This is a genomic window from Methylobacterium sp. 190mf, from assembly GCF_900107945.1.
GTDB lineage: Bacteria > Pseudomonadota > Alphaproteobacteria > Rhizobiales > Beijerinckiaceae > Methylobacterium.
Genome location: NZ_FNVI01000004.1, coordinates 223,910 through 278,856 on the forward strand (window position 1 = coordinate 223,910; position 54,947 = coordinate 278,856).

Annotated in this window: 56 protein-coding genes and 1 tRNA gene (1 of these 57 cut by a window edge); 35 read left to right on the forward strand and 22 right to left on the reverse strand. The window is 71.5% G+C overall.

Annotated features, from left to right (window positions below):
- Both C4T42_RS06675 and C4T42_RS06680 read left to right on the forward strand, forming a co-directional pair.
- A protein-coding gene (locus tag C4T42_RS06675) for a PQQ-dependent sugar dehydrogenase (RefSeq protein ID WP_181049149.1) crosses the window boundary here: on the forward strand, positions 1–312 show its final stretch. It extends 963 nt beyond the left edge of the window; only the last 312 of its 1,275 coding nucleotides appear in the window; its start codon lies off the left edge, out of view; its stop codon occupies positions 310–312.
- Positions 312–902 carry a c-type cytochrome gene (locus C4T42_RS06680; protein ID WP_103984914.1) on the forward strand — a complete coding sequence of 197 codons (591 nt, stop codon included), beginning with the start codon at positions 312–314 and terminating at the stop codon, positions 900–902. Before C4T42_RS06675 ends, C4T42_RS06680 begins: the two co-directional genes overlap by 1 nt.
- A gap of 145 nt (positions 903–1,047) precedes the next feature.
- Here the strand turns inward: C4T42_RS06680 and C4T42_RS06685 are convergent, their stop codons facing one another.
- Positions 1,048–1,818, reverse strand: a complete 771-nt coding sequence (locus C4T42_RS06685) for an MOSC N-terminal beta barrel domain-containing protein (protein WP_103984915.1) — start codon at positions 1,816–1,818, stop codon at positions 1,048–1,050.
- Positions 1,819–2,016: 198 nt separating this feature from the next.
- On the opposite strand from C4T42_RS06685, the gene clpB reads away from it, so the two are divergent.
- The 4 genes from clpB (at position 2,017) to C4T42_RS06705 (ending at position 8,277) form a co-directional block, all read left to right on the forward strand.
- The gene (clpB, locus tag C4T42_RS06690) at positions 2,017–4,641 is read left to right on the forward strand and encodes an ATP-dependent chaperone ClpB (RefSeq protein ID WP_103984916.1); all 2,625 of its coding nucleotides are present in this window, start codon (positions 2,017–2,019) and stop codon (positions 4,639–4,641) included.
- A 182-nt stretch (positions 4,642–4,823) separates the two neighbouring features.
- Positions 4,824–5,273, forward strand: coding sequence for a hypothetical protein (locus tag C4T42_RS06695; RefSeq protein ID WP_020090609.1), 450 nt, complete (start codon positions 4,824–4,826; stop codon positions 5,271–5,273).
- Positions 5,274–5,607: 334 nt separating this feature from the next.
- Positions 5,608–6,069: a hypothetical protein gene (locus C4T42_RS06700; protein WP_020090610.1), complete on the forward strand. Its 462-nt coding sequence runs from the start codon at positions 5,608–5,610 to the stop codon at positions 6,067–6,069.
- 258 nt (positions 6,070–6,327) lie between these two features.
- Positions 6,328–8,277, forward strand: a complete 1,950-nt coding sequence (locus tag C4T42_RS06705) for a DUF4139 domain-containing protein (protein ID WP_042671285.1) — start codon at positions 6,328–6,330, stop codon at positions 8,275–8,277.
- Positions 8,278–8,382: 105 nt separating this feature from the next.
- Here the strand turns inward: C4T42_RS06705 and C4T42_RS06710 are convergent, their stop codons facing one another.
- The 4 genes from C4T42_RS06710 to C4T42_RS06725 form a co-directional block, all read right to left on the reverse strand.
- Complete coding sequence (locus C4T42_RS06710) at positions 8,383–9,279, reverse strand: inositol monophosphatase family protein (protein ID WP_026604536.1); 897 nt, start codon at positions 9,277–9,279, stop codon at positions 8,383–8,385.
- Positions 9,276–9,851 carry an NUDIX hydrolase gene (locus tag C4T42_RS06715; protein ID WP_082558041.1) on the reverse strand — a complete coding sequence of 192 codons (576 nt, stop codon included), beginning with the start codon at positions 9,849–9,851 and terminating at the stop codon, positions 9,276–9,278. The genes C4T42_RS06710 and C4T42_RS06715 overlap by 4 nt, the downstream gene beginning before the upstream one ends.
- Before the next feature lie 7 nt (positions 9,852–9,858).
- Positions 9,859–10,566, reverse strand: a complete 708-nt coding sequence (locus C4T42_RS06720) for a glutathione binding-like protein (RefSeq protein ID WP_020090613.1) — start codon at positions 10,564–10,566, stop codon at positions 9,859–9,861.
- Between the two features lie 115 nt (positions 10,567–10,681).
- The gene (locus C4T42_RS06725) at positions 10,682–11,620 is read right to left on the reverse strand and encodes an SMP-30/gluconolactonase/LRE family protein (protein ID WP_020090614.1); all 939 of its coding nucleotides are present in this window, start codon (positions 11,618–11,620) and stop codon (positions 10,682–10,684) included.
- A gap of 358 nt (positions 11,621–11,978) precedes the next feature.
- Here C4T42_RS06725 and C4T42_RS06730 point away from each other — a divergent pair.
- Both C4T42_RS06730 and C4T42_RS06735 read left to right on the forward strand, forming a co-directional pair.
- A tRNA-Pro gene (locus C4T42_RS06730) sits at positions 11,979–12,055 on the forward strand.
- Between the two features lie 25 nt (positions 12,056–12,080).
- On the forward strand, positions 12,081–12,392 hold the full coding sequence (locus C4T42_RS06735; RefSeq protein ID WP_020090615.1) for an ETC complex I subunit: 312 nt from the start codon (positions 12,081–12,083) through the stop codon (positions 12,390–12,392).
- A 16-nt stretch (positions 12,393–12,408) separates the two neighbouring features.
- Here C4T42_RS06735 and C4T42_RS06740 read toward each other — a convergent pair whose 3' ends face one another.
- Positions 12,409–12,867: a nucleoside deaminase gene (locus tag C4T42_RS06740; RefSeq protein ID WP_103984917.1), complete on the reverse strand. Its 459-nt coding sequence runs from the start codon at positions 12,865–12,867 to the stop codon at positions 12,409–12,411.
- Positions 12,868–12,960: 93 nt separating this feature from the next.
- Positions 12,961–14,028 carry a spore photoproduct lyase family protein gene (locus C4T42_RS06745; RefSeq protein ID WP_020090617.1) on the reverse strand — a complete coding sequence of 356 codons (1,068 nt, stop codon included), beginning with the start codon at positions 14,026–14,028 and terminating at the stop codon, positions 12,961–12,963.
- A gap of 306 nt (positions 14,029–14,334) precedes the next feature.
- On the opposite strand from C4T42_RS06745, the gene C4T42_RS06750 reads away from it, so the two are divergent.
- Entirely contained in the window at positions 14,335–16,248 is a 1,914-nt protein-coding gene (locus tag C4T42_RS06750) for an EAL domain-containing protein (protein ID WP_244603181.1), read from the forward strand.
- A 21-nt stretch (positions 16,249–16,269) separates the two neighbouring features.
- Here C4T42_RS06750 and C4T42_RS06755 read toward each other — a convergent pair whose 3' ends face one another.
- Positions 16,270–16,494, reverse strand: a complete 225-nt coding sequence (locus C4T42_RS06755) for a hypothetical protein (protein WP_020090619.1) — start codon at positions 16,492–16,494, stop codon at positions 16,270–16,272.
- 279 nt (positions 16,495–16,773) lie between these two features.
- Between C4T42_RS06755 and C4T42_RS06760 the strand changes: the two genes are divergently transcribed.
- The 4 genes from C4T42_RS06760 (at position 16,774) to C4T42_RS06775 (ending at position 23,128) form a co-directional block, all read left to right on the forward strand.
- Positions 16,774–17,523: a collagen-like protein gene (locus C4T42_RS06760; protein ID WP_234082070.1), complete on the forward strand. Its 750-nt coding sequence runs from the start codon at positions 16,774–16,776 to the stop codon at positions 17,521–17,523.
- Positions 17,524–17,952: 429 nt separating this feature from the next.
- Positions 17,953–19,548, forward strand: a complete 1,596-nt coding sequence (locus C4T42_RS06765) for a TolC family outer membrane protein (RefSeq protein ID WP_280142537.1) — start codon at positions 17,953–17,955, stop codon at positions 19,546–19,548.
- A gap of 197 nt (positions 19,549–19,745) precedes the next feature.
- Positions 19,746–20,297, forward strand: a complete 552-nt coding sequence (locus tag C4T42_RS06770) for a DUF2497 domain-containing protein (protein WP_020090622.1) — start codon at positions 19,746–19,748, stop codon at positions 20,295–20,297.
- 113 nt (positions 20,298–20,410) lie between these two features.
- Entirely contained in the window at positions 20,411–23,128 is a 2,718-nt protein-coding gene (locus C4T42_RS06775) for a valine--tRNA ligase (RefSeq protein ID WP_103984918.1), read from the forward strand.
- 70 nt (positions 23,129–23,198) lie between these two features.
- On the opposite strand, the gene C4T42_RS06780 is transcribed toward C4T42_RS06775, so the two are convergent.
- Entirely contained in the window at positions 23,199–23,564 is a 366-nt protein-coding gene (locus C4T42_RS06780) for a hypothetical protein (RefSeq protein ID WP_103984919.1), read from the reverse strand.
- A gap of 326 nt (positions 23,565–23,890) precedes the next feature.
- Between C4T42_RS06780 and C4T42_RS06785 the strand changes: the two genes are divergently transcribed.
- Positions 23,891–25,417: a Do family serine endopeptidase gene (locus tag C4T42_RS06785; protein ID WP_020090625.1), complete on the forward strand. Its 1,527-nt coding sequence runs from the start codon at positions 23,891–23,893 to the stop codon at positions 25,415–25,417.
- A 115-nt stretch (positions 25,418–25,532) separates the two neighbouring features.
- Here the strand turns inward: C4T42_RS06785 and C4T42_RS06790 are convergent, their stop codons facing one another.
- From C4T42_RS06790 to hpnA, 6 genes are all read right to left on the reverse strand, one after another.
- Entirely contained in the window at positions 25,533–26,231 is a 699-nt protein-coding gene (locus tag C4T42_RS06790) for a phosphorylase (RefSeq protein WP_103984920.1), read from the reverse strand.
- Positions 26,232–26,464: 233 nt separating this feature from the next.
- On the reverse strand, positions 26,465–28,462 hold the full coding sequence (gene shc, locus C4T42_RS06795) for a squalene--hopene cyclase (RefSeq protein ID WP_020090627.1): 1,998 nt from the start codon (positions 28,460–28,462) through the stop codon (positions 26,465–26,467).
- A gap of 42 nt (positions 28,463–28,504) precedes the next feature.
- Entirely contained in the window at positions 28,505–29,806 is a 1,302-nt protein-coding gene (hpnE, locus tag C4T42_RS06800; protein WP_103984921.1) for a hydroxysqualene dehydroxylase HpnE, read from the reverse strand.
- The gene (gene hpnD, locus C4T42_RS06805; protein WP_020090629.1) at positions 29,806–30,657 is read right to left on the reverse strand and encodes a presqualene diphosphate synthase HpnD; all 852 of its coding nucleotides are present in this window, start codon (positions 30,655–30,657) and stop codon (positions 29,806–29,808) included. Before hpnD ends, hpnE begins: the two co-directional genes overlap by 1 nt.
- Positions 30,654–31,550 (reverse strand): squalene synthase HpnC, encoded by an 897-nt coding sequence (hpnC, locus tag C4T42_RS06810; RefSeq protein ID WP_103984922.1) that lies wholly within the window; start codon positions 31,548–31,550, stop codon positions 30,654–30,656. Before hpnC ends, hpnD begins: the two co-directional genes overlap by 4 nt.
- On the reverse strand, positions 31,547–32,575 hold the full coding sequence (gene hpnA / locus C4T42_RS06815; protein ID WP_026604540.1) for a hopanoid-associated sugar epimerase: 1,029 nt from the start codon (positions 32,573–32,575) through the stop codon (positions 31,547–31,549). The genes hpnC and hpnA overlap by 4 nt, the downstream gene beginning before the upstream one ends.
- A 519-nt stretch (positions 32,576–33,094) precedes the next feature.
- Here hpnA and rpsF point away from each other — a divergent pair.
- The 10 genes from rpsF (at position 33,095) to C4T42_RS06865 (ending at position 41,954) form a co-directional block, all read left to right on the forward strand.
- On the forward strand, positions 33,095–33,556 hold the full coding sequence (rpsF, locus tag C4T42_RS06820) for a 30S ribosomal protein S6 (protein WP_020090632.1): 462 nt from the start codon (positions 33,095–33,097) through the stop codon (positions 33,554–33,556).
- 3 nt (positions 33,557–33,559) lie between these two features.
- Positions 33,560–33,811, forward strand: a complete 252-nt coding sequence (gene rpsR / locus C4T42_RS06825; protein WP_007561044.1) for a 30S ribosomal protein S18 — start codon at positions 33,560–33,562, stop codon at positions 33,809–33,811.
- Positions 33,812–33,939: 128 nt separating this feature from the next.
- Positions 33,940–34,989 (forward strand): DUF2232 domain-containing protein, encoded by a 1,050-nt coding sequence (locus tag C4T42_RS06830; RefSeq protein ID WP_020090633.1) that lies wholly within the window; start codon positions 33,940–33,942, stop codon positions 34,987–34,989.
- Between the two features lie 41 nt (positions 34,990–35,030).
- The gene (gene rplI, locus C4T42_RS06835; protein WP_020090634.1) at positions 35,031–35,603 is read left to right on the forward strand and encodes a 50S ribosomal protein L9; all 573 of its coding nucleotides are present in this window, start codon (positions 35,031–35,033) and stop codon (positions 35,601–35,603) included.
- 312 nt (positions 35,604–35,915) lie between these two features.
- Entirely contained in the window at positions 35,916–37,403 is a 1,488-nt protein-coding gene (locus tag C4T42_RS06840; RefSeq protein WP_020090635.1) for a replicative DNA helicase, read from the forward strand.
- Positions 37,404–37,629: 226 nt separating this feature from the next.
- Entirely contained in the window at positions 37,630–38,079 is a 450-nt protein-coding gene (locus C4T42_RS06845) for a cupin domain-containing protein (protein ID WP_091977743.1), read from the forward strand.
- Between the two features lie 10 nt (positions 38,080–38,089).
- A complete protein-coding gene (locus C4T42_RS06850; protein WP_103984923.1) occupies positions 38,090–38,992 on the forward strand; it encodes an SMP-30/gluconolactonase/LRE family protein in 903 nt (300 codons plus the stop codon).
- Positions 38,989–39,903 carry a VOC family protein gene (locus tag C4T42_RS06855; RefSeq protein ID WP_103984924.1) on the forward strand — a complete coding sequence of 305 codons (915 nt, stop codon included), beginning with the start codon at positions 38,989–38,991 and terminating at the stop codon, positions 39,901–39,903. The genes C4T42_RS06850 and C4T42_RS06855 overlap by 4 nt, the downstream gene beginning before the upstream one ends.
- Positions 39,904–39,984: 81 nt before the next feature.
- The gene (gene lgt / locus C4T42_RS06860) at positions 39,985–40,887 is read left to right on the forward strand and encodes a prolipoprotein diacylglyceryl transferase (protein ID WP_091977746.1); all 903 of its coding nucleotides are present in this window, start codon (positions 39,985–39,987) and stop codon (positions 40,885–40,887) included.
- Positions 40,884–41,954, forward strand: coding sequence for an SAM-dependent methyltransferase (locus C4T42_RS06865; RefSeq protein ID WP_103984925.1), 1,071 nt, complete (start codon positions 40,884–40,886; stop codon positions 41,952–41,954). Before lgt ends, C4T42_RS06865 begins: the two co-directional genes overlap by 4 nt.
- A 41-nt stretch (positions 41,955–41,995) precedes the next feature.
- Here the strand turns inward: C4T42_RS06865 and C4T42_RS06870 are convergent, their stop codons facing one another.
- Positions 41,996–42,187 carry a hypothetical protein gene (locus C4T42_RS06870; protein WP_012322302.1) on the reverse strand — a complete coding sequence of 64 codons (192 nt, stop codon included), beginning with the start codon at positions 42,185–42,187 and terminating at the stop codon, positions 41,996–41,998.
- 144 nt (positions 42,188–42,331) lie between these two features.
- Between C4T42_RS06870 and pgeF the strand changes: the two genes are divergently transcribed.
- From pgeF to C4T42_RS06885, 3 genes are all read left to right on the forward strand, one after another.
- On the forward strand, positions 42,332–43,099 hold the full coding sequence (gene pgeF, locus C4T42_RS06875; RefSeq protein WP_103984926.1) for a peptidoglycan editing factor PgeF: 768 nt from the start codon (positions 42,332–42,334) through the stop codon (positions 43,097–43,099).
- Between the two features lie 267 nt (positions 43,100–43,366).
- Positions 43,367–44,206, forward strand: a complete 840-nt coding sequence (locus tag C4T42_RS06880; protein ID WP_103984927.1) for a porin family protein — start codon at positions 43,367–43,369, stop codon at positions 44,204–44,206.
- A gap of 197 nt (positions 44,207–44,403) precedes the next feature.
- On the forward strand, positions 44,404–45,147 hold the full coding sequence (locus C4T42_RS06885; protein WP_020090643.1) for a DUF2076 domain-containing protein: 744 nt from the start codon (positions 44,404–44,406) through the stop codon (positions 45,145–45,147).
- A gap of 100 nt (positions 45,148–45,247) precedes the next feature.
- Here the strand turns inward: C4T42_RS06885 and C4T42_RS06890 are convergent, their stop codons facing one another.
- Positions 45,248–46,048: a L,D-transpeptidase gene (locus C4T42_RS06890; protein WP_026604541.1), complete on the reverse strand. Its 801-nt coding sequence runs from the start codon at positions 46,046–46,048 to the stop codon at positions 45,248–45,250.
- Positions 46,049–46,320: 272 nt separating this feature from the next.
- Between C4T42_RS06890 and C4T42_RS06895 the strand changes: the two genes are divergently transcribed.
- The 5 genes from C4T42_RS06895 to C4T42_RS06915 all read left to right on the forward strand — a co-directional run bounded on the left by C4T42_RS06895 (position 46,321) and on the right by C4T42_RS06915 (position 50,604).
- Positions 46,321–47,037: a protein phosphatase CheZ gene (locus tag C4T42_RS06895; protein WP_020090645.1), complete on the forward strand. Its 717-nt coding sequence runs from the start codon at positions 46,321–46,323 to the stop codon at positions 47,035–47,037.
- A 74-nt stretch (positions 47,038–47,111) separates the two neighbouring features.
- Positions 47,112–49,178, forward strand: a complete 2,067-nt coding sequence (uvrC, locus tag C4T42_RS06900) for an excinuclease ABC subunit UvrC (protein ID WP_103984928.1) — start codon at positions 47,112–47,114, stop codon at positions 49,176–49,178.
- Positions 49,179–49,251: 73 nt separating this feature from the next.
- On the forward strand, positions 49,252–49,851 hold the full coding sequence (pgsA, locus tag C4T42_RS06905) for a CDP-diacylglycerol--glycerol-3-phosphate 3-phosphatidyltransferase (RefSeq protein WP_020090647.1): 600 nt from the start codon (positions 49,252–49,254) through the stop codon (positions 49,849–49,851).
- Positions 49,852–49,905: 54 nt separating this feature from the next.
- Positions 49,906–50,157, forward strand: a complete 252-nt coding sequence (gene moaD, locus C4T42_RS06910) for a molybdopterin converting factor subunit 1 (protein WP_103984929.1) — start codon at positions 49,906–49,908, stop codon at positions 50,155–50,157.
- Between the two features lie 216 nt (positions 50,158–50,373).
- Positions 50,374–50,604, forward strand: a complete 231-nt coding sequence (locus tag C4T42_RS06915) for a hypothetical protein (protein WP_020090649.1) — start codon at positions 50,374–50,376, stop codon at positions 50,602–50,604.
- Positions 50,605–50,691: 87 nt separating this feature from the next.
- On the opposite strand, the gene C4T42_RS06920 is transcribed toward C4T42_RS06915, so the two are convergent.
- Positions 50,692–51,468 (reverse strand): SDR family oxidoreductase, encoded by a 777-nt coding sequence (locus tag C4T42_RS06920; RefSeq protein ID WP_020090650.1) that lies wholly within the window; start codon positions 51,466–51,468, stop codon positions 50,692–50,694.
- A 150-nt stretch (positions 51,469–51,618) separates the two neighbouring features.
- Here C4T42_RS06920 and C4T42_RS06925 point away from each other — a divergent pair, with 150 nt between their 5' ends.
- Entirely contained in the window at positions 51,619–52,032 is a 414-nt protein-coding gene (locus tag C4T42_RS06925) for a flagellar biosynthesis repressor FlbT (RefSeq protein WP_056531717.1), read from the forward strand.
- A gap of 13 nt (positions 52,033–52,045) precedes the next feature.
- Here C4T42_RS06925 and flaF read toward each other — a convergent pair whose 3' ends face one another.
- Positions 52,046–52,417 (reverse strand): flagellar biosynthesis regulator FlaF, encoded by a 372-nt coding sequence (gene flaF / locus C4T42_RS06930; RefSeq protein WP_020090652.1) that lies wholly within the window; start codon positions 52,415–52,417, stop codon positions 52,046–52,048.
- A gap of 168 nt (positions 52,418–52,585) precedes the next feature.
- Here flaF and C4T42_RS06935 point away from each other — a divergent pair, with 168 nt between their 5' ends.
- On the forward strand, positions 52,586–52,828 hold the full coding sequence (locus C4T42_RS06935) for a hypothetical protein (RefSeq protein ID WP_020090653.1): 243 nt from the start codon (positions 52,586–52,588) through the stop codon (positions 52,826–52,828).
- On the opposite strand, the gene C4T42_RS31885 is transcribed toward C4T42_RS06935, so the two are convergent.
- The 3 genes from C4T42_RS31885 to C4T42_RS06945 form a co-directional block, all read right to left on the reverse strand.
- Complete coding sequence (locus C4T42_RS31885; RefSeq protein WP_020090654.1) at positions 52,829–52,966, reverse strand: hypothetical protein; 138 nt, start codon at positions 52,964–52,966, stop codon at positions 52,829–52,831.
- A gap of 88 nt (positions 52,967–53,054) precedes the next feature.
- The gene (locus tag C4T42_RS06940; RefSeq protein WP_020090655.1) at positions 53,055–53,378 is read right to left on the reverse strand and encodes a hypothetical protein; all 324 of its coding nucleotides are present in this window, start codon (positions 53,376–53,378) and stop codon (positions 53,055–53,057) included.
- Between the two features lie 129 nt (positions 53,379–53,507).
- Positions 53,508–54,017, reverse strand: a complete 510-nt coding sequence (locus tag C4T42_RS06945; protein ID WP_020090656.1) for a metallophosphoesterase — start codon at positions 54,015–54,017, stop codon at positions 53,508–53,510.
- A 208-nt stretch (positions 54,018–54,225) separates the two neighbouring features.
- Between C4T42_RS06945 and C4T42_RS06950 the strand changes: the two genes are divergently transcribed.
- The gene (locus C4T42_RS06950) at positions 54,226–54,945 is read left to right on the forward strand and encodes a cytochrome c biogenesis protein CcdA (protein WP_020090657.1); all 720 of its coding nucleotides are present in this window, start codon (positions 54,226–54,228) and stop codon (positions 54,943–54,945) included.
- The last annotated feature ends 2 nt before the right edge of the window (positions 54,946–54,947 follow it).

Consider the following 54,947-nt stretch of genomic DNA (forward strand, 5'->3'; position numbering starts at 1 on the left):
CTCGGCCCGCACACGGCCTCCCTCGGCCTGCGGTTCTACACCGGCACGCAGTTCCCGGAGGCCTACCGCGACGCGATGTTCGTCGCCCGGCACGGCTCGTGGAACCGCACGACCAAGCTCGGCGGCGACGTGGTCGTGGCCAAGCCCGGACCGGACGGCAAGACCGCCGCGGTGGAGCCGTTCCTGACCGGCTTCCTCCAGGACAACAAGTATGTCGGCCGGCCCGTCGACGTGCTGGTCGCCAAGGACGGATCGCTGCTCGTCTCCGACGATTACAACGGCGCGATCTACCGCGTCAGCTACGGCCGGTGATGCGGCGCCCCATCCGGGCAGCCCGCGGGCTCGTCTCCGCCCTCGGCGGGCTGCTGCTCGCCGGCGCGGCGCTCGCCGCCCCGGACGCGGCGATGCAGGAGCGTCTCGCCCCGTGCATCGGCTGCCACGGGGCCGGCACGTCGGCGACGGAGGGCGTGCCCTCGCTCGGCGGGCAGCTCCCGGACTACGTGGTCACGCAGCTCTTCCAGTTCCGGGAGAAGCAGCGGGAGGCGCCGCCGATGAACGAGGTCGCCGCCGGCTTTTCCGACGACGACCTGCGCGCCTACGCCGACGCGGTGGCGACGCTACCGCCGCCCGGCCGCTCCGGGCCGGCGGCCGACGCGGCCCTGACGGAGCGCGCGCAGGCGCTCGTCGCCAAGCACCAGTGCAATTCCTGCCACGGGCCGGATCTCGCGGGCCGGGACGCGATCCCGCGGATCCGCGCGCAGCGGGAGGAGTATCTCGCCAAGGCGCTCGCCGGCTACAAGTCCAACACCCGGCCCGGCTACGATCCCGCCATGAACGAGGTCGCGCAGGGCCTGAGCGACGCGGACATCAAGGATCTCGCGGCCTACGTGTCGCGGCTCTGACACGACGTCCACTGGACCGCGTCCACCCGTCATCACGAGCGCAGCGACGTGACCCAGGGCAGCGCGCGACTTGTCAGCATGGCGCTGCCTTGGATCGCTTCGCTGCGCTCGCAACGACGGCAGCGCTGGGATCACCCGTCGCGCGTCACCCCACCACGCGCAGCGCGTCGCCCCTCGCCAGCGCCCCGCCGGCCATCACCTCCGTGTAGACGCCGAGGTCGCGGTGGCCGAGGCGCGCGTCGAGGGTCCAGGGGATGTCGCAGTCGCGCACGCCGCTGACCGGGTCGACGTTGGTCGCCGCGCACCGCACCGTCCGCTTGGTGATCTTGAGCCGCAACCCGCTCGGCGCCTCGATCACCTGCCCGACCATCTCCAGCTCGGCGAAGGGTTCGAGTCCCTCGACCAGCAGGTTGCCGCGGAAGCGCAGCGGGTCCACGGGCGCGCCGAGGTAATCCTCCACCGCGGCCACGCTCGCCCGGTTGATCAGCGACACGTAGCCGGTCGGGGAGTCGGTGAACCGGTACTGCGGCGGCGCGGCCAGCACCTTCGGCTCGCCCCGGAGGCTCTCGGGGACGTAGCGCCGCATCAGCTCGGCGAGCCCCTCGCGGCCCGCCTCGGTGTCGAGCCGGAAGGCCTGCGGTTCGCCGTGCCCCTCCACGGTCAGCGTCGCCGTGGCGTCGTCGTAGCGGGTGCGCAGGCGGGCGAGCGCCTCGTCACGCATCAGCATCAGGTATTTGGTCTTGGGCTGGTGCCGGGGCGCCACGGCGTTGAAGCCCGAGGGCCCGTTCTCGACGGCGTAGAGCCGGTCGCCCGGGAAATGGCCGCTGGTCTCGAGCTCCGCCCGCTCGACGGGTTCGGGGCTCAGGCCCTTCACCGGGTAGCGATACAGGGCGCTGACATGAATCAATGCGGTCATGCGCGGAGCGTGGCCCTGAAATGATCCGGCGCGCAAGAGCTTCGCGGCCCCTTGTGGTGCTCAATTGCAACACCACATCGGGTCTACCGGCGGCCACCACGGCGCCGGGGCCCTCGCGCGGCGGATAGCCGGAGGGCGACGTTTCGGTGGCGCCGCGCCTCTCATCGGGCGGCGGATGCCGGTACGGGAGGGTTGTGCATGAACTTCGAGAAGTACACCGAGCGCGCCCGCGGCTTCGTGCAGGCGGCTCAGAACCTCGCGATGCGCGAGGGACATCCCCAGCTTCAGCCGGGCCACCTGCTCAAGGTGTTGCTCGACGATCCGGAAGGCCTCTGCGCCGGCCTGATCGACCGCGCGGGCGGCCTGTCGCGCGTGGCGCTCGCACAGACTGAGCAGTGGCTCGCCAAGCAGCCGAAGGTCTCCGGCAACGCGGCCGCCCCGCAGGCGACGCGCGAGCTGATGCGCCTGTTCGACACCGCCGAGAAGGCCGCCGAGAAGGCGGGCGATTCCTACGTGACGGTGGAGAGGCTGCTCCTCGCCCTCGCGGTGGAGAAGGATTCCGAGGCCGGCCGCGCGCTCCAGGCGGCGGGCGTCACCCCGGCCTCGCTCAACGCCGCGATCAACGCGCTGCGCAAGGGTCGCACCGCCGACAACGCCTCGGCTGAGAACGCCTACGACGCGCTGAAGAAGTACGCCCGCGACCTCACCGAGGCCGCCCGGGACGGCAAGCTCGACCCGGTGATCGGCCGCGACGAGGAGATCCGGCGGACTATCCAGGTCCTGTCCCGGCGCACCAAGAACAACCCGGTGCTGATCGGCGAGCCCGGCGTCGGCAAGACCGCGATCGTCGAGGGTCTGGCCCTGCGCATCGTCAACGGCGACGTGCCCGAGTCCCTGCGGGACAAGAGCCTCCTCGCCCTCGACATGGGCGCGCTGATCGCCGGCGCGAAGTATCGCGGCGAGTTCGAGGAGCGGCTGAAGGGCGTGCTCTCCGAGGTCACGGCGGCCGAGGGCGGCATCATCCTGTTCATCGACGAGATGCACACGCTGGTCGGCGCCGGGAAGGCGGACGGGGCCATGGACGCCTCCAACCTCCTGAAGCCCGCCCTCGCCCGCGGCGAGCTGCACTGCGTCGGCGCGACCACGCTCGACGAGTACCGCAAGCACGTCGAGAAGGACGCGGCGCTCGCCCGGCGCTTCCAGCCGGTCTTCGTGTCGGAGCCGACCGTGGAGGATACGGTCTCGATCCTGCGCGGCCTGAAGGAGAAGTACGAGCAGCACCACGGCGTGCGCATCCAGGATTCGGCCCTGGTCGCGGCCGCGACGCTGTCGAACCGCTACATCACCGACCGGTTCCTGCCCGACAAGGCGATCGACCTCGTGGACGAGGCCGGCTCGCGCCTGCGCATGCAGGTCGATTCGAAGCCCGAGGAGCTCGACAACATCGACCGCGAGATCGTCCGGCTGAAGATCGAGGGCGAGGCGCTGAAGAAGGAGACCGATTCCGCCTCCCGCGACCGGCTGGTCCGGCTGGAGAAGGAACTCGGCGACCTGGAGGAGCGCTCGGCGGCGATCACCGCCCGGTGGAAGGCCGAGAAGGACAAGCTCGGGACGGCCGCAGGCCTCAAGAAGAAGCTCGACGAGGCCCGCAACGACCTCGCCGCTGCGCAGCGCCAGGGCCAGTACCAGCGCGCCGGCGAGCTCGCCTACGGGGTGATCCCGGGCCTGGAGAAGCAGCTCGCCGAGATCGAGGCGAAGGCCGAGAACGGCCGCGACGCGATGATGGAGGAGGCGGTCACGCCCGCCCACGTCGCCGGGGTCGTCTCCCGCTGGACCGGCGTGCCGGTCGACAAGATGCTGGAGGGCGAGCGGGAGAAGCTCCTGGCCATGGAGGAGGCGCTGTCCAAGCGCGTCGTCGGCCAGCGCGAGGCGGTGGAGGCGGTCTCGACCGCGGTCCGGCGCGCCCGCGCCGGGCTTCAGGACCCGAACCGGCCGATCGGCTCGTTCATGTTCCTGGGCCCGACCGGCGTCGGCAAGACCGAGCTGACCAAGGCGCTCGCCGGCTTCCTGTTCGACGACGACACGGCGCTCGTGCGCATCGACATGTCCGAGTACATGGAGAAGCACGCGGTCGCCCGGCTGATCGGCGCGCCTCCGGGCTACGTCGGCTACGAGGAGGGCGGCGCCCTCACCGAGGCCGTGCGGCGCCGGCCTTACCAGGTCGTGCTGTTCGACGAGGTCGAGAAGGCGCACCCGGACGTGTTCAACGTCCTGCTGCAGGTTCTCGACGACGGGCGGCTCACCGACGGCCAGGGGCGGACGGTCGACTTCCGCAACACGCTGCTGATCATGACCTCGAATCTCGGGGCCGAGTATCTGGTGAACCAGCCCGCGGGCCAGGACACCGACGCGGTCCGCGAGGAGGTGATGGGCGTGGTCCGGGGCCACTTCCGGCCGGAATTCCTGAACCGGGTCGACGAGATCATCCTGTTCCACCGCCTCGCGCGGTCGGAGATGGGCGCGATCGTCGAGATCCAGCTCAGGCGCCTGCAGAAGCTCCTGGACGATCGCAAGATCACCCTGGAGGTCGACGAGGAGGCCAAGAACTGGCTCGCCGACAAGGGCTACGACCCGGCCTACGGGGCGCGGCCGCTGAAGCGGGTGATCCAGAAGAACGTCCAGGATCCGCTGGCCGAGCTGGTGCTCTCCGGCAAGGTCCATGACGGCGAGACGGTGCCGGTCCGCCTCGGCCCAATGGGCCTGATGATCGGCGACGTGACGGTCGGGGCCGAGCGCCGCCCGGTCAACGCGACGCTGAACTGATCGGCCGGACGGTCGAGGGGCGGCGCACCGGCACTCGGTGCGCCGCCCGGTCCGTCGCGCCTCTCGGACACGGGCCCTCACGAGGCGGCCCCCGCGGGAGGACGGGCGCGCCGCATCGACCGTCGATGCCGCGATGAGCTAGTGCGCTGGACAGAGCGGACGGGTACCCGAATCCTGGCGCCATGCGCCCTGCCGTCGCCGCCCTTCTCGTCGCCGTGCCGCTCGCCGCAGCGGCGGACGATCTCCCGCCGCCGGTGGCTGCGGCCATCGCCGAGGTCGAGGCCGCCTGCGGATCCGCGCCGGCGAGGATCGATCCGTTCGTCATCGACCGGCAGGACGTGAACGGTGACGGGGTGCCGGACTTCATCCTCAACGTCGGCGGCCTCCGATGCGGCGACGAAGAAGTCTCCCAGTGCGGCCTCATGGGATGCCCGAAGATCGTCCTCGCATCCTCGAAGAACGGGTTCGTCCTGGTGCTGGACATCTACGCGCACGACCTCCGGTTTCGCGCGCTGAATGGCCGGCCGGCGGCTTCGGCGAACGACGAGGGATGGAATTGCGGCTCGGTCCGGAGGGGGCCGGGCCGCACGACCTTCCTGTGGGACGGGACGCGCTTCGCCTGCGCCGAGTAGAGGTTGTCTGGCTTTCCGGCGCCGCAGGCAGGCGGTCGCTCCCCGGGTCGACGCTCCGGGAAGCGCCGGGCGAGCACAGGACCGGTCGCCCACCCTCGCTGGATGCGCGGATGTCCGATACGGCTTCGGCGCCCTCGCCGGTGACGTCGCCCTGTCGAGCGGCGCCCTCATTCCCGCTGTCGACCGTGCCCCCAGCGTCGCGGTCACCATCCGTCCGGACGGCGCGAACGCGCTGCGCGCCTGGGTCGGAGGAAGGCCCGGGGCGTAGCCTCCATCGGGGCCGCGATGAGCTAGTGCGCTGGACAGGGCGGACGGGCCTGAGGATCCTGGCCGCATGCGTCGCGCCCTCGCCGCCCTGGCTCTCGCCCTCCCGCCCGCCGTCCCGCTCACCGCCGCGGCGGACGATCTCCCGCCGCCGGTCGCGGCGTCGGCCGCGCGGGCCGAGGCGTCCTGCGGGTCCGAGCCGGCCACGCTCAAGCCGGGCTTCATCACCCGCCAGGACGTGAACGGCGACGCTGTACCGGACTTCATCCTGGATTTCGCGGCCGTCCAATGCGGCGATGACGGGTCCGCCGCGTGCGGCACCGCGGGCTGCGAGATGCAGGTCTTCGCCTCGACGACGGACGGGTTCGTGGACGCCTTCGACGCCGTCGCCCACGACCTCCGATTCCGCACGGTGGGAGGCCGCCCGGCGGTCATCGTCGATATGACCGGGGCGACGTGCGGACGATCCGGGCAGGATCCGTGCGGCGCGATCGCCGTCTGGAACGGCAGGACATTCGGCCGGACACGGTAGGGTGCATCCGCGGACCGCAGCCTTCCCCCATCGCGCCGCCGTTCCCATCCCGCCGCATCGGCGCCGCGACCCGGCGCGCCCCGGCGCGGACAGCACGGGAGGGGCGCCCGCGATCGGTTCACGCCCGCGCGCGTCACGAAGCCTTTGCCGGACGGCGCGCGGTCGGCCAGGGTGGGACCGCGTGCGGCGGGCGCGCCCTGACTGGAGCCAGACGAATTGATCCGATCGCATCTGACCTTAGCCGGAGTCCTCGTGTCCATGATTGCAGCCGCATCGCCCCTGATGGCAGCGCCCGACGGCATCCGCGCGGTGACCTTGTCGAGCGGCGGCCTGGCCGAAGTGACCCTGGTCCATGCCGTCGACGGCGACGGGACGATCGGGCTCAGCGTCCGGCCCGAGCAGGTCGACGACATTCTCAAGAGCCTCGTCGTGCGCGATCCCGTCGGAACCGTCGGCGCCCTGCGCCTGGACGGGGTGGATCAGGCCGACGAGACCCTGCGGACGATGCCGTTCACCGCGGACGACCTGTCCGCGCCGACCCGCCTCGTGGGCAAGCTGCAGGGCGTCCCGATCCGGGTCCAGAGCGGCGGGCGCACGCTCGAAGGGCGGGTGCTCGGCGTCTCCGAGCGGAATGCCGGGACCGGGACCGGCGACGTCTCGATCCTGACCGTCCTGACCGCGACCGGCACGCTCGAATCCGTGCCGATCGAGGACGGCGCCTCCGTGACGATCCTCGACCCGGCCATGGCGGCCAAGATCGCCGAGGCTATCGCGGCGGCCGGGAAGACCAAGGTCGGCGACGCCCACCGGGTCGAGATCGCCGTCTCCGGGCAGGGCCAGCGCGAGGTCCGGTTGACCTACGTCGTCGCCGCGCCCGTCTGGAAGACGAGCTACCGCATCGTCGATGGCGGCGGCGGGCGCGCGAACCTGCAGGCCTGGGCCATCATCGAGAACGCCCTCGGCGCCGACTGGACGGGCGTCGACGTCACCCTCTCGTCCGGGTCGCCGGTGGCGCTCCTCCAGCGCCTGCACAAGCGCTACTGGCGCAAGAGACCGGAGGCGCCGGTAATGGTCGAGGATGTCGGCATGCCGGACCTCGACCCGGGCACGGTCGCGTCGAAGTCGGTCGCGCGCCTGCGCGCCCCGGCCCCCGCCGCCGCGCCTCTTCCGGCCCCGATGGCGCGGATGGACACCCGCGACAGCCGCATGGAGGCCGCGGAACCGAGCTACGACGCCGCGGCCGCCACCGCGGGCGCCGCCGCCAGCGAGGGGGATGTCGCGGCGAACTTCACGCTGCCGCATCCGGTCGATCTGCGCGCCGGCGGCACGCTGTCGGTGCCGTTCCTCGATACCGAGATCGAGGCCGAGCGGGTCGCCCTCTGGAAGCCAGGCCAGGGGGTTCACCCGATCGCGGCCCTCCGGATCCGCAACAGCGCCGGCGCGACCCTGCCGGCGGGCCTCATCACCCTCTACGACCGCAAGGCCGGCTACCTGGGGGACGCCCGTCTGCCCGCGACGCCCGTCGGCGAGCAGCGGCTCGCCAGCTTCGCCCTCGACCGCAAGGTCGCCGTCCAGGCGGAGACCGCGCCGAGCGACGCCCTGACCAAGATCACCGTGGTCGACGGCGTGGCGCGCGCGACGGTGATCGCCCGGGAGGTCACGACCTACACGATCAAGGGTGCGCCGGACGCCGCCCGCTCCGTGATCATCGAGCATCCCCGACGGGATGGCTGGACCCTCACCGCGTCCGCTCGCGACGGCGAGACCCCCACGGCCTATCGCCTCAAGGTCGCGGTTCCCGCCGGCGGGACGGCCGAGACCCGGGCCGTGCTCGAGCGCGTCCGGATCGACGCCTACGACCTCGTCGACGCCGACGAGGCGCTGCTCGTCCGGTGGGCCTCCCTGGCGACCGACCCGGAGCTGGGCGGCAAGCTCAAGACCCTCTCCCAGGCCCGCGCCGAGGTCGCCGCGGCGACCCGGACCGTCGAGGAGATCGGCGAGCGCGCGGCGAAGGTGCAGGCGGAGCAGGAGCGCATCCGCAGCAATCTCGGCGCCGTTCCGAAGGACAGCGAGCTGGCGCGCCGCTATCTCAGCCGCATGGGTGCCCAGGAGGACGAGCTGGCGAAGCTCGATGCCGCCCGGACCCAGGCCGAGGACGGGCTCAGGGCGTCGCAGGCGCGGATCCGGTCGCTGATCGCGGCGCTCTGAGAGCGGTCCCGGATCCCCGCGCGATCCGGGACCGCCCGATCGACGGCCATCCCGGCCCGGACGCGGCCCGGACGCGGCCCGGACGCGGCCCGGCAGGGCCCTGTCCTAGGCGGGGCGGATGGCCGTCGCCAGATCGGCGGCCTGCGCGCGATCCCGGCACACCAGCCAGAGGTCGTCATGGGCCGACAGCTCGGCGTCGAACAGGTCCACGAAGTCCGCCGGCGGATCCCCGAGATCGGGCCAGTGGAACAGGCGGAAGCCCAGCGCCTCGAACAGCGGGAGGATCGGGCCCAGGTCCCACAATCGGTTGTTGCTCAGGGTCGCGTCGAGGCGCCCGGTGGCCAGGAGCGCGGCGTCCGAGATCGCCCCGCCCTCGCTCCAGGGGAACCAGCCGCGGCCGTAATCCAGGGTGTAGCGCTGCGCCGTCACCGACAGCCAGCCGACATGGCCGGTCCGGCGCTCCGGGCGCTCGAGCGGGCGCAGCGCCGTCGTCATGCGGCCGCCGCGGGTCGGGGCCCAGTAGGCGCGGCCCTCGCTCGCCGCCAGCAGGAGACCCTCCGTGGCTTCCGCCGGTACGCCCCCGGCCGGTGCGGAGCGGTCCTCGTTCCAGGCCGGCAGGCTCATGACGCACGCCCGGGGCCAGCCACCGCGGCAGGCCGCCACCATCACGCCCCAGCCCGACAGGCCGCCCGCGAAGGGCCGGGTCCCGTCGATCGGGTCGCCCACGAAGGTCCAGGCGTCGCGGGCGAGCAGCGCCCGGGCCGCCGCCTGTCCGAGATCCTCGGCGGTCTCCTCCTCGATCAGGTCGGGGCCGAACCGCGCGTGCATCAACCGACTGACGGCGAGGTCGGCCTCGGTCAGCGCCTGGCCGAGATCCGGACCCTTGTTGCTCATCGCGAGGCCTCGCGCCCGCATGGCGAGGGCCAGCGGGGCCGCCTCCTCGGCGAAGGCGAGCATCGCCGCGAGGACATCCGGCGCGGGTGCGGTGGGCGAGAGGGTCATGCGGCGAACAGTTCGGGGCTTCGGAGCATCAGGGCCTGGACGAGAACCAGGGTCTTGAGATCGGGCAGGCGGCCGGCCCGGGCCTGTTCCGCCAGCGCGGCCAGCGGCATCTCCACGGCCACCACCTGCTCGCCCTCCGCGTGCAGACCCCCGCCGGGGCCGACCCGGTCGGCCGCGGCGTAGGGTGCCAGGTAGAGCCAGAGGCGCTCCGAGGACACGCTCGGCATGCTGTAGGCGTGGGCGACCGGCTCCAGCCGGGTCAGCCGGACGCCCGCCTCCTCCATCGCCTCCCGGATCGCCGTCGCCTCGGGGGCGCCCCCGTCGAGGCCGCCCGCCGGGGCTTCGTCGAACTCGGCCGACTCACCCCAGAAGGCGGGCCCGACCCGCGCCTGACGGACGAGCAGCGCCACGCGCCGCTCGGGATCGTAGGGCAGCACGCAGGCCGCCTGCCCGTGGTCCTCCAGCGCCCGCCGCACGGTGCTGCCGTCCTGCAGCGTCAGCGTGGCGATGCCGAAGGTGTTCCAGCCGCGGTGGATCACCTGCAGCGGCAGGGCGGGCGGGATCTCGACCATGATCCGGTCAGCGCTTGGTGCTGGCGGCGGTCTGGCCGAACATCACCTTCTTGGCATCCTCGCTCATGGTCTTGCCGAAATCGGGATTGACCTCCGGGGCGCGGGCATAGGCCGCCTTGGTGGCGGGCCGCTCGGCGATCGCCGTGAACCAGCGCTTGAGGTTCGGGTGCTGGTCGAGGTTCTGCCCCTGCTTCTCCCACGGCACGATCCAGGGATAGCAGGCCATGTCGGCGATGGAGTAGTCCGGCCCGGCGACGAAGGCGCGGTCGGCCAGCCGCCGGTCGAGGACGCCGTAGAGCCGGTTGGTCTCGTTGACGTAGCGCTTGATCGCGTAGTCGATCTTCTCGGGCGCGTACTGCGAGAAGTGGTGGTTCTGGCCGAGCATCGGGCCGAGGCCGCCCATCTGCCAGAACAGCCATTGCAGCACCTCGGCCCGGCCGCGCGGGTCACCCGGGATGAAGCGCCCGGTCTTCTCGGCGAGGTAGAGCAGGATCGCCCCCGACTCGAACAGCGTGACCGGCGCGCCGCCGCCCGCCGGCTCGTCGTCGACGATCGCCGGCATCCTATTGTTGGGCGCGATCTTGAGGAAATCCGGGTTGAACTGCTCACCCTTGCCAATATTGACGGGATGAATGTGGTAAGGAACGCCCGCTTCTTCGAGAAACATCGTGATCTTATGGCCGTTCGGCGTCGGCCAGTAATGGAGTTCGATCATCGGCTGGTGTCCCGCTATGCCCCCGGCGGACGGGAAGTGGGTCGGCGCGCCGCTCCGGTCAAGCATGGTGCCGGCGACGACGCCGGCGGCGCACGCAGGGCTGGGCATCCGGGCCTCACCCGCCGGCGCAGCCCTGGACGTCGACGTGGACGGCGTAGAGCGACTGGCTCGCCGCCATGAACAGGCGGTTGCGGTGCCGGCCGCCGAAGCAGAGGTTGGCGCAGCGCTCCGGCAGCCGGATGCGGCCGATCGGCCGGCCGTCGGGGTTGAACACCATGACGCCGTCCAGTGCGTCGTCGCCCATGCCCCACCCGCACCAGAGATTGCCGTCGACGTCGCAGCGCAGCCCGTCCGGCGTGCCCGGCCCGGCATCGATCAGGACCCGCCGGTCGCGGAGCGTGCGGCCGGCGACCACGTCGTAGGCGGCGATCCGCCGGGTCGGCTGCCCGCGCGATTCCACGAGGTAGAGCACGCGGCCGTCGGGGGAGAAGCACAGGCCGTTGGGGCCGGCGAGGTCGGTGGCCACGGCCTCCAGCGCACCGGTGACCGGGTCGAGCCGGTAGACGTTCTGCGGCAGTTCGGGCTCGGCGCGCACGCCTTCGTAGAACCCGCCGATCCCGAAGGGTGGGTCGGTGAACCAGACCGCGCCGTCGGCCGCGGTCACCACGTCGTTGGGCGAGTTGAGCCGGCGGCCCTCGAATGCGTCCGCCAGGACGGTGATCGCGCCGTCATGCTCGGTCCGGGTGACCCGACGGCCGCCGTGCTCGCAGGTGACGAGCCGCCCCTGCCGGTCGCGGGTGTTGCCGTTGGCGAAGCCCGACGGCCGCCGGTAGAGGCCGACCGCCCCGCTCTCCTCGTCCCAGCGCAGGATGCGGTCGTTGGGGATGTCGCTCCAGAGCAGGTAGCGTCCGTCGCCGAACCAGACCGGCCCCTCGCACCAGCGGAAGCCGGTCGCGAGGCGCTCGACCGCCGCGTTGAACACCCGGTAGCGGGCGAAGGCGGCGTCGAGAATCTCGACCGCCGGGTCCGGGTAGCGCGGGCTCGGTGTCCACACGGGCAGGTCCCTGTCACTCGCGGCGATCGTTACCGTTCCGGCGCGGGCCGGCAAGGCCCGCCGCGCGGACGTGGGCGCAGCACCGCGGTGACGCTGCGGCGACGAGGGCCGGAAGCGCCCGGCACGGCGATCCGGGCGCACCATCCTCCACCCCCCAGTGATGGCAGGCGCCGGTTCGACAGCGGGGCGGTTCGGCCCTCGTCCCGGCCCGAACGCTACCGCGCCCCGATTTGTCTGACAAGTGGTACGCGACGGCCAGGCCGCCGCGAAGGGCCGATCCCGGAAGCGTCGGCGCGCACCGCGCCGCGCCTTGCGGGGGAACGGCGGAACCGCTACGGCATTGAGGCCGTGTGGCAGTCGGGGTGTGGCGCAGTCTGGTAGCGCACCTGGTTTGGGACCAGGGGGTCGTAGGTTCGAATCCTATCGCCCCGACCATTCGATCAGGAGCTTGTCGAGTCAGATGCCGAGCGCCCGCATCTTCCGTCCGTCTCGGGACGCCACGCAGTCGGGCCTCGCCCGGACCAAGCAGTGGATCCTGGAGTTCGACCGGACCAGCCCGCGCGAGATCGATCCGCTGATGGGGTGGAACGGGTCCTCGGACATGCTCCAGCAGGTGCGCCTGGAATTCGACACCGAGGAGGAGGCCGTGGCCTACGCGAAGCGCGAGGGGATCGCCTACCGCGTCGAGCAGCCGGCCAAGCCCGTCCAGCGCAAGGGCCTGTCCTACTCGGACAATTTCAAGTTCAACCGCACGGCGCCCTGGACCCATTGAGGCCGTCGCCGCCGCGTCAGGCCTCGCGGCGCGCCTTCCACGCTGGGTAGGGCGAATCGCCCGGCGGACGCAGCTGCGTGACGCGCATCGGCTGCGCGTCGAGGGGCTGGCAGAGCTCGGCGTAGATCGGCGTGCTGCCGGCGCCGTAGGTCTCGGCCTCCTCGGCCGAGAAGGCGAAGTAGCCCTCCTTGAAGCCGGCCAGGCGCATCGCGGCGTGGCACATCGGGCACGGGCGGCCGCTCGCGTACATCACGCAGTCGCCGAGGTCGCGGCGGCCGAGGAGGCGGCTGGCCTCGCGCAGCGCCACCATCTCGGCATGGGCGCTGGGGTCGTTGGTCGCGTGCACGGTGTTGGCCGCGCGGACCAGCACGGTCCCCTCCCGCACGATGACCGCGCCGTAGGGCGCACCGCCCGCCTCGACATTGGCGGCGGCGAGGGCCACCGCCTCGCCGATATGGTCCTCGTGCGTCGACATGGACGGGCTCGACATGGACGGGCTCGACATGGCTGAGCTTTCCTCCGCTGGCGCGCCAACGCCGCGCGCGGCCGGAAGTTCAGCGCTCCGCGCTCAGAACGCGTAGCGCACCGTGCAGTAGGGCATCGTCTCGGCGAGCAGGGCCTTGAAGCGGGTGAGCCAGCGGCCCTTCCAGCCGGCCCGGTAGCGCAGGTTGGTGCCCCCGCCCTCCGAGACCTTCGCCTCCTGGATGTCCGGCCGCCAGAGCAGGTCCTCGGCCTTGGGGTGCCAGCCGAGATTGACCGCGTGCAGATCCGCGTTGTGGGTCAGCATGATGATCTCGCACTTGAGCTGCGCCTTGGCGGCGTCGGACAGCGTCGCGTCGATCTCGGCGAACAGCGCCCGCCAGTCGGCCTCCCAGCCCTCGTAGAGGATCACGGGCGAGAAGTTGGCGTGGACCTCGTAGCCGGCGGCCACGAACTCGTCGATGGCGGCGATCCGCTCGGCGATCGGGGCGGTGCGCACGTCCACGATCCGGGCGATCCGCGCCGGCATGAGCGAGAAGCGGACGCGCGTCTTGCCCTGCGGATCGTAGGCGAGGAGGTCGCGGTTGACGGCCTTGGTGGCGAAGGAGGCCTTGGCGTTGGGCAGGGTGCGAAACAGCGCGACCAGGGCGCGGACGCCGTCGCTGACCGCCGCGTCGACCGAGAGGTCGCCGTTCTCGCCGATATCGTAGACCCAGTGCTCCGGATCGATCGGGTCCGGCTCCGGCAGGCGCCCCTGGCGGCCGGCGTGGCGGGCGATCGCCGCGCAGGCCTGCTCGAGGTTCACGAACAGCGAGATCGGGTTGGAGAAGCCCTTGCGGCGCGGCACGTAGCAATAGGCGCAGGCCATGGCGCAGCCGTTGGAGGTCGAGGGCGCGATGAAGTGGGCGCTGCGGCCGTTGGGGCGCATCGCCAGCCCCTTCTTCACGCCGAGGACCAGCGTCGAGCGCTTGATCCGCACCCAATCCTCCACCGAGCCGGCGTTGCCGTGGAGTTCCGGGATGTTCCAGTGCGACGGCACGACGATGCGCGCGGCGTCGGGAAAGCGCGCCAGGATGTCCCGGCCCAGCGGGAAGTCGCCGACAGTGGGCTCGTGATAGATCGTCCGGATATCGAGCAGGTCGCGGGTCAGGGCCATGGACGATCCGGGGCCCGGAAGCGGCCCGCGACCCGATATGGTGCGCGGCGACGCGGCCGGAATGCCTTGCAACCCGGAGTCTCTCTTCGCGCGGCGCGCGAAAAGCTCGGGATCGGGCGCGGCGCGCGTTGATCGTTCAACGATATCTTACGATTCGGTGCCATGAGTCCCTCATCTTCGAGTGGACGTGCGATGATCGTTCGGGACCAGGAGAGATCCGAGCCGGGCTCACCCGGCTCCGGTGAATCTCTCGACCCTGCAGATCCGAGGTGGGGCGCGCTGATCCGGCGGGATCAGCTGGAGGCCATGCGCGGGAGCGTGCTGGCGGCCATCCCGGTCAACATGCTGCTCGGCGTGGCGAGCATGCTCGTCGCCTACAGGAGCGGGCACGGCACCGTGGGGGCCATCTGGTTCGCGGCGTCGACCAGCGTCAACCTCCTGCGAATCGCCCTCTGCCGGATCCCCTGCCTCGGCCTGGCGCTGACCGCCGACATGACGCCGAGCCTGGCCGCGGCCGCCGCGCGCTCCGTCGACCGGCACCTGCGCGTCTTCACGGTCGCGGCGTTCCTCTCCGGACTGGTCTGGGCCTGTCAGCCGCTCCTGTGCGACGGCTACACGACCGCCGAGACCCTGTTCTACCTGACCATCACCTGCGGCGTGACCGCGGGGGCGGTGACGCACGGGATCGCGTACGCGCGCATCCCCCTCGCCTTCATCGCCCTGCCGCTGCTGTCCGTCGTGGCCTGCCTCGCCTATGCCGGCGACTTCGACCGGAACTGCCTCGCGGCCTGCGTGCTGCTCTACTTCCTCGCCCTGACGCACACGGCGTTCCGCAGCGAGTCCGTGTTTCGCGAGGCGAGCCGGCTCAAGAACGAGGCCCACGCCCTCGCCCGGTCCCGCGCCGAGGCCCATGCCAGCGCCAGCGCCCTCGTGGACGAGATGCGGTGGCGCGCCACGCACGACGATCTCACCGGCCTGCTGAACCGCGCGGGCTTCCTCCAGGCGACGGAGAACCGGCTCCGCACCGGGACCCTCAGCCTGCTGATGCTCGACCTCGACGGGTTCAAGTTCGTCAACGACGTCTACGGCCACAAGGCGGGCGATCGGGTGCTCGTCGAGGTGGCGCGCCGGCTGAAGGACGCGCTGCCGGAGAACGGTCTCGCGGCCCGGCTGGGCGGCGACGAGTTCGCGGTGCTGTACGATCCCGTGACGTCGGGCGTGCCCGACAACGTCATGGCGGCGAACCTCATCGCCGCGGTGTCCCAGCCGTTCGACGGCTTCGACGCGGGCCGCCTCGGGGTCAGCATCGGCGTCCACGCGAGCGCGGAGCCGAGCTTCACCGAGATGCTGAGCTGCGCCGACGAGGCGCTCTACGCCGCGAAGGCCGCCGGGCGGAACCGCTACCGGGTGTTCGATTCGGGCCTGCGCGAGGGGCTGCAGATGCGGCGGGACCTGGAGCGCGACCTGTCGCAGGCCCTGGTCGAGAACGCCCCGAAGGTCTGGTTCCAGCCGATCTACGCGGCCGATGGCCGGACCCTGGTCGGGCTGGAAGCCCTGATCCGCTGGGAGCATCCGCGGCTCGGCTGGATCGCGCCCCCGGACCTGATCGCCGCCGCCGCGATGGCCGGCCTGACCGTATCGCTGCTCCGCTACATCCTCGAGCAGGTCTGCGCGATGCTGGAGATCCTGCATCGCCGCGGCCTGAGCGGCGTGCGCGTGGCGATGAACGTCTCACCCCGGGAGATGGCGCAGGTCCCCGTGGACGAGATCGTCATCGGGCGCCTGAACCTCCTCGGCCTGCCGCCCACCATGCTGGAGATCGAGATCACCGAGGAGACGGCCCTCGACATCGGCGCGGTGCAGGGCAAGCTGCAGGCGCTGTCCCGCGCCGGCATCCGGGTCGCCCTGGACGATTTCGGCATCGGCTACTCGTCGCTCTCCTCGCTGCGCCAGCTCAAGGCGGACCGGATCAAGATCGACCGGAGCTTCGTGACCGGCCTCGGGGCGAGCGACGACAAGCGCGGGCTCGTCCTCGCCGTCCTCGGCCTCGGCCGGCTGCTCGGGCTCGACGTGGTGGCGGAAGGCGTCGAGTCGGCTGAGGACCTGAACATCCTGCAGGCGATGGGCTGCCCGTTCCTGCAGGGCTACCATCTCGGCCGCCCGATGCCGGTGGAAGATCTGGAGACCACCCTGCTCAGCACCCGCATCGCCGCGGCCTGAGCCGGTGCCGGCGCGCGCGGCTCAGAACCGCCCGGCATCCGCCGGATCGCGGCGCATCAGCCGGCGCGCCGCCGCGCGCCACAGGCGGTCCGGAATCCCGTAGAGCCACACGAGCGCCGCGCACCCGGCGATCGCCAGCAGGAACAGCCAGGCCAGCGCCTCGAGGATGGGCCCCGGCGGCGTTCCGGACTCGGTCCGGTCGTACCAGAGCGGGTCCGTGTCCCAGGGCGGATCGTCGTTGTCCACGGCAGAACCCTCCACCGCGGGTCCGAATGCGGCCCGGGGCGCTCGCGCGGCGGTGACCGATGAATCGGTCCGCGTCACTCCTCTGCCGGCCCGGTCCGCACACGCCTGACCGGGTCCAGCGCGGTCACGCTACAGGCCCCGCCGCGCGCCCTTCGAATACCCATTTCGGACTACGGCCTTCGACCGGCCGCGCTTTTCCACATCCAACTTTCTCCGCAATTTATTGCTTAGTTTGCGGGCTATGGCATTCTGACCGTCTAAAAGACTGCGTGACCTGCCATGAGATCTGCCAAACGCCTGTGGCACGAGCGCTGGGCGCTGTGTTCGATGCTGGCCCTGTCGGCCGCCTGCGGGCCGCCGGCGCGGGCGGCGGACATGCGCATCGAGGCCGCCAAGATCACCGGCGGTGATCTCTGGATCATCGGTTACGCCGACGATCCGGGGGTGGAGATCACGCTCGACGGCCAGTTCCCCCACCGGACCGACAGCCGCGGCTATTTCGAGTTTCGCGTCGTCTATCATCCGGCCACCTGCATCGCGACGCTGCGGACGCCGAAACAGACCCGCAGCATCGTGGTCGGCGAGTGCGGCCAGCAGGGGCCGCAGGCGCCCGGGCTCGCCGGCCCGCGCGGCGAGACGGGTCCGCGGGGCGAGGCCGGGCCTCCCGGCGAGCGGGGCGCGATGGGACCGCCCGGGCCGCCCGGACCCCAGGGGCCAGCCGGCGCGGAGGGCGTCGCCGGACCGCCGGGCCCGCCGGGCGAGCGCGGCCCCATCGGCATGGCCGGCGCACCGGGGCTGATGGGGGCCATGGGCCCGCCCGGCCCGCCCGGGCCGCCCGGCGGCACCCGCGGGCAGCCGGCTTCCCCGAGCGCCGCGCCGAAACCGAACCCGTCGGCCGCGCTGGCAGGGCCGGCGCCGAAGCCGCGGCCGCCGGCGCGGGCGCGCCGCGCACCCGAGCCGGAATCCGCGCCCGAGGGACCGCTGGATCTGGAGCCCGACGCCGGCGGCGGCGGGATGGACCGCTACTAGGCGCGGACCGGTGTCGACCGCAGGGCCAGCCGCGGAACGGGCCACCCTGCCCGGCCAGGGGCGACGCGTCGGCCCCCAAGTCTCGCGTGGCTGCACGCCGGCAATAGTCTTTGGAAGAGCGTATTTATGCGACTTAACAACTCAATTCGCTCGCGTGCCGCGCTGTCCGCGCCGGGTGTGTCACCTTAATGCCCCAACGCCGCACATTCCGCCGCCAGACCCGCACCGAGGCGAGCCAAAGCGCCCGGTTTGCGCTAAGCGTGACGGTGGGGCGGGCTTGATCGGAGACGAGCGAAACGCCGTACCTTGGCCGTTTTCGTCTCGGACTTCCGGACCGAAAGAGACCGCAAGGGCTTGTTCATCGTGACACGACGTCCACCAGCGAGTTGCCCGACGTTCCGCCTGGCCGGGATGGTGTCCGGACTCGCGATGCTGGCTGCCATGCCGGCATCGGCCGAGACTCTGGAGAGCGCTCTCGCGAAGGCCTATCAGGGCAATCCGAGCCTGAACGCCAGCCGTGCGGGCGTGCGCGCTATCGACGAGAACGTGGCGATCGCGCAGTCGGGCTACCGGCCGACCGTCAACGTCAACGCCGCGATCGGCGTCCAGTACCTTCAGACGCGCTCGTCCAGCACGGTCGCGACGGCGGCCACCGGCGGCACGGCCGCGACCACCGCCGGATCGGCCCTCGGGACGACGGGCGGCGGCCTGGGCGGAACGGCGGGCGCCGGGACGACCGGGACCGGAACGACCACGGGGATCGGGACGACGGGGATCGGGACCGCGGGCGGCACCACCGGCATCGGAACCTCAGGTGCCGGGGCGGCGGGATCCGCGACCGGCGGCGAGGGCCTGTCCGGCGGCGCGACCTCCGACATCGCGAGCCAGGTCATCACCTCCCGGCGGACGACGCGCACCACCTACCTGCCGAGTTCCGCCAGCCTGAACGTCACGCAGACGATCTTCAACGGCTTCCAGACCGACAACACGGTCCGGCGCGCGGAGTCGCAGGTCTACAGCCAGCGCGAGAGCCTGCGCTTCACCGAGCTGTCGGTTCTGTACAGCGCCGTCCAGGCGTACATGAACGTGCTCAGCAACACGGCGACGCTGGAGCTGAACCGGAACAACGTCGAGGTTTTGGAAGAGCAGCTCCGCCAGACCCGGGACCGCTTCAACGTCGGCGAGGTGACCCGGACCGACGTCGCGCAGGCCGAGGCCCGACTGGCCGGCGCGCGATCGCAGGTCGCCCAGGCCGAGTCGACTCTCCGCACGAGCATCGGCGTCTACCGGCAGAATATCGGCGTCGAGCCGCGCCAGCTCGCGCCGGGTCGGCCGCTGGACCGGTTCGTGCCGCGCAGCCTCGATCAGGCGATCGCCGTCGGCCTGCGCGAGCACCCGCAGGTCGTCTCGGCCATCCACAACGTCGACGCGAGCGAGGCCCAGGTGAAAGTCCTGGAAGGCCAGCTCGCCCCGCAGCTCAGCCTGCAGGGCTCGCTCAGCCAGCTCTACGACCAGAACGGACCGAACCAGAGCTTCTTCGTCGGCTTCGTCGGCGGACGGCTCTCGATCCCGATCTACGAGGGCGGCCAGACCTACGCGCAGATCCGGCAGGCCAAGGAGTCGGTCGGCCAGGCCCGCATCCAGGTCGACCAGATCCGCGATCAGGTCCGCGCCCAGATCGTCGATTTCTGGGGCCGGCTCGAGGCCGCCAAGGCGCAGGTCATCGCCGCCCAGGCCCAGGTCCAGGCCAACGAGGTGGCGCTGAACGGCGTGCGCGAGGAAGCGCGCGTCGGCCAGCGCACGACCCTCGACGTGCTCAACGCGCAGCAGGAACTGCTGAACTCCCGGGTGAACCTCATCGTCGCCCAGCGTGACCGGGTCATCTTCTCCTACGGGGTGGTCCAGGCGATCGGACAGTTGACCGCGCGCTTCACGGCGCTCCCGGTCGAATACTACAGCGCCAAGGTTCACTACGATCAGGTCAAGGATCTCTGGTTCGGCCTGCGCACCCCGGACGGTCGCTGACGGCTTTTCCACGGGGAGTGTGTTGTGGGCGCGCTTGCCGTCACGAAACGGCATGGAATACTGATTGAACATCGATCCATTCGGGTCGCTTTCCAGTCTCCCATGCCCGAGTGCGCCTGCCGATGAGTGCAGCAAGCCCCAAGATCCCGGACTCGAAATTCCAGGACAAGGCTGCCGATAAGGCGCACGAGCCTTCGATGGAAGAGATCCTCGCGTCGATCCGGAGGATCATCGCCGACGATCAGGCCGCCAAGCCGGCCGAGGTCGCGGCGCCCGCTCCGGAGCCCGACGACGTGCTCGACCTCGCGGAGGTCGCCGAGCCGGTGATGCGCCCGCGCGTCGTCGAGCCGGAACCGGAACCCGAGCCGGCGCCGGACCTGCTCGACTTCGACGCGATCGACTTCGAGGACCCGGTGACCGCCGCGCCCGAACCGGAGCCCGAGCCCGAGCCCGAGCCGGCCCCGGAGCCGCCGCCCCCACCGCCTCCGCCCCCGCAGCCCGTGCTCCAGGCCGCCCGCGCGCCCGAGCCGGAGCCCGAGGCCCTGGTCTCTCCGGCCACGGATGCCAGCGTCAGCGGCGCGTTCAACCTGCTGGCCCACACCGTGCTGACGCAGAACGCCCGGACCCTGGAGGATCTCGTCAAGGAGATGCTCCGGCCGATGCTGAAATCCTGGCTCGACGACAACCTCCCGGCCGTGGTCGAGCGCCTCGTGCGCGCCGAGATCGAGCGGGTGTCGCGCGGCCGCTGAGCCGGCGGCCTGGGTACGGCGGCCGCGGGCCGCCGTCCGCGTGTTGACGGGAGCGGCGTGACGGTCGAAAGCGGGGCCACCCCCGTTTGGACAAGCGCCGGCCCGTACCCGCGATGATGGACAAGACCTTCGAGCCCACCTCCGTCGAGGCGCGGATCTCCGCCGCCTGGGCCGAGGCGGACGCCTTCCGTGCCGGCCGGCCCGAGCGCGCCGGGGCCCCGCCGTACTGCATCGTGATCCCGCCGCCGAACGTGACGGGCTCCCTGCACATGGGCCACGCCCTCAACAACACGCTGCAGGACATCCTCTGCCGCTTCGAGCGCATGCGCGGCAAGGACGTGCTCTGGCAGCCGGGGACGGACCATGCCGGCATCGCCACCCAGATGGTGGTCGAGCGGCGGATGATGGAGCGTCAGGAGCCCGGCCGCCGCGAGATCGGCCGCGCGGCCTTCGTCGAGAAGGTCTGGGCCTGGAAGGCGGAATCCGGCGGCGCGATCGTCAACCAGCTGAAGCGGCTCGGCGCCTCGTGCGACTGGTCCCGCGAGCGCTTCACCATGGACGAGGGGCTGAGCCGGGCCGTGCTCAAGACCTTCGTCGACCTGCACCGGCAGGGCCTGATCTATCGCGACAAGCGGCTGGTGAACTGGGACCCGAAGTTCCAGACCGCGATCTCGGACCTGGAGGTCCAGCAGGTCGAGACCAGGGGCCATCTCTGGCACTTCGACTACCCGGTGGTGGACGAGGCCGGCGCCGAGACCGGCGCCGTCATCACGGTGGCCACCACCCGCCCCGAGACGATGCTGGGCGACACCGGCATCGCGGTCCATCCCGAGGACGCGCGCTACACCGCGCTCGTCGGCCAGCGCGTGCGCCTGCCGCTGGTCGGGCGGCTGATCCCGATCGTGGCCGACACCTACTCGGATCCCGAGAAGGGCACGGGCGCGGTCAAGATCACGCCCGCCCACGATTTCAACGACTTCGACGTCGGCCGCCGCCACGGACTCGGCCTGATCAACGTCCTCGATCCCGAGGGCCGGATGCTGCTCGACGGCAACGCCGAGTTCCTCGACGGCGTCGCGCCCGAGCCGGAGGCCCTGGCGCTCCACGGCCTCGACCGGGCGCAGGCCCGCAAGGAGGTGGTGGCGCTGATGGAGGCGCGCGGTCGGCTGCGCGCGATCGAGCCGAACACCCACGCGGTCCCGCACGGCGACCGCTCGGGCGTGGTCATCGAGCCCTACCTGACCGACCAGTGGTACGTGAACGTCAAGCCGCTCGCGGAGCGCGCCCTCCAGGCGGTGCGCGACGGGCAGACCAAGTTCGTGCCCGAGAACTACGAGAAGATCTTCTTCCAGTGGCTCACCAACATCGAGCCGTGGTGCATCTCGCGCCAGCTCTGGTGGGGCCACCAGATCCCGGTCTGGTACGACGACGCCGGCGGCATCTTCGTCGCCGAGAGCGAGGCCGAGGCGCAGGCGGCGGCCGACGCGCAGCACGGCCGGCCGGTCGCGCTCACCCGCGACGCGGACGTCCTCGACACGTGGTTCTCCTCGGCGCTCTGGCCGTTCTCGACGCTGGGCTGGCCGGACACGACCCCGGAACTCGCGCGCTTCTACCCGACCAACACCCTGGTGACCGGCAAGGACATCCTGTTCTTCTGGGTCGCCCGGATGATGATGATGGGCCTGCACCTCACCGACCGGGCGCCCTTCGACACGGTCTACCTGCACACCCTGGTGCGGGACGCGTCGGGCGCGAAGATGTCGAAGTCGAAGGGGAACGTCGTCGATCCCCTGGAACTGATCGATCAGGTCGGCGCCGACGTCCTGCGCTTCACCCTCTGCGCCCTGGCCGTCCAGGGCCGCGACATCAAGCTGTCCACCGACCGTGTCCAGGGCTACCGCAACTTCGCGACCAAGCTCTGGAACGCCGCCCGCTTCGCCGAACTGAACGGCTGCCGCCTCGACCCGGCCTTCGACCCGCGCTCCGCCACCGGCGCGATCAACCGCTGGGCGCTCACCGAGGCGGCCCGCGCGGTCGACGAGGTCGCGGGCGCCCTCGAGGCCTTCCGCTTCAACGACGCGGCGGCGGTGGCCTACCGCTTCGTCTGGAACATCTTCTGCGACTGGTATCTCGAGCTCGCCAAGCCGGTGCTCCAGGGCGAGAGCGTCGATCCGGCGATCCGGGCCGAGACGCAGGCGAGCGTGGCGTTCCTGATCGATCAGGTCGCCAAGCTGCTCCACCCGTTCATGCCGTTCCTCACGGAGGAGCTGTGGGCGATCAAGGGCGCCGACCTGTCGGAGCGCGGCCTGCTGACCCTGGCCGCCTGGCCGGACCTCGGCGGCCTCGCCGACGCGGCCGCGGAGGCCGAGGTCGGGTTCGTGGTCGATCTCGTCAGCCAGATCCGCTCGGCGCGGTCCGAGACCAATGTCCCGGCCGGCGCGCAGATCCCGCTGGTGATGGTCGGCGCCGCCCCGGAGGTGAGAGCGCGGGTTGAGGCGTGGCGCGACACGCTCCTGCGTCTCGCTCGGCTGTCGGAGATCACCTTCTCCGAGACGCCGCCGAAGAACTCGGTGCAGCTCCTAGTGCGCGGCAGCGTCGCCGCGCTGCCCCTTGAAGGCGTGGTCGACCTCGCGGCCGAGGTCGCGCGCCTGAAGAAGGAGCAGGGCAAGGCGCAGGGCGAGATCAAGAAGATCGACGCGAAGCTCGGCAACGCCGACTTCGTGGCCCGGGCGCCCGAGGAGATCATCGAGGAGAACCGGGAGCGCCGCGAGAGCGAGTCGGCGCGGCTGGCGAAGATCGAGGAAGCTCTGGTCCGGCTCAGCGGCGACTGAGCGCCCGTCCGGGAGCGCTCCGACGTGTCAGGCCCGCCCCGGGGGTGACCCGGCCCCGGAGGCTCGCCCGTCAGCGTCGGGTGCCGAGGGTTCCGGTGAACGCCCGCGGCCCGCCCCAACTGGCGGCGGACGCGTCGTTCGGGGTCCAGAAGCCGTCCTGCGACGCGCCCCGCGGATGCAGGGAATAGTCCGGTGGAACGTAGCCGCCCGACTGGTTCCAGTAGCCGGGCCGGAAGTTGGCCGCCGATTTCGCAACGCGCTCATCTCCGGGGCGGCGCGTATCGACGCTGTACGTTCTCTCGGAAACGCTGCGCAGCGCGCGACTTGCGACGGCGGGCTTCGCGTCGAAGTAATCACGGTAATCCGCGTACGACTCGACCGCCAGCGCGCCGACAGTCGATCCGAAGAACATGGCGGCCGCCAACAGCACCTTCATTGTCAATTCCTCTGCCTACACACTCGGATCTGGCGGCACCGAGATTGCGCCGGCCCGCCGAACTGAGCGGTATTTAAGATCGACTCCCGGAAACTGCGGTGCTGGGCGGCACGAGCCCGGATCCGGCTCGGCCAGCGCCGCGACGTCGGGCCTCCGGTCTCGGTCACGCGCCGCGATCGCGCTGGGGCTCCGCGAGCGCTCGGCTACCTGTCCAAACGGTAATTTGATCGCCACGCCCGGGTCAGGCGCCGCCCCTTAGACAGATCCCATCGATGGCCGCGACCGCCGGCGTCGTCCCGATCAGTCCCGAGAGGTTGAGACCCCCCATGACCGAGACCCGTCCCACTGGCCGCACCTCGCGCCGCGCCCTCGCCTCCGTGGCGGCCGCCGCGCTGATCGCCGGCGGTGCCATCGGCAGCGGTTATCTGCCGGCCGCGACCCCGGCCTACGCGCAGGCGCTGCCCAAGTCGCCGATCGAGGCCCCCGAGCACCCGCCGGGCTCGTTCGCCGGTATCGTCAACAAGGTGAAGCCGGGCGTCGTCTCGGTGAAGGTGAAGCTCGACGACTCGGCGAGCAGCGACGACGACGACGGACCGAGCCAGGGGCGCAACCTCCAGAACGTGCCGCCGCAGCTGCGCGAGTTCTTCAAGCGCTTCGGCCAGAACGGCCCCGGCGGGATGCAGCCCCAGCATCAGGGCCCGCGCGGCGCTGTCGGCTCCGGCTTCATCATCTCGGCCGACGGCTACGTGGTCACCAACAACCACGTGGTCGACCATGCCAAGACCGTGCAGGTGACGCTGGACGACGGGCGCACTCTCGACGCCAAGGTCATCGGCAAGGATTCCAAGACGGACGTCGCCCTGCTGAAGATCACCGAGGGCTCGAACTTCCCGTACGTCCAGTTCGGAAAGGCCGCGCCGCAGGTCGGCGACTGGGTCGTGGCGATCGGTAACCCGTTCGGCCTCGGCGGCACCGTGACCGCCGGCATCGTCTCGGCCCGCGGCCGCGACATCGGCGCCGGCCCCTACGACGACTTCCTGCAGATCGACGCCCCGATCAACAAGGGCAACTCGGGCGGCCCGACCTTCAACGTCAACGGCGAGGTGGTCGGCATGAACACCGCCATCGCGTCCCCGTCGGGCGGCAGCGTCGGCCTCGCCTTCGCGATCCCCGCCGAGACCGTCCAGGCGGTGGTCGACCAGCTCCGCACCGACGGCAAGGTCGCCCGCGGCTACCTGGGCGTCCAGATCCAGCCCGTGACGCAGGACATCGCCGAGGGCCTGGGCCTCGACAAGGCCAAGGGTGCCCTGGTCGACCACGCCGAGAACGGCACCCCGGCGGCCAAGGCCGGCCTGAAGGCGGGCGACGTGATCGAGAAGGTCAACGGCGACACGGTGGACAGCGCCCGCGAGCTGTCGCGCAAGATCGCCGGCCTGAAGCCGGGCGCCAAGGTCGAGCTGAGCTACCTGCGCGGCGGCAAGACCGACACCGCCACGGTGACGCTGGGCACGATGCCGACCGACGGCACCAAGATGGCGAGCCGCGACGACGACTCGGGCAACGGCCAGCCGCGGCTCGGCCTGCAGCTCGCCCCGGCCGGCGATGTCGGCCTGTCGGATCAGGGCGTCGCGGTGGTCCAGGTCGATCCCGACGGCCCGGCGGCCGCCAAGGGTATCGAGGCGGGCGACGTGATCCTCGACGTCGGCGGCCAGAGCGTGGCCCGTCCGTCGGACGTGGCGACGCAGATCCGGGCGGCCGAGTCGAGCGGGCGCAAGGCCGTGCTGATGCGGGTGAAGAGCGGCAAGGGCCAGACCCGGTTCGTGGCGGTCTCGCTCAACAAGAAGGCCGGCTGAGGCCGGTTTCTCCCGGCGCGGGGTCCGCCCCGCGCCGTCTCGTGGTGACCTCCGACTCGCGCCGGCCGTACAGGCCGGCGCTTTTTCGTGGCTCACCTGACCGCGTTCGCGGGTCTCAGCGACCCGGGACCGGTATGCCCAGTCCCGGCCCGAGCCGCGTCCGGCACCGTCCCAGCGCCGCGAAGGCGGCGTTCGAGTCCCGGGCGAGGCGCATGAGGTCTCCCAGGCGTGCCCGGCCGCGCGCGAAGGCGAAGAACACCGCGGCGATGTCGGGCTCGCCGTCCGGCGTGAGGGCCGAGGCCGCGAAAACCGGGAGGGCCTGGTCGGCCGGATCGCAGATCACCCGCACGGCCGCGAAGGGCAGGCCGTGCCGGCCCGCGAAGGACGCGGCCACGTGCGATTCCATGTCGACGGCCGCGGCGCCGGTGGTGGTCCGCAGGTCCGTCTTGCCGTCGACCGCGAGCACCGCCGTGTCGACGCCCGCCAGATCCGCCGGGATCACCCGCGGCCCGACGCCGGACAGGAGGTTGAGCAGCGTGGCCGACAGGTCGAGATCGGCGGCGCGCCGCCCCTCCTCGCTCACCACGCCGGTGCCCACCACGACGTCGCCGGGCCGGAGCGAGGGATCGAGGCCGCCCGCGATGCCGAAGCTGACAACCGCCCGGCAGCCGGGCTGGCCGCGGGCCTCCAGGAGCTGGCGGAGCCGGTAGGGATTGCCGCCGGCTCCCACGGCCTCGACCCCCGCCCCCGCCGCCATGCGGCGCTCGCGGGCGAGGCCGGTAACGGCCAGGACGGGTGCGGCGGGATCGATCATGGCGCGCTCGTGGACGAGTCCGGCGAGGTCCGCAAGAAGGCGCGAGCGCCGAGGCGGGGTCCGGGCCGGATCCGACGCGGGGGGCGGTTCGTCCGGTCCCGCGGGATCGCTGTCTGAGGAGGCCACGTGTCTCGTACCGGGGCTCGCGGATCGGCTGTCGGGACGGTCGAGCGCGCCGCGATCCGGCGGAGCGGAGCCGGCCCGCCGGGCCGGCCCCAGGACGTCGGCGGACGTCACATGCCGAACTGGACGCGCCGGCTGTTGCCACGCTTGAGGTTGCGGAAGCGCGCCATCGCCCAGAGCGGGAAGAACTTCGGGTAACCATGGTACCGCAGGTAGAAGACCCGCGGGAAGCCCGTGGCGGTGTAGCGCTCCTCCTTCCAGAACCCGTCCGCGCCCTGCGTGCGGGTCAGGAAGTTGATGCCCCGGGTCACGGCCGGGTCGTCGACCGCGCCGGCCGCCATCAGGGCGAGGAGCGCCCAGGCGGTCTGCGAGGCGGTGGACGAGCCGGGCTCGAAGGCCGGGTCGATCTTGTACGAGGAGGCGTCCTCGCCCCAGCCGCCATCCGGGTTCTGGATCCGGATCAGCCAGGACACGGCCTTCTGGATGCGCGGATCGGCGGAGTCGACCCCGGCGGCGTTGAGGGCGCAGAGCACCGACCACGTGCCGTAGATGAAGTTCATGCCCCAGCGGCCGTACCACGAGCCGTCCTCCTCCTGATCATTCAGGAGGTAGTTCACGCCGCGGTCGAGGGCGCGGGAGGTCTCCCGGGTCTCGCCGAGCTGGGACAGCATCCCGACCACGCGGGCGGTCACGTCCGCGGTCGGCGGGTCGAGCAGCGCGCCGTGATCCGAGAACGGGATGTGGTTGAGGTACATGTGGTTGTTGTCGGCGTCGAACGCCGCCCAGCCACCGTCCTCGGATTGCAGCCCCTCGACCCATTCCCGGGCGCGGGCGATCGCGGCCTTGTAGTCCGGCATGCCGGCGACGAGGCCGTGCTGGTGCATGGCCCGGTCCATCGCCATCACCACCACGGCGGTGTCGTCGAGGTCGGGATAATGCGCGTTGGCGTACTGGAAGGCCCAGCCGCCCGGCCGGACCTTCGGCTTGCGCGCCGCCCAGTCGCCGACGATGTCGAGCACCTGCCGGGGCTTCAGCCAGTCCAGACCGGCGCGGGCCTGGGCCTCGGCCTCGGGGCCGCCGGCCTCGAGCAGCGCGTGGCTCGCGAGCGCCGTGTCCCAGACCGGCGAGACGCAGGGCTGGACGTAGGCCTCGTCGGCCTTCTCGACGACGAGCTTCTCGATGGCGTCGCAGGCGACGCGGACCTGCGGGTGATCGGGCCGGTAGCCCATCACCTCGTACATCAGCACCGAGTTGACCATGGCGGGGAAGATGGCGCCCAGGCCGTCCTCGCCGTTGAGGCGCTCGCTCACCCAGGCGCGCGCCATCTCCATGGCGCGCTGCCGGCTCTTGCGCGGCAGGTGGTTCTCGACCCTCTGCAGCACCCGGTCGATGAAGCCGAAGATCGGGGTCCAGGGCCACGTGGCGTGGGGCGAGCCCGGCCAGGAGCGGACGCTCTCCGGCGGGGTGACGAACAGCTCCTGCACGCTGATGCCGCGGGGATTGCGCGCCCGGGGCTTGGTCGCCTGCAGCACGAACAGCGGCACCACGGTGGTGCGGGCCCAGTAGCTGATCTTGTCGAGGTGGAACGGGAACCACTTCGGCAGGAACATCACCTCGACGGGCATCACCGGCACGGCGCGCCACGGCACCTCGCCGTAGAGGGCCAGCATGAAGCGGGTGAACACGTTGGCGTTGGCCGCGCCGCCGCGGGACAGGATGCCCTCGCGCGCCCGGCGCATGTGCGGCGCCTCGATGTCGTCGCCGATCATCTTGAGGGCGAAATACGCCTTGACCGTGCAGCTCATGTCGAACGGCCCCTCGTGGACGAGGGCCCATCCGCCGTGCCGCCCCTGGGTGCGGCGGAGGTAATTGCCGATCTTGGCCTCGAGGTCGCCGGGGACCCGCGTGCCGCGGAAATGGTGGAACAGGATGTACTCGGACGGGATCGTGGCATCCGCCTCGAGCTCGAAGCAGATGTGCCCGTCGTCGTGCGCCAGGGCGGTCAGCGCGCGCGTCGCCTGCGCCACGCCGCGCTCGACGTCCTCGAGCGAGATCCCCTGAGTCTTCGAGCGCTGCAGCGCCTCGACTTTGCTAACGGCCTCTCTCATAGTCCTCGCCTCGAACGACCGCCTCGCGGCGGACGCCATGCCTCAAGCTGCGCCGCGCACCTGGGTTCCAGCACGCGCGGCAGATCCCGCACGCAAGGAACGTGCGGCCGTCTGGCCAGAGCGGATCGCTCCCTCGATCGTCGACGGCAGGCCGGTGGCGGTCCAATCGCCTGCCAGGACGAGATTGTCGTAGGCGGTTTCGGCCTTCGGGCGCCGCGCGGCTTCCGCCGGCGTCGCCGCGAAGGTCGCACGCTTCTCCTTTACGATCTGCCAGCTGGGCAGGTCGGGTGCAAGGTTGCACAACTGTGCGATCTCGGCCCAGATCTGCCGCGCGAGGTCTTCGCGGGGCACGTCGAGGAGCCGGTCGGCACCGCTGATCGTGACCGAATACCGGTCGGGATAGGCGAAAAGCCACTCCGTGAGGCTGTTGACCACGCCGAGGACGAGCGGGCTGCCGGGCTTCGGCACCAGCGCGAAATGCGCGTTCACGATAGAGCGGAATTCCACCGGTGCGAGGAGACCGGGCAACACCTCCCGGGCGACCCACGGCGGCAGCGCCAGCACGACGCCGTCCTCCGGACCGAGGGTCTCGGCACCGTCCGAGAACACGAGCTGCCCGACGCGGCCGTCCGCGAGGTCGAGGCCGCGCAGGCGCCGGCCGAGGCGGATCTCGCAGCCGCGGCTCGTGAGGTAGCGGATCGCCGGATCTACGAAGGCGTAGGACAGCCCTTCGACGGCCACGAGCGGGCGGCAGGCCTTGCCGCCCGCCCCCAGGGTCTCGCGCAGGATCCGCGCCGCCAGTCCGACGTCGCTGTCGCGGGGCTCGGTGTTGAGGGCCGCGAGCAGCACCGGGTGCCAGAGGCGCCGGTAGAGCGTGCCCTCGCAGGCCATGTGGGCGCCGATCGTGCCGCCCGCGCCCTCCGCCTTGCCGGAGGCCGCGCGCAGGATCCCGAGGGGCGCGAGGTAGTCCCGCGCCCGGGTGCCGGGGACGCGGCGGGCCGGGCTCATGACCCACCAGGGCAGCCGCCCGGCATTGGGCCGAAGCCGCCAGCGCTCGCCGGTCTTCAGGTCGGCGAAGTCGAACTCCGCCACGTCCGGCCCCACCAGGGCGTCGGCCGGCGCGCCGATCGTCCGGAGGAACCCGATGGAATCGGCGTTGCCGGACAGGAGCAGGTGGTTGCCGTTGTCGATGGTCAGGCCGAGGGCCGGGTCGTAGTACGAGCGGCAGCGGCCGCCGGCCTGCTTGGCGGCCTCGTGCAGGACCACCCGGGCGCCGGATTCGGCGAGCGCGACGGAAGCGGCGAGGCCGGCGAGGCCGGCGCCGACGACGTGGACGGTGCCCATCAGATCAGGCCGTGCCGGACGACGACGCCCAGCAGCGCGAGCTTGCCGGGCTTCACCCGGGCGCGGGGCATCGCCCAGCCGCGCGCGAGGACCGCCTTGAGGTAGAGGTGATAGGCGGCGGCCATCAGCCGGGCGGCCTTGGTCGCCTTGCGGGGGCTGCGCCGGATGATTTCCCAGGTCGCCTGGTAGTGATCCTCGGCCTCGCGGGCGAGGGAGATGCAGACCTCGCCGATGCGGGGGTGGCCGATCGCCTCTGCCGGCGTCGGGTCGGTGAGGCCGATCGCCCGGAGCTTCTCGCGCGGCAGGTAGAGGCGGCCGCGCTCGGCATCCTCGTCGATGTCGCGCAGGATGTTGGTGAGCTGGAGCGCGCGGCCCTGGTGCCACGCCAGCCGGATGCCGTCCGCCTCCGGCATGCCGAAGATCCGCACCGACAGCCGGCCCACCGCGCTGGCGACCCGGTCACAGTAGAGGTCGAGGGTCTCGGCGTCGGGGGCGACGATGTCCTCGACGGCGTCCATCGCCATGCCGTCGATGACCGCCTGGAAATCCTCGCGCTTCAGGCCGAATCGGCGCACGGGCTCCACGAGGTCGCGCACCCGCGGGGCCGGGCGGCCGGCGTAGAGCGCGTCGATATCGGCCCGCCAGCGGTCGAGCTCGACCTGCCGGACGGCTCGGGTGCCGCCGTCGTCGGCGACGTCGTCGACGGCGCGGCAGAAGGCGTAGACGGCGTACATCGCCTCCCGCCGCTCCTTCGGCAGCAGGCGCATCGCCGTGTAGAAGGAGGAGCCGGCGGCGGGCAGCGCCGGGGCGGCGCTCGCGTGGTCCTGGGCGGGCGTGGCGGTGGCGGTCACGAGCGGATTCCCTGAGCCGCGGCCCGGACGGTCCGGCCGCGGAAGGGCCGGCGCGCCAGGGTGGCGGCGACGCCGCCCAGCGCCGTCAGCGCGAAGGCGGCCTTGCCGTGATGGACTTTCTCCGAGAGCGGGTCGCGCTCCAGCAGGCCCCGGCTCAGCACGACGGCGAGCCGGTGGATGGCGGCGATCTCCAGAGACAGGCGCAGGTCGTCGATCAGGTCCGGCAGGACCGCGCCCTCGTCGAGGAGGTCGAGGCAGCGCTGCGCCAGCTCGCGGATCGCGGCCCGGAGCTGCGGCGGCGCCTTCTCCTCCCCGAGCATCCCCACGGTGGCACCGTGGCGGTCGAGGCAATCCTGCGGGAGGTAGACCCGGTCGAGCGCCGCGAAGTCCTTGCCGCAATCCTGGAGGTGGTTGATCACCTGGAGCGCCGCGCAGATGGCGTCGGACGCCCGGTAGACCCGGGCCGGGTCTTCGCCGTGCACGTCGAGGACGTAGCGGCCCACCGGCATCGCCGAGTAGCGGCAGTAGTGGATCAGCTCGTCCCAGTCCGCGTAGCGGTTCTTGCGCGCGTCCATGCGGAACGCGTCGAGGAGTTCCAGGGCGTGCCGGGACGGCAGGCCGCGGGCCGCGAGCTCGCGCTTCAGCGGCTCGGCCTCGGGATCGGACGGCCCGGCGCCGGTGAGCGCGTCGGCGAGGCGGTCGAGCAGCTCGATCTTGCGCTCGGGCGACAGGGCGGCGTGATCGGCCACGTCGTCGCCGGCGCGGACGAAGTTGTAGAACGCCAGGATCGCGCCCCGGTGGCGGGGATGGATCAGGTGCGAGGCGACGGGGAAGTTCTCGTCGCGGTGCCCCTTGCCGGAGCGCGTCGCGGTGGCGGAATCGAGGGTGCTCATGCGAGGTAGCCCGCCTCCCGGAACCACGTGATCGCGTCCGACAGGCCCTCGCGGTACGGCCGGGCCGTGTAGCCGAGTTCGGCGCGCGCCTTCCTGTCCGAGAAGAACATCCGGTAGCGCGACATGCGGATCCCGTCGATCGTCGCGAAGGGCTGCCTGCCGGTGACCCGCGCGGCGAGTTGCGCGAAGAACGCCACCGGGTAGACGGCGGCCCGGGGCAGATTCACGGTCGGCGGCTTGCGCCCGACCATGCCGGCGATGTCGGCGAGCATCTGCGAGAGGAACACGTCCTCGCCGCCGAGGATGTAGCGCTCGCCGATGCGGCCCTTGCGCAGCGCCAGGAGGTGTCCCTGGGCCACGTCGTCCACGTGGGCGAGGTTGAGCCCGGTATCGACGAAGGCCGGCATCTTGCCGAGCGCCGCCTCCTGGATGATCCGGCCGGTCGGCGTCGGCTTGACGTCGCGGGGACCGATCGGCGTCGACGGGTTGACGATCACCGCCCGCAGGCCGTCCCGGGCGACCATCTCCTCGACCACCCGCTCGGCCACGACCTTGCTGCGCTTGTAGGCGCCGATCGCGGTCTCGGGCGTCAGCGGCATGGTCTCGTCGGAGGGCGTGACGCCGTCGGCCGGCGGTTTGATCGTCGCGACGCTCGACGTGTAGACGACACGCTCCACGCCGGCCTCGAGCGCCGCGCGCATCATCAGGCGCGTGCCGTCGCGGTTCGTGCGGACGATCTCCTCCATGTCCGGCGCCCAGAGCCGGTAATCGGCCGCGGCGTGGATCAGGTAGCGCTGACCGCGCATCGCCGCCGCCACGGCGGCCGGGTCGCGCATGTCGCCCTCGGCGATCTCGACGTCGGTCCAGGTGAGGTTGCGGCGGGGGCTCGACGCGCGCACGAGGATGCGCACCGGGAAGCCGGCCCGGCGGAACACGTCGACCAGGGCTGAGCCGAGGAAGCCGCTCGCGCCGGTGATCAGCACGGGACCGACCTCGGACGGGCCGGAAGCTGGGGCCTCTGCCATCGCGGATCTGGAGGATTACCGAAAACCAGTGCGGCCGGGGATCCCCAGCCGCGCCGCGCTTGTGTCATCGAACCGCCCGAGCGGCAAGCTTGAGCGGTGCCGGACAGGGTCGCGCCGCGGCGCGGCACGCGCCCGTGGGCGTGTTCCGCACAACAGGCGGGGCCGTCCCGGCAGGGCCCGGCACGGGACGCGCGGCCCGAATCCCCGCGGCCGCGGGGAGTTCGGGCCCGCCACCCAAGCCGCGACCCACGACGCGACCTTGCCACGACCTTGCCAGGTCGCGAAAAACCGACTATGCGCCGCCCCTCGCGTTCGCTCCGGCCGGGGGCTGAACGGACGGTGCCGCTCGCGGCACAGGGCTCTCCCAGATCCCGTCGTCCGGTGTCTCCGCCTTCGATCAACCGCTCGGGCCTGAAAATCGGCTCGAAGGGCTTGGCGCCGAGCGTAGCGCGAGATGAACCGGCCCGAATCAGCCGCCTTCCGGCGGCCGGGCTCCTTTTGACGATGAAAGGCCCGACAATGCCTCTCTACGAGCATGTGCTCTTGGCCCGCCAGGACGTGACGTCCCAGCAGGTCGAGACGATGATCGACACCTACAAGGGTGTGATCGAGCAGAACGGTGGCCGTCTCGAGAAGATCGAGATGTGGGGCGTGAAGTCCCTCGCCTACCGGATCAAGAAGAACCGCAAGGCGCACTTCGCCCTCCTCAACATCGACGCCCCGCCGGCCGCCATCGCCGAGATGGAGCGCCAGATGCAGATCTCCGAGGACGTGCTGCGCTTCATGACCATCCGGGTCGAGGAGCTCGATTCCGAGCCGTCCGCCATGATGCAGAAGCGCGACCGCGACGACCGCAAGGATCGCGAGCGCGGCCGTCGTCGCGATGACGAGGGCTTCGGCGGTGGCGGCTTCGGCGGCGACCGTGGTGACCGCGGCGATCGCGGTGACCGCGGCGAGCGCAGCTTCGGCGGGGAGGGCTAACCCATGGCATTCGGTGCTGGTGCGGGCGGCGGACGCCGTCCCTTCTTCCGTCGTCGCAAGACCTGCCCGTTCTCCGGCGCGAACGCGCCGAAGATCGACTACAAGGACGTCAAGCTCCTGTCCCGCTACGTGTCCGAGCGCGGCAAGATCGTGCCGTCGCGGATCACTGCGGTCTCGGCCAAGAAGCAGCGCGAGCTCGCCCAGGCGATCAAGCGCGCCCGCTTCCTCGGCCTGCTGCCCTACGTGATCAAGTAGGCCATCAGAACCCGCCGGCCCGGCATCTGCCCGGGCCGGCCCTCCCAGAGGGCGGCTCGCGCCGCCCGATCGTTGGGGCGCGTAGCCGCCTCTAACCCTGCCGTACCGGCAGCGGGACAGCGGAATTCATGGCACAGCACATCGGCATCGGTATCGGCGCAGGCCTCGTCTCCGCACTCCTGTTCGGGGTGCTGCTGAAGGCGACGCCGCTCGCGATCCTGCTCTACCTCGTGGCGCCGCTTCCGATCCTGATCGTCGGCCTGGGCTGGAGCCACAAGGCCGCGCTCGCCGCGGCCGCCGCCGGCAGCCTCGCGCTGGTCCTGGTGATCGCGCCCTTCCTGGGACTGGCCTTCGCGGCCTACATCGCCCTGCCCGCCTGGTGGCTCGCCTACCTCGCGCTCCTCGGGCGCGAGACGCCCGCCGGCCTCGAATGGTACCCGACCGGCCGCCTGCTCGGCTGGATCGCCGCCACGGCCGCCCTCGCCTTCATCGCCATTGCGGTCCTGTCGTCGCCGAACCACGCCGCCTTCGACGCGCAGCTGCGCGGGCTCGCCCAGACCCTGGTCCAGACGCGGCTGCCCTCCGCCCGCCCGTCCCCCGAGACCCCGCGCGCAGACGCCCCGCGCGCCGACGCGCCCTCGACCGGCGGCGAGGCGGGCGGCAAGGACGGGGCGGCGACGCCCGGTCCGGCCCCGCAGGCCGACGCCGACCCGGCGGACGTCACGCGGGCCGAGGTGGCGGACGCCCTCGCCCGCGTCGTGCCCGCCTTCGCGGCGAACGGCCTCGCCCTGCTGCTGGCCTTCTACCTCTGGGCGTCGGCCCGGATCGTGAAGATCTCCGGCCGCCTGCCGCGGCCCTGGCCCGACATCCCCTCGACTGCCATGCCGCGCAGCACGCTCGTGGCGGTCGCGGCGGCCGTCGGGATGTGCTTCGCGCCCGGCTATGTCGGCGTGTTCGGGGTCGCGCTGCTCGGCGCGTTCAGCGCCGCCTTCGCCCTCCAGGGGCTCGCCGCCTTCCACGACCGCTCCCGCGGCCGGCCGGGGCGCGGGCTCATGCTGTTCGGCATGTACCTGATCCTGTTCGTGACCCAGGGCATCGCCCTGGTCGCCCTGACCCTGTTCGGCCTCGCCGACACAGCCCTCGACCGCCGACGCCCCAAGGGCGATCCGGCGCCGTGAGACCCCGGCCCGCGTGGCCGAACACCTGAAGGAGAAAGACCATGGAAGTGATCCTGCTCGAGCGCGTGGCCAAGCTTGGCCAGATGGGCGAGACCGTGAATGTCCGTCCGGGCTTCGCCCGCAACTTCCTGCTCGCCCGCGGCAAGGCCCTGCGCGCGACGGAAGCCAACAAGAAGCACTTCGAGGCCCAGCGCGCCCAGCTCGAGGCCCGCAACCTCGACCGCAAGAAGGACGCCGAGGTCGTCGCCGAGAAGCTGAACGGCCAGAGCTTCGTCCTCATCCGTCAGTCCGGCGAGACCGGCGTTCTCTACGGCTCGGTCTCGACCCGCGACCTCGCCGAGGTCGTCGCGAAGGAGGGCTTCACGGTCGATCGCGGTCAGTTCACCCTGAACCAGCCGATCAAGACGCTGGGCCTTCACACGGTCCCGGTGGTGCTGCACCCCGAGGTCGAGGTGGAGATCACCGTCAACGTCGCCCGCAGCCCCGAGGAGGCCGAGCGTCAGGCCCGCGGCGAGTCGGTGACCGAGCGCGAGGCGTTCAACCTCGACGACCTCGGCCTCGAGGTCGGTCAGGCGCTGGCCGATGCCGGCGAGGGCGCCGACGACCGCGGCTGATTCCCGTTTGCAGGCCCGACCGGCCGGCCAACCGGCCGGTCGGGCCTGCGGCGGCGTGGCCGGGCAGCGAGGCCGACCCCGCCGTGTATACCGGTGAACACTGGGGATGATGGTCCCCGAGACTTGACACGTTCCAGTTTTGTTCCAGCATGGACGCCCGCCCCTCGCGAGAGTCGGCGGGCGTCCGCTTTTCCGCGCCCCGGCCCGGGAGAACCGGCCGTCGGCTAGGCTTCGGTAACCATACCGGCGCCAAGGTCGTGCGGTGTGATCCTGGCGCGCCCGCCGCGGCGCCTGATACGGAGTCGTCCGCCGATGGCCTTGCCCAATGCGCTCACGGCCAAGCTCGAAGCGGTCCAGGCCGAGTACCGCGTCGCCCCGCACAACATCGACGCGGAGCAGGCGCTGCTGGGCGCGATCCTGGTGAACAACGACGCCTATTACCGGGTTTCGGACTTCCTGCTGGCCGAGCACTTCATGGAGGATGCCCACCAGCAGATCTTCACGGTGGCGGCCTCCCTGATCAAGGCCGGCAAGCTCGCCACGCCCATCACCATGAAGACCTATCTGGGCGACGCCGATTTCGGCGGCCAGACGGTGATGCAGTACCTCGCGCGCCTCGCCGCCGACGCGACGACGGTGATCAACGCCGGCGAGTACGGCCGCACGATCTACGACCTCGCCATCCGTCGCCGGCTGATCACCATCGGCGAGGATCTGGTGAACGGCGCCTACGAGGCGCCGGTGGAGCAGGCGCCCAGGGACCAGATCGAGGAGACCGAGCGCCGGCTCTACGAGCTGGCCGAGGCCGGACGCTACGACGGCGGCTTCCAGAAATTCTCGGACGCGCTGACCGCCGCGGTCGACATGGCCGCCAAGGCCTACCAGCGCGACGGCAAGCTCTCGGGCATCGCCACGGGTCTGTCCGACCTCGACGCCAAGATGGGCGGCCTGCAGCCCTCCGATCTGATCATCCTCGCGGGGCGCCCGGCTATGGGCAAGACCTCGCTGGTGACCAACATCGCCTTCAACATCGCCAAGGCCTACCGCGGCGAGAAGCAGCCGGACGGCACGACCCGGACCGTGAACGGCGGCATCGTGGGCTTCTTCTCGCTGGAAATGTCGGCCGAGCAGCTCGCGACCCGCATCATCGCCGAGCAGTCGGGCGTGCCCTCCTACAAGATCCGCCGCGGCGACATCCGGCCCGAGGATTTCTACAAGATCACCGACGCCGCCCGGGACATGCAGACGATCCCGTTCTACATCGACCAGAGCGGCGGCATCTCGATCGCCCAGCTCGCCGCCCGGGCCCGGCGCCTGAAGCGCCAGAAGGGCCTCGACCTGCTGATCGTCGACTACCTCCAGCTCCTCTCGGGCTCGGGCAAGCGCAGCGACAACCGCGTGCAGGAGATGACCGAGATCACGACGGGCATGAAGGCGCTCGCCAAGGAGCTGGCGGTTCCGATCATCGGCCTGTCGCAGCTCTCCCGTCAGGTGGAGAACCGCGACGATAAGCGTCCGCAGCTTGCCGACCTGCGCGAGTCGGGCTCGATCGAGCAGGACGCCGACGTCGTCATGTTCGTGTTCCGCGAGGAGTATTACGTCGGGAACAAGAAGCCCCGCGAAGGGACCGAGGAGTTCTTCGCCTGGGAAGCCGAGATGCAGCGCGTCCACGGCAAGGCCGAGGTGATCCTCGGCAAGCAGCGTCACGGCCCCACCGGCACCGTGGAGCTGCAGTTCGACGCGAACATCACCCGGTTCTCGAACCTCGCGCAGACGGACCGGATCCCCGAGCAGATGTGAGCGTCGCGCCGTCATCGCGAGCGCGGCGAGGCGAGCCGGGCCGGCGCGCGATCGCCGAGTGTGGCGCCGGCTGGGTTGCTTCGCTCCGCTCGCAAGGACGGTGAGGAGCTTTGCTGACCGGGACTCGGAGCGATGTCCCGGTCGTTCTGGCCTTCGTCGGGAGCCGCGAACCATCGCCAAGCCCGGCCGTTGTGGGAGGGTGTGTCCCGCCGCGGCAGGAGCGACGATGAGCGAGCCGACCCCTCCGAAGATGCCGTACTGGCACGTCTACACCGATGTGGAGGGTGTCAGCCGCCAGGAGCTGTTCCACCTCGAGCGGTTCAAGTTCGAGGGGATCAACCCCGAGACCGCGCCGCAGTGGAACGACAAGATGGACCCGGCGCCGTCGGTTGTGACCTTCACGGTTCTGCCGGTCGGCTGGGTCGGCGAGTGGCACGAGAATCCGCGGCCGCAATGGATCGCCGTCCTGTCGGGCCGCTGGTTCGTCGAGACGATGGACGGCCACCGGGTCGAGATGGGCCCGGGCGAGCTGATGATGGGCGAGGACCAGAACACCAAGGCGCGCGACGGCCGGAAGGGCCACCTGTCCGGGACGGTGGGTGACGAGCCCTGCACGATGATCGTGACCGGGCTCCAGGTCGAGCCGACCGTCAATCAGCCCGGCCGCTTCAAGTAGGGGCGGTTCCATGGACGGCTTCGAACTCACGCAGCCGCGCTTCAAGGCCTACATCCTGCCGAACGCGCCGCTGCAGAAGCTCGCGGACGGGTTCCGCTGGACCGAGGGCGCGGTCTGGTTCGGCGACCGCGACGAGCTCCTGTTCTCGGACCTCCCCAACAACCGGGTGATGCGCTGGTCGGAATCGGCCGGCCTGAGCGTCTACCGCGAGGCCAGCGATTTCGAGAACGGCCACGCCCGCGACCGCCAGGGGCGGATGCTGTCCTGCTCGCACCGCGGCCGGCGCATCCATCGGACCGAGCTCGACGGGCGGGTCACGGGCCTGGTCGAGCATTACCGGGGGCGACGCCTGAACTCGCCCAACGACATCGTCTGCAAGTCGGACGGGACGATCTGGTTCTCGGACCCGCCCTACGGCATCCAGACCGACTACGAGGGCGGCAAGCAGGAATCCGAACTGCCCGCCGCCGTCTACCGCTTCGATCCGCGCGACGGCTCGCTGCGGGTGGTGGCCGACGACTTCCAGGGGCCGAACGGGCTCTGCTTCTCGCCCGACGAGCGCAGGCTCTACATCGTCGAGACCGGGCTGCAGTTCGACACCGATCCGCTCCAGCATGTGCGCGTCTTCGACGTGGCCGAGGACGGCAGCCTGTCGGGCGGCGACGTGTTCTGCCGGATCGCGCCCGGTAACGCCGACGGCATCCGGTGCGACGAGCACGGCAATGTCTGGTCGAGCGCCGGCGACGGGGTCCACTGCATCGACCCCGGCGGCGAGCTGGTCGGCAAGATTTTCGTGCCCGCGACGGTCGCCAATCTCACCTTCGGCGGACGCAACGACAGCCGCCTGTTCCTGTGCGCCTCGCAAGCGCTCTACGCGATCTACGTGAACGTGCGGGGAGCACCGCTCCTGTGAGCGGCACCGCTCCCGAGGGCGGCGTGCGGGCCCTCGCGGGGTTCGGCCGCACGGTCGCGGACCTCGCCGTCACGGAGGCCTTCTACCGGGACGGGCTCGGCTTCGCGCGGGCCGCCCCGCCGGAGCCGGTTCCCGCCGCGCAGGCGGAGGCGATGGGGCTTGCGGACCGGCGCACCACCCAGCTGCGCATGCGCCTCGGCGGGCAGACCGTGACCTTCCTGGCGGTCGATCCGCCCGGCGCGCCCTACCCGGCCGATCCCGCGGCGACCGACCCGTTCTTCCAGCACCTCGCGATCCCGGTCCGCGACATGGAAGCCGCGGCCGCGCGACTGGCACGGCTCGCCCCGACGCCGATCAGCCGCGGCGGGCCGCGGCGCCTGCCGGCCTCCACGGGGGGCGTGATCGCCTACAAGTTCCGCGACCCCGACGGGCATCCCCTGGAGCTGATCTTCTTCCCCGACGGCCCCGCGGCCGCCCGCTGGCGCGACCCGCCGGGCCTGTTCCTGGGGATCGATCACTCGGCGATCACCGTCACCGACCTCGACGCCACCCTGGCCTTCCTGACCGGCCCCCTCGGGCTGGCGGTGACGGAGCGCGGCCTGAACCGCGGGCCGGAGCAGGCGCGCCTCGACGGAGTCGACGATCCGCAGGTCGACGTGATCGCCCTGGCGCCGCCGGACCCCGCGCCGCACGTGGAGCTCCTGCATTACCGCACGCCCGTGACCGAGCGGCGGCTCGTCGTCGAGCCCGCCGACCGGGCCGCCACCCGCTACCTGTTCACCGCAGCGGATCCGCGGGCCCTGTCGCGGCGCCTGCGCGAGAGCGGGCGAACGCCGCGGACCTCCGCCGACGGCACGGCAGCCTACTGCGCCGGCCCGGACGGACACGGCTTCTTGTTCGTGCGCGGCTGAGGCCTCCGTTCCGGGAGCGTGCCCCGGGCTTGACGCGTCGCCCCTCCGGCGTCCAATCCGGCCGCCCCGGAGGTGAGTTAGATGCCGCTCCTCGCCCTGCCCTTTCCGGCCATCGATCCGGTGGCGATCGCGATCGGGCCGATCACGATCAAATGGTACGCGCTCGCCTACATCGCCGGCCTGATCGGCGGCTGGTACTACGCGCGCCGCCTCGTCATGGCCGACAGCCTCTGGGGCGTGGTGAAGCGCCCGCAGGTCGTCGACATCGACGACCTCGTCGTCTGGGTGGCGCTCGGCGTCGTGCTCGGCGGGCGGATCGGCTACGTGCTGTTCTACAATCTGCCGATGTACATCGCCGATCCGTGGGAGATCCTGGCGATCCGCAACGGCGGCATGTCGTTCCACGGCGGCTTCATCGGGGCCATCCTGGCCTTCGTGCTGTTCGCCCGCGGGAAAGGTCTCAACGCCTACACGCTCCTCGATATCGGCGCCGTGGTGGTGCCGATCGGCCTGTTCTTCGGCCGGATCGCCAATTTCGTGAACGGCGAGCTCTGGGGCCGCGTGGCGCCGGACTTCCCCTACGCGATCGTGTTCCCGAGCGGCGGCCCGCTGCCGCGCCACCCGAGCCAGCTCTACGAGGCCGCCACCGAGGGCCTGCTGCTGTTCATCGTGATGGCGGTCAGCGTCCGCCGGTTCGGCTTCCGCAAGCCCGGGCTCCTCGGCGGCATCTTCGTCCTCGGCTACGCGCTGGCCCGGACCTTCTGCGAATTCTTCCGAGAGCCGGATCGCCAGCTCGGCTTCCTGTTCGGCGACCATCTCGGTCCGATGGGCGGCGGCGTGACCATGGGCATGCTGCTGTGCGTGCCGATGATGATCGTCGGCCTGACCTACATCGTGCTGGCCGCGACCGGCCGGACACGGCCCCGCCATCCGGTGGAAGCGCCGGCCGCCGAGGCCGCCCGCAAGGCGGCCGTCGAGGCGTGACCCCCCTCGGAACCGAGATCGCGGCGCTGATCCGGCAGAACGGGCCGATCGGCGTCGACCGCTACATGGCCCTCTGCCTCGGCCACCCGGTCCACGGCTACTACCGCACCCGCGATCCCCTGGGCGCTCAGGGCGACTTCACCACCGCGCCCGAGATCAGCCAGATGTTCGGCGAGCTGCTCGGTGCCTGGACAGCCTACGTCCGCGGCCCGATCGGGTCGCCGGATCCGCTCCTCCTGGTGGAGCTGGGGCCCGGCCGCGGCACGCTGATGGCGGACGCGCTGCGCGCGCTGCGGGCAGCGCTCCCGGGGGTGCGCGTGGCACCGCACCTCGTCGAGACGAGCCCGGTGCTGCGGGCCGCGCAGGCGCGCGCCCTCGCCGGGACCGGTGCCGCGTGGCACGACAGCGTCGAGACGCTGCCCGAAGGGCCGGCGATCATCCTGGCCAACGAGTTCTTCGACTGCCTGCCGGTGCGACAGTTCGAGCGCCGGCCGTCGGGCTGGCACGAGCGGCAGATCGGTCTCGATCCGGCGGGCGGCCTCGCTTTCGGCCTGTCGCCGGAGCCGGTCCCGGGCCTCGCGGCGGACGGCCCGGACGGCGCGCTGATGAGCGTGCCGGCGGCCGGGCTCGCGCTGATCCGCGCGCTGGCGCAGCGGCTGTGTTCCGAAGGCGGCGCCCTGCTGGCCATCGATTACGGCCATGTGCGTCCGGGCTTCGGCGACACCCTCCAGGCGCTGGCGGGACATCGCTTCGCCGACCCGCTGGCGGAGCCCGGCGAGGCGGACCTGACGCATCACGTCGATTTCGCCGCCCTCGCCCAGGCGGCGCGGGCCGAGGGCGCCGCGATCCACGGCCCCGTCGATCAGGGCGACTTCCTGGCCGCCCTCGGACTCGGGGCCCGTGCCGAGCGTCTGAAGGCACGGGCGAGCCCCGCGCAGGCCGCCGCGATCGACGCTGCGGCCGCGCGCCTGACCGATCCGGCCCGGGGCGGGATGGGAAGCCTGTTCAAGGTGCTGGCGGTGAGCGGCCCGTCCGTCGGGCCGCTCCCGGGATTTCCGGGGCTCTGAGCCGCCGGGACGATGCGCGGCCCCGTACGGGCCGGCTACTCTCAGCCGAAGGAGCCGAAGCCGGAATCGGTCTGGCTGGCGGGCCGCGGAGTCGGCGGCGCGGGCGGGTTGAGGTCGGTCGGGTCGAAGGCGGCGGGCTCTCCCGTGACGGGGTGGGCAGGCGCGCTCGGAATCCGGGGCTCTTCGGCCTCGGGCGTCTCTGGCAGGGCGTCGGTCTCGATCCCTCGTGACATCGCGATCCTTCTCAAGGCGGAGCCGGATCGGCTCCGTACTGCAATGCAGCAAGAATCTGACGGTTGAACGACATCGTCAAGGGTCCGCCCTTGCGCTATCGGGGCGCGACAGGGGCAAGCGCGAGGCCGACCGTGACCGCAGGCATGTTCATCGAGGCGCCGGAACTCTCCGCCCATGCGGGCGTGCGCCACGCCTTCTTCACCCGCGTCGGCGGGGTCTCCGAGGGCCTGTACGCGTCGCTCAACGGCGGCCTCGGCTCCCAGGACGCGCCGGAGCGCGTCGCCGAGAACCGGGCGCGGATGTGCGCGCAGTTCGGCCTGCCGCGGGACCGGCTCGTGAGCCTGTATCAGGTCCACTCGGCCGATGTGGTCACCGTCGAGGCCCCCTTCGCGGCGGAGCGGCCGAAGGCTGACGCCATGGTGACGCGGATTCCGGGCCTGGCGCTCGGCATCGCCACCGCGGATTGCGGGCCGATCCTGTTCGCGGATCCCGAGAACGGCGTCGTCGGCGCCGCCCATGCCGGCTGGAAGGGTGCGCTCACCGGCGTGATCGGCGCGACCGTGTCGGCGATGGAGGCGCTCGGGGCGCGGCGCAGCCGCATCGTCGCCGTCCTGGGACCGACGATCGGTCAGGCCTCCTACGAGGTCGGTCCGGACTTCGTCGCGCGCTTCGGGAGCGATGCCCCCGGCATGGAGCGCTTCCTCGGCCCCGGCACGCGGCCGGGGCACGCCCAGTTCGATCTTCCGGGCTTCATCCTGGCCCGGCTCGGCGAGGCCGAGATCGGCGAGGCCACCGCACTCAATCTCTGCACCTACGCCGATCCGGAGCGGTTCTACAGCTACCGGCGGACCACGCATCGCGGCGAGGCGGATTACGGCCGCCTGATCTCCGCGATCACGCTGGTGCCCTGACGAGCCAGTGCGGCCTCGGACAGGGGCTGCGACACTTTGTCGATTCCCGGCCCGAAAAAAAGCGTAGCCGTAAATGAACCTTGGCCATTCGACCGCGTTTAGGGGTCAAGGTGCCGGGGAAAACGGCGGGTTGCCACAAGGGGCCGCGAGAGCGGTCGGCGACACCGCGGAGCGCAAAGCAACCCTGGAACCGCTGGAACGCAGCCAGATCCGGTTCCGCAACCGTCCGCCCGTGGGACGGCGCGGACCACCAGTGAGGACCAGATCATGAAATCCATGCTCCGTGTGACCACGGCCCTCGCGGGCGTCGCCTTCGCGGGTTCGGCCTTCGCCGCCGACCTGCCGCGCCGCGCCGCCCCGCCGCCGGTGTTCACCCCCGTCCCGGTCTTCACCTGGACCGGCGCCTACTTCGGTATCAACGCCGGCTACGCCTTCGACGCCAGCGACCGCAACACCGGCAACACCTTCGCCGTCCCCTTCCCCTACGCCGCCCCCGGCACCGTCGCCTCCTTCCGCAACCGCAGCCAGGACGGCTTCTCCGGCGGTGGTCAGATCGGCTACAACTACCAGTTTACCCCGGGCTCCGGTGTCGTGATCGGCTTCGAGGCCGACGCGCAGTACCTCGACTTCGGCCGCAGCCGGAACAACGCCTTCATCTCCGGCGCGCTGGCCCCCGGCTACTACGTCACCGACCCGCGCGGCCTCTCCAGCCTCGACTTCTTCGGCACCGTCCGCGGTCGCCTCGGCTACGCCTTCGACCGCACCCTCGTGTACGGCACCGGCGGCTTCGCCTACGGCTCGGGCAGCGCCGACCGCTCCTTCGGTGGCTTCGCCGGCAACGACAGCTTCCGCACCGGCTGGGCCGCCGGCGGCGGCATCGAGTACGCCCTGCCCACCGACTCGTTCCTGAACTTCTTCCGCTCCTCGGCCGTGACGCTCAAGGTCGAAGGCCTGTACGTCAACCTCGACCGCGGCACCCGCAACCAGGGCGCGTTCGTCATCAACGCCGCCAACAACTTCCCGGTCGTCTACAGCGGCGTCGGCCGCCGCGACGACCAGTTCGCCGTCGTCCGCGCCGGCCTGAACTACAAGTTCGGCACGTTCTAGGATCGCGTCGGCGCGGCCGCGGCCGCGCCTTACACTCGGCATGCAGGAAGCCCGGCCGGCAGGTCGGGCTTCTCGCGTTTCGGGATAGGCGGATGAAGTTTTCGCAATCCCCCTGACAAAGCGTCGCCGCGCACCCATGTCCTAGCTGCCATGCGGCGCGTTCGGGCCCGCGGGTGAGATTCGAGGAGGACGACTCCATGAACAGCGAAGAACGCGACGTCATTTCGGGAATCTTCCAGCGGCTGGAGCAGGCGCAGACCCAGCCCCGCGACGCGGAGGCGGAGCGCTTCATCGCCGACAAGCTCCGCGCGCAGCCCTACGCGCCCTACGCGATGGCGCAGCTGATCTACGTGCAGGAAGAGGCGATCAAGAGCCTCAACCAGCAGCTGGAGCAAGCTCGTAGCCAGGCGGCTCCGGCCCAGTCCTCCGGGGGTGGCGGCTTCCTGTCGAGCATCTTCGGCGGCGGCAGCCAGCAGCGCCAGGAGCCCCAGCCGGGCTACGGCCAGCCGCGTCCGGGCGGCCAGCCCTGGGGCAACCAGGGCGGCCCGCCGCAGGGTTACCCGCAGCAGGGCGGCTACCCGCAGCAGCAGGGTGGCCCGTGGGGCGGCCAGCCCCAGGCGCCGGCGCGCGGCGGCGGCTTCATGGCGACGGCCCTGCCCATGGCGGCCGGCGCGGCGGGCGGCATGCTCCTCGGCAGCGCCCTGTCGAACGCCTTCGCGGGCGGCCATTCGAGCCTCGGCAGCGCCGCGGCCGCCGGTCTCGGCGGCGGGGGCGAGACCGTCGTCAACAACTACTACGGCGACGGCGGCAACCAGGATCTCGGCTCGGCCCTCGACAACAGCGGCGGCGACATGGGCAGCTTCCAGGACGCCGGCTACAGCGATCCGGGCGGTGATTTCGGCGGCGACCTCGGCGGCGGCGACGACAGCGACTGGACCTGATCGTCCCGGATAGGCAGCGGAAGGCCCGGTCGCGTCAGGCGCGGCCGGGCCTTTCTCGTATCCAGAAGGTCCGATCCGCGACCGGGGCCGCGTCGGCCGCTCAGAGGACCTCGACCCGCGTCCCCACCGGCACGCGCTCGTAGAGATCGATGACGTCGTCGTTCATCATGCGGATGCACCCCGACGAGACCGACTGCCCGATCGTGTTGGGCTCGTTCGTCCCGTGGATCCGGTAGAGCGACGAACCCAGGTAGAGGGCGCGGGCGCCCAGCGGGTTCTCCGGGCCGCCGGCCATGTGGCGCGGCAGGTCGGGACGGCGGGCCAGCATCTCGGCCGGCGGCGTCCAGTCCGGCCACTCCGCCTTGCGGCTCACCGTCTTCAGCCCGCTCCAGGCGAAACCGGGGCGGCCGACGCCGATCCCGTAGCGCAGGGCGCGCTGCCCGGCCTGCACCAGGTAGAGATGCTTTCCGGCGGTGTCGATCACGATCGTTCCGGGCTTCTGCCGCCCCGTGAAGGCCACTTCCTGGCGCTGGTACTCCGGCGAGACCGCGCGGCCGATCCGGCCCGGATCTCCCTGGGGCGCACCGTAGGGCTGAGGGGCGCCGGAAGCCTGGCCATAGGGCTGGCCGTAAGCCTGCCCGTACGCCTGCCCGTAACCTTGCGCCGGCTCCGGCTCGACCGGCACCAGCTCGCCGGAATAGGCCGCGACGCGCTGCTGCGGCGCCGCGCGCTGCGGCCAGCCGCGCCCGGGCGCGCCGCCGGCGCTGCCGGTGACGAGATACTCGATCAGGCCGCCGCCGTAGCCGCCCTCGGCGTAGCGCGCCTGCTGCGCCCGGGCGGGGCCGCACAGCACGAACGCGGCCGCGGCCACCCCCATTCCCAGACGGACTGAACGCCGCATCGTCGCATGCTCCCGAGCCGGTGCCCGTGCTCCCGGCCCGCGAACGATCCCGTCGAATTTTACCGAATCCGGTGAACGAACGTGGTGAATCGCCGGGGCGGCCCGGCCCGTCCCCGGCCCGTCGCGACCAGCGTGAATCGGCGGTTAAGCCCCGACGGGGCCCTGGGCCCCCAGGCGCAGGGGGCCGGCGGTAAGAAGCTCGGCAGTCACAGTCCGCTAACCGTTATGGTAGACAGTCGCGGCGACGGAACCCGAACGCTCACGCCCGGACGATGACCCAGAAGCGCTATCGCATCGAAGACAGTCTCGGGCTTCCCGCGGCTCCCCCTCCCGGACCCGGGGCGTCCGCCTCGAGCGAGCGCCTGGAGGAGATCTTCAACGCCATCCAGGACTTGCGCCGCGTCACGCAGATGAGCGCGAGCGAGACCATCGAGTCGTGCCGCCGCGAGCTGCACGAGGCGCTGGCGATGCGCACCGAGCTCGACGTGATGAAGGAGGCGATCACCCGCACCAAGTCGGAGCTGGCGACGCTGCACCGGACCGAGAACACCGGCAAGGGCATGCGCCGGGCGGCCGACGAGCTCGACGCGGTGGTCGACTCGACGGAGCGCGCCACCACGCAGCTCCTCGGCGCGATCGAGGAGATCGAGAGCCACGCCGGCATGCTCAACGCCGCGACGCTGCCGCCCGGCACGAAGCAGCACGTCGACGTGATCCTCGAGCGCGTGATCACCGCCTACGAGGCCTGCAACTTCCAGGACCTGACCGGCCAGCGGATCACCAAGATCGTCAGCGTGATGAAGTTCATCGAGGAGCATCTCGACCGGCTCATCGCCACGTGGTCGGAACTCGACAGCTTCAAGGAGCTCATCACCGTCATGCCGGTGCCGACCTCCCTGGACGACGAGAGCTCGCTGCTCAACGGGCCCAAGCTCGACCACGACATCGGCCACGTCGACCAGAGCGACATCGACTCGCTGTTCGACTGATCGAGCCGACCGGGCGCGCGATTTTTGTCGCCGCCCCGGTCCCCCTGGCGGTCCGGAACGCTTAGATCTGCGGTATGAGCCGCAGAGCCCTCTCAGACCTGCCCCCCGACACCTTCGACGACGGCCGCGACGCCGAGCGGGACGAGGCCGCCGACGAGCCGGAAGCCGGCCTCCCCGAGACGGAGGCGCCGGAGATCGATTTCGACTTCGAGCCGGGCGCCGTCCAGGCCGGAACCGAGGTGATCCGCCGATTCTGGTCGACCCTGCCGTCCTCGCCCGGCGTCTACCGGATGTTCGACCATCGCGGCGACGTCCTCTACGTCGGCAAGGCCAAGAACCTGAAGGCGCGGGTCGGCTCCTACGCGCGGGGCCAGGCGCACTCGAACCGCATCGCCCGGATGATCTCGCAGACGGCGGCGATGGAGTTCGTCACCACGGCGACCGAGACCGAGGCGCTCCTCCTCGAAGCCAACCTGATCAAGCAGCTGAAGCCGCGCTTCAACGTGCTGATGCGGGACGACAAGTCGTTCCCCTACATCCTGGTCACCGACGACGGCCCCGCCCCGCAGATCGTCAAGCACCGGGGCGCCCGGCGCCGGAAGGGCAATTATTACGGCCCGTTCGCCAGCGTGTGGGCGGTGAACCGGACGGTGAACGCCCTGCAGCGCGCCTTCCTGCTGCGCACCTGCACCGACAGCTACTACGAGAACCGCACCCGGCCCTGCCTGCTCTACCAGATCAAGCGCTGCTCCGGCCCCTGCACCGGTGAGATCGCCGCGGACGACTACGCGGCCATGGCGGATTCCGCCCGGGCGTTCCTCGCCGGCAAGTCGAACGCCGTGAAGGACCGGATGCGCGCCGAGATGCAGGAGGCGTCCGAGGCGATGGAGTTCGAGCGCGCCGCCCGGTTCCGCGACCGCATCGCCGCCCTGTCGGCGATCCAGGGCGTGCAGGGGGTCAACACCCAGGGCGTCGAGGAGGCGGACGTGTTCGCCCTCGACGAGCAGGCCGGCCAGTTCTGCATCGAGGTGTTCTTCTTCCGGAACTTCCAGAACTGGGGCAACCGCGCCTATTTCCCGAAGGCCGACCGGACGATGACGCCCGACGAGGTGCTGGGCTCGTTCATCGGCCAATTCTACGACGACAAGCCCGCCCCCAGGACCGTGCTGACGAGCCACGCGATCGAGGACGCGGAGCTGGTCGCGGCGGCCCTGTCGAGCCGGGTGGAGTACCGCGTCGAGATTCACAGGCCGAGCCGCGGCGAGCGGAAGAACCTCGTCGACTACGCCCAGCGCAACGCCAAGGAGGCGCTGGCGCGGCGCCTCGCCGACACGGCCTCGCAGGGCAAGCTCCTCGCCGCCCTCGGCCAGGCCTTCGGGCTCGACGGGGCGCCCCGCCGGATCGAGGTGTACGACAACTCGCACATCATGGGCACGAACGCGGTCGGCGGCATGATCGTCGCCGGCCCGACGGGCTTCATGAAGGCGCATTACCGCACGTTCAACATCAAGTCCGAGGATCTGACCCCCGGGGACGATTACGGCATGATGCGCGAGGTGCTGCAGCGGCGCTTCAAGCGGCTCGTGAAGGAGGCGCCGCGCACGGAGCGCGAGGCGGCCGTGGCCGCCGCCGAGGGCGGCGTGCCGGAGCCGGTGCCGGCCCCGGCGGAGGAGAGCGAGGCGTTCCCGGCCTGGCCGGACCTCGTGCTGATCGACGGCGGCAAGGGCCAGCTCGACGCCGCGCGGGCGGCGCTGGAGGAGGTCGGCGTGGCGGGCGTGCCGCTCGTCGGCGTCGCCAAGGGCCGCGACCGGGATGCGGGCCGGGAGACGTTTTTCGTGCCCGGGCGGCCACCCTTCAAGCTTCCGCCGCGCGACCCGACGCTCTACTTCGTGCAGCGGCTCCGCGACGAGGCGCACCGCTTCGCCATCGGCAGCCATCGGGCCAAGCGGAAGCGTGAGATGGTGAAGAATCCGTTGGACGAGATCGCCGGCATCGGTCCGAGCCGCAAGCGCGCGCTGCTGCACCACTTCGGGACCGTGAAGGCGATCGAGCGCGCCGCCTTCGAGGATCTGGCCAAGACCCCGGGCGTGAACGCCGCCACCGCGCGGGCGGTCTACGACTTCTTTCATGCCGGCGCCTGAGAACCCGGCCGCGATGGCCGAGGCGGAGTCTGGGGCGTTGACGCCCGGGGCCCACTCTGATTTCACCCCTCCGATGAACGCCGTCCTTCCCCGACGACGGTCGCCGGCCTGGACGCTCGCGAATTGCCTGACCTACGGGCGCCTCGTTGCCGTGCCGGTGATGGTCGCGCTGCTGTTCTGGCCCGAATCCCACACGGCGCGGTGGACGGCGCTGGGGGTGTTCGTCGCGGCCGCGATCACCGACTACCTCGACGGGTACGTCGCCCGCACCTACCACCAGAGTTCGGCGCTCGGCCGGATGCTCGATCCGATCGCCGACAAGCTGCTGGTCTCGGCGTGCCTGCTGATGCTGGCGGCGGACCACACCATCGTCGGCTCGAATATCTGGGCGGCCATCGTGATCCTGTGCCGCGAGGTGCTGGTCTCCGGCCTGCGCGAGTATCTGGCGGAGCTGAAGGTCGGCGTGCCGGTCAGCCGGATCGCGAAGTGGAAGACCACCGTGCAGCTCCTGGCCCTCGGCTTCCTGGTGGCCGGTCCGGCGGGCGAGACGGTGCTCCCGGGAACCGAGCCGATCGGCCTGACGCTCCTGTGGCTCGCCGCCGCGCTCACGCTCTGGACCGGGTGGGACTACATGCGGGCCGGGATCAAGCACGTCATCGACGATCCGCGCTGAGGGATCCGTCTCCGGGACGCGCGGTCCCTGCCCTGTCTCCGGTACGGTGATGCGATGAAGCTCGTCTATTTCGCCTGGGTCCGCGAGCGGATCGGCCGCTCCGAGGAGGAGCTGGTGCCGCCGCCGGAGGTGGCCACCGTCGCCGATCTCGTCGGTTGGCTCCGGGGCCGGGGCGAGGAATACGCCTACGCCTTCGAGGATGCCGGCGTCGTCCGCGCCGCGATCGACCGGGCCCACGCCAAGCCGGACGCGCCGATCGCGGGGGCCCGCGAGATCGCCTTCTTCCCGCCGATGACCGGCGGCTGAGACCCGGCCGCGCCGCGCACGTAGTTCGCCGGGGTTGCAACGGGTCGGCTTCCGCGGTCATTGGCGCCGTCGCTCCGGCTGCACCTCATGCCGAACGGCGCGCGGGCCGAGCCAAGTTCTCTACGGGTTCGGCCCGCCTCAGGACGCGACACGCCGCGGAACGCCCAAGCTGGCATTGCCGTTATCCGCTACCGAAATCGGTATTGGAGTTTCAGCATGCGCATGACCTTGCTCGCGACCGCCGCCCTGTTGAGCCTCGGCGCCGCCGCGCAAGCCCAGACCACGGTGATCGAGCGCGACCGCCCGGCCGTCGTCGTCGACCGCCCGGCCTCCGAGTCGAAGTCCGTGACCGTCCACGACCACGGCGACGGCTGCGTCACCAAGACGGTGCGCAAGGAGAACGACATGGGCGACTCGAAGACCGTCAAGAAGGAGACCTGCGACTGAGGCAGGAAAGCGGGCCGGGCCGGAGCGCCGTCGACGCCTCCGCCCGGCCGATCTTTTGCCCGGCCGCTTGGTTGCCCGGCGCCGGTCCTAGCGCCAGCCCGCGTCGATGAAGTACGCGTGGGCCGTACACATCCGGGCATCGTCCGAGGCCAGGAACAGGACCAGCGCGGCGACGTCGGCCGGCTGGATCCGACCGTTCAGGCACTGCGCGGCGACGATCTCCGCCTCGCCCTCCGGCGAGTACCATCGCTCCTGGCGGGGCGTCTGAACGTTGCCCGGCACGATCGCCGCCACCCGGATGTTGTCGCGGCCGAGGTCGCGGGCGAGCGCCCGGGTCATGCCCTCGATCGCCGCCTTGGCGGTCTGGTAGAGCGGCATCTCCGTCAGCCCGAGATGCCAGCTGATCGATCCGAAATTGAGGATCACGCCACCGCCGGCGCGGCGCATGGGTGGGACCGCCGCCTGGGCCGCGAAGAACAGGTGGCGCAGATTCACCGCCATCCGGTCGTCCCAGTAGGCGGGCGTCACGTCCGCGAGAGCGTGGCGGTCGTCGTTGCCGGCATTGTTGATCAGGATGTCGAGCCCGCCGAGGGCCGTGTCGGCCTCGGCCACCAGCGCGCGGACCGCCTCGATATCGGTCAGGTCGCAGCGCCGGTAGAGCGGGGCGTGCGCGGCGCCGGGCGCGAGGCGCGCCACCACGGCGCGGGCCGCGTCGTCGGCGATATCGAAGAACAGGACGCGGGCGCCCTGCCCGACGAAGGCCTCCACCAGCCCCTCGCCGATGCCCGAGGCACCGCCGGTCACGAGGACGCGCTTGCCGGCGAGGCTGGGATACCGCGCGCGCTGATCGCCCTTCGCCGTCATCGATCCTCCTCGACGTGGCTCGCCCGGCCGGAATTTGTCTGAGTTTACCATCATGGCAACCCGCGGCAACGGCGGCGCCGCCGTCCGACATTCGCGAAACGTTAACGGTTCGCGAATGAGATCGCCGGGTCTTCTAGAAAGGAACACCCGATGCCCCTGCGCCTGGAACTCAAGCCGTTCGAGCGGTTGATCATCAACGGCGCGCTGCTCCGCAACGGCGACCGTCGCTCGACCTTCCTGATCGAGACGCAGTGCAAGTTCCTGCGCGAGAGCGAGATCATCACGGAGAGCGAGGCCGACACGGCCTGCAAGCGTCTCCACCTGACCCTGACGGTCATCTACCTCGCCGACGACCCGACGCAGGGCATCGACCTGTTCTTCCGGCAGGCCACGGACTTGCTGGGACTCGCGCCGGCCGCCGCCGGGCAGATCGCCGCGATCGCCCAGGCGGTGGAGGCCGGCGAGTATTACCGGTCGCTCAAGCTGAGCCGCAAGCTCGTCGAGTGGGAGGCGGCCGGCGCCGAATCGCCGGCCGAGGTGCCGGACGCCGCGGCGGCTCGCTGACCGGCACGCGGCCTCAGCCGGGATTGCCCTGCAGGCCGGCGGCGATGTGATTGTTGATCGACACGAGCGTGGCGATCTTCTCCGGCGTGGGAGCGATCATCGTGTCGATGCAGCTCTGGAGCACGAACACGCCCAGGCGTCCGACGCCCTGCTTCACGTCGGCGGGGAGCGGGTTCTCCGCGGACGTCGCCTCGGAGGTCAGCAGCGTCCAGACCCGCTGGTTGAACGACAGGGCCTCGTTGATGCGCCCGGCGTCGCCGCTGGCGAGCCCCTGGCTGGCGCCGATCAGCTTCTGCGCCGCCTTGAGCAGCACGGCGGATTCGGCTTCGCGGGGCGACAGCGCGCTGTGGGAGGTCTTGGCGTAGGCGTTGGCGGCGTAGTTCATCGGCGGTCCAGCCCCGTCGTCGGGCCTGCCACTGAGGCAAGCTAGCGCGTAGCTGTCGCAGATCAGGAGTTAAAAGCGCGTGAGCGCCGCATCCGCCATGATGCCGCCGGGTTGGTTATCGACGACGCTGTGCGGCCGAAAGGAACCGGCCCCCGGACCCCAACCCCGATGTTGAATTTCGTTCTCGGAACTGTTGCCGGCGGCCTGATCGCCTGCGTGCTGACCATCGCGGCGGCACGGCAACCCGAAGTGCAGTCCCGACTGGGCCTCGTGCCGGTGGCGCCGGCGACCCTGGCGGCGGTCACGAAACCGGCCGAGCCCGATTGCGGACGGAGGACGGAGCCGACCCCGAAGATCGGCTCCCAGGAGATGCTGTTCAACCGCCAGAGATTCTGGTCGGTCGCACCGTAATCAGAACGTGCCGATCAGCATGAGCAGCATCGTCGTGGCGACGGTGGTGCTGACGAAACCGCACAGGGCGGCCGCGAAGGACGGACCGGTGCGGGTGACGGTGGGCTCGATGTCGTTCGAGAGCGTGGCGGGGGTCATCGGCGCAGAACCTTCTCGGCGACCAGCGTCGCGCGTATCGGGGTGATGCTTCAGGAACGGGACGGCCGAGGTGCGATCGCGCACCCGGTCAGTCGCAGCGGTTGATTTTCTTGGCGATCCGCAGACCCCGCAGCTCGCTGCGGAGGTCGATGGCCACGACGCCCTCTCCGCATCGCTCGAACGCGTCGCGGGCATCGTCGTAGCGGTCGCCCACCTCGTCGAGCGTGTCGCAGACGCGGTCATGGTTGCCCAGGCGGGCTTCCTGACGCGCCTGGAAGCGCAGGGCGTTCGCCTCGTCGACCTTGCGCTGGGCTTCGATGCAGGACGGCAGGGCCGACGCGGCGGAAGTCAGGGCGAGGCCTGCCAGGAGGCTGGCGAGGCAGCGGGTCAGAGTGACCAACTTGGCACTCACGGGAACACTCACACACGGTTTGTGATGGCAGATCCGCGGGCGGTCCTGCCGGGCTTCTCGGAGCGGCTCAGGTCCACTCCTTCTCTGTCCGCTGAAACAGTGAAGCTGACGTGAAAGTTCCGCCCCGAATCACCGCTTCCGGCGCAGTCGGGAGGTCAGGATTGCGGAGAGTGGCACGGGGGCCGCACCCATCGGATCGACGCCGACATCGTACTGCTTCGGCATCGGCTTGAGCTTGCCGTGGCTGTGGCCGTGGAGGTTCAGCGCGCCCCGGCTCATGCCGTTCCAGGTACGGAACGCGTAGTGGCAGAGCACCACCATCCGCCCCTCGACGGCGAGTTCCGCGTAGTGCCGGACCGACGCCCAGCCGGGCGCCGTCAGCGTGTCCGGCCCGTCGTTGTTTCCGACGATCAGGTGCTTCTCGCCGTTCAGTCCGGCGAGGATCGCGCGGATCCGGTCACCGCTCGGCCCGAGGGCGAAATCGCCGAGGTGCCAGACCGTGTCGCCGGGCGCGACCGTCGCGTTCCAGGCCGCGATCAGGCCGGCATCGTGGGCCTCGAGATCCGGGTAGGGCCGGTGATCGAAGCGCAGCGCGCGCGGGTCGCCGAAATGCGTGTCGCCCGTGAAGAAGATGGTCACCGGTCCGCTCCGCCTCGCCTCAGCGCCTTCCTGTGCGCCTTCCTCGGCGCCTTCCTCGGCGCCTCGCCCGGCAACGCCGCCGGACTGCCGCCGAAAGCGGCGCGCGGCCGCGTTGTTCCCGCCGGCCCGCGTCCGCCTGGCGCGTTGACGGCCCGCGCGCCAGGGTCGAAGCCTCGTCGGGCGAGGCGCCAGCGGGAGGGCACGGGGCATGCTGGGAACGGTGGGGTTCGCGTTCCTGGCCGGCCTGCTCTCGGTGCTCTCGCCCTGCGTGCTGCCACTGATCCCCATCGTGCTCGGCACGGCGGCGGCCGAGCATCGCCTGGGTCCGGCGGCTCTGGCGGCCGGCCTCGCCATCGCCTTCACGGCCATCGGGCTGTTCGTCGCGACGATCGGCTTCACCGTCGGGCTCGACGGCGACGTGTTCCGGCGCGCCGGCGCGGTGCTCCTGGTGCTCCTGGGCGTCGTGCTGATGCTGCCGCGGCTCCAGGCCCGGGTCGCGACGGCGGCCGGCCCGGTCGGCGCCTGGGCGGAGGACCACTTCGGCGGCGTCGGCTCCGGGGGATTGCCCGGCCAGTTCGCCGTGGGCCTGCTGCTCGGCGCGGCCTGGAGCCCCTGCGTGGGACCGACCCTGGGGGCGGCCTCGCTCATGGCGGCGCGGGGCGAGCATCTCGGGGGCGTCGCCTTGACCATGCTGGCCTTCGGGATCGGCGCCGCGGCCCCGCTGATGCTCCTGGGCCTCGTCTCCCGCGAGGCGCTGCTGCGCTGGCGCGGCGGCCTCGCTGCGGCCGGCCGGGCCGCGAAGGCCGCGCTCGGCGCCGTGATGGTCGTGCTCGGGCTGCTGGTGCTGACGGGCCTCGACAAGCGGGTCGAGGCCGCGGCCGTCGCGGCCTCGCCGGACTGGCTCAACGCGGTGACGACGCGCTACTGACT

Bases quoted from the DNA above. Each gene is read 5' to 3' on its own strand.
- C4T42_RS06680 (WP_103984914.1), top strand. From the start codon at position 312: ATGCGGCGCCCCATCCGGGCAGCCCGCGGGCTCGTCTCCGCCCTCGGC.
- C4T42_RS06685 (WP_103984915.1), bottom strand. From the start codon at position 1,818: ATGACCGCATTGATTCATGTCAGCGCCCTGTATCGCTACCCGGTGAAG.
- clpB (WP_103984916.1), top strand. From the start codon at position 2,017: ATGAACTTCGAGAAGTACACCGAGCGCGCCCGCGGCTTCGTGCAGGCG.
- C4T42_RS06695 (WP_020090609.1), top strand. From the start codon at position 4,824: ATGCGCCCTGCCGTCGCCGCCCTTCTCGTCGCCGTGCCGCTCGCCGCA.
- C4T42_RS06700 (WP_020090610.1), top strand. From the start codon at position 5,608: ATGCGTCGCGCCCTCGCCGCCCTGGCTCTCGCCCTCCCGCCCGCCGTC.
- C4T42_RS06705 (WP_042671285.1), top strand. From the start codon at position 6,328: ATGATTGCAGCCGCATCGCCCCTGATGGCAGCGCCCGACGGCATCCGC.
- C4T42_RS06710 (WP_026604536.1), bottom strand. From the start codon at position 9,279: ATGACCCTCTCGCCCACCGCACCCGCGCCGGATGTCCTCGCGGCGATG.
- C4T42_RS06715 (WP_082558041.1), bottom strand. From the start codon at position 9,851: ATGGTCGAGATCCCGCCCGCCCTGCCGCTGCAGGTGATCCACCGCGGC.
- C4T42_RS06720 (WP_020090613.1), bottom strand. From the start codon at position 10,566: ATGATCGAACTCCATTACTGGCCGACGCCGAACGGCCATAAGATCACG.
- C4T42_RS06735 (WP_020090615.1), top strand. From the start codon at position 12,081: ATGCCGAGCGCCCGCATCTTCCGTCCGTCTCGGGACGCCACGCAGTCG.
- C4T42_RS06740 (WP_103984917.1), bottom strand. From the start codon at position 12,867: ATGTCGACGCACGAGGACCATATCGGCGAGGCGGTGGCCCTCGCCGCC.
- C4T42_RS06745 (WP_020090617.1), bottom strand. From the start codon at position 14,028: ATGGCCCTGACCCGCGACCTGCTCGATATCCGGACGATCTATCACGAG.
- C4T42_RS06750 (WP_244603181.1), top strand. From the start codon at position 14,335: ATGCGCGGGAGCGTGCTGGCGGCCATCCCGGTCAACATGCTGCTCGGC.
- C4T42_RS06760 (WP_234082070.1), top strand. From the start codon at position 16,774: ATGAGATCTGCCAAACGCCTGTGGCACGAGCGCTGGGCGCTGTGTTCG.
- C4T42_RS06765 (WP_280142537.1), top strand. From the start codon at position 17,953: ATGCTGGCTGCCATGCCGGCATCGGCCGAGACTCTGGAGAGCGCTCTC.
- C4T42_RS06770 (WP_020090622.1), top strand. From the start codon at position 19,746: ATGGAAGAGATCCTCGCGTCGATCCGGAGGATCATCGCCGACGATCAG.
- C4T42_RS06775 (WP_103984918.1), top strand. From the start codon at position 20,411: ATGATGGACAAGACCTTCGAGCCCACCTCCGTCGAGGCGCGGATCTCC.
- C4T42_RS06780 (WP_103984919.1), bottom strand. From the start codon at position 23,564: ATGAAGGTGCTGTTGGCGGCCGCCATGTTCTTCGGATCGACTGTCGGC.
- C4T42_RS06785 (WP_020090625.1), top strand. From the start codon at position 23,891: ATGACCGAGACCCGTCCCACTGGCCGCACCTCGCGCCGCGCCCTCGCC.
- C4T42_RS06790 (WP_103984920.1), bottom strand. From the start codon at position 26,231: ATGATCGATCCCGCCGCACCCGTCCTGGCCGTTACCGGCCTCGCCCGC.
- shc (WP_020090627.1), bottom strand. From the start codon at position 28,462: ATGAGAGAGGCCGTTAGCAAAGTCGAGGCGCTGCAGCGCTCGAAGACT.
- hpnE (WP_103984921.1), bottom strand. From the start codon at position 29,806: ATGGGCACCGTCCACGTCGTCGGCGCCGGCCTCGCCGGCCTCGCCGCT.
- hpnC (WP_103984922.1), bottom strand. From the start codon at position 31,550: ATGAGCACCCTCGATTCCGCCACCGCGACGCGCTCCGGCAAGGGGCAC.
- hpnA (WP_026604540.1), bottom strand. From the start codon at position 32,575: ATGGCAGAGGCCCCAGCTTCCGGCCCGTCCGAGGTCGGTCCCGTGCTG.
- rpsF (WP_020090632.1), top strand. From the start codon at position 33,095: ATGCCTCTCTACGAGCATGTGCTCTTGGCCCGCCAGGACGTGACGTCC.
- rpsR (WP_007561044.1), top strand. From the start codon at position 33,560: ATGGCATTCGGTGCTGGTGCGGGCGGCGGACGCCGTCCCTTCTTCCGT.
- C4T42_RS06830 (WP_020090633.1), top strand. From the start codon at position 33,940: ATGGCACAGCACATCGGCATCGGTATCGGCGCAGGCCTCGTCTCCGCA.
- rplI (WP_020090634.1), top strand. From the start codon at position 35,031: ATGGAAGTGATCCTGCTCGAGCGCGTGGCCAAGCTTGGCCAGATGGGC.
- C4T42_RS06840 (WP_020090635.1), top strand. From the start codon at position 35,916: ATGGCCTTGCCCAATGCGCTCACGGCCAAGCTCGAAGCGGTCCAGGCC.
- C4T42_RS06845 (WP_091977743.1), top strand. From the start codon at position 37,630: ATGAGCGAGCCGACCCCTCCGAAGATGCCGTACTGGCACGTCTACACC.
- C4T42_RS06850 (WP_103984923.1), top strand. From the start codon at position 38,090: ATGGACGGCTTCGAACTCACGCAGCCGCGCTTCAAGGCCTACATCCTG.
- lgt (WP_091977746.1), top strand. From the start codon at position 39,985: ATGCCGCTCCTCGCCCTGCCCTTTCCGGCCATCGATCCGGTGGCGATC.
- C4T42_RS06870 (WP_012322302.1), bottom strand. From the start codon at position 42,187: ATGTCACGAGGGATCGAGACCGACGCCCTGCCAGAGACGCCCGAGGCC.
- pgeF (WP_103984926.1), top strand. From the start codon at position 42,332: ATGTTCATCGAGGCGCCGGAACTCTCCGCCCATGCGGGCGTGCGCCAC.
- C4T42_RS06880 (WP_103984927.1), top strand. From the start codon at position 43,367: ATGAAATCCATGCTCCGTGTGACCACGGCCCTCGCGGGCGTCGCCTTC.
- C4T42_RS06885 (WP_020090643.1), top strand. From the start codon at position 44,404: ATGAACAGCGAAGAACGCGACGTCATTTCGGGAATCTTCCAGCGGCTG.
- C4T42_RS06890 (WP_026604541.1), bottom strand. From the start codon at position 46,048: ATGCGGCGTTCAGTCCGTCTGGGAATGGGGGTGGCCGCGGCCGCGTTC.
- C4T42_RS06895 (WP_020090645.1), top strand. From the start codon at position 46,321: ATGACCCAGAAGCGCTATCGCATCGAAGACAGTCTCGGGCTTCCCGCG.
- uvrC (WP_103984928.1), top strand. From the start codon at position 47,112: ATGAGCCGCAGAGCCCTCTCAGACCTGCCCCCCGACACCTTCGACGAC.
- pgsA (WP_020090647.1), top strand. From the start codon at position 49,252: ATGAACGCCGTCCTTCCCCGACGACGGTCGCCGGCCTGGACGCTCGCG.
- moaD (WP_103984929.1), top strand. From the start codon at position 49,906: ATGAAGCTCGTCTATTTCGCCTGGGTCCGCGAGCGGATCGGCCGCTCC.
- C4T42_RS06915 (WP_020090649.1), top strand. From the start codon at position 50,374: ATGCGCATGACCTTGCTCGCGACCGCCGCCCTGTTGAGCCTCGGCGCC.
- C4T42_RS06920 (WP_020090650.1), bottom strand. From the start codon at position 51,468: ATGACGGCGAAGGGCGATCAGCGCGCGCGGTATCCCAGCCTCGCCGGC.
- C4T42_RS06925 (WP_056531717.1), top strand. From the start codon at position 51,619: ATGCCCCTGCGCCTGGAACTCAAGCCGTTCGAGCGGTTGATCATCAAC.
- flaF (WP_020090652.1), bottom strand. From the start codon at position 52,417: ATGAACTACGCCGCCAACGCCTACGCCAAGACCTCCCACAGCGCGCTG.
- C4T42_RS06935 (WP_020090653.1), top strand. From the start codon at position 52,586: ATGTTGAATTTCGTTCTCGGAACTGTTGCCGGCGGCCTGATCGCCTGC.
- C4T42_RS31885 (WP_020090654.1), bottom strand. From the start codon at position 52,966: ATGACCCCCGCCACGCTCTCGAACGACATCGAGCCCACCGTCACCCGC.
- C4T42_RS06950 (WP_020090657.1), top strand. From the start codon at position 54,226: ATGCTGGGAACGGTGGGGTTCGCGTTCCTGGCCGGCCTGCTCTCGGTG.